Annotated in this window: 51 protein-coding genes and 1 pseudogene (2 of these 52 running past the window's edge); 29 read left to right on the forward strand and 23 right to left on the reverse strand. The window is 71.2% G+C overall.

All coding sequences use genetic code 11. The features are described from left to right. Positions 1-642, reverse strand: the 5' portion of a protein-coding gene (gene hemE, locus J2X55_RS01210; protein ID WP_115917510.1) for a uroporphyrinogen decarboxylase. It extends 396 nt beyond the left edge of the window; only the first 642 of its 1,038 coding nucleotides appear in the window; the start codon lies at positions 640-642; the stop codon falls past the left edge of the window. Between the two features lie 100 nt (positions 643-742). Here hemE and J2X55_RS01215 point away from each other — a divergent pair, with 100 nt between their 5' ends. From J2X55_RS01215 to J2X55_RS01245, 7 genes are all read left to right on the forward strand, one after another. Then, positions 743-2,074 carry a glutamyl-tRNA reductase gene (locus J2X55_RS01215; protein ID WP_115917512.1) on the forward strand — a complete coding sequence of 444 codons (1,332 nt, stop codon included), beginning with the start codon at positions 743-745 and terminating at the stop codon, positions 2,072-2,074. Between the two features lie 294 nt (positions 2,075-2,368). Continuing rightward, positions 2,369-2,683, forward strand: coding sequence for a hypothetical protein (locus tag J2X55_RS01220; protein ID WP_309821560.1), 315 nt, complete (start codon positions 2,369-2,371; stop codon positions 2,681-2,683). A 92-nt stretch (positions 2,684-2,775) separates the two neighbouring features. Then, positions 2,776-3,351: an HhH-GPD-type base excision DNA repair protein gene (locus tag J2X55_RS01225; RefSeq protein ID WP_115916829.1), complete on the forward strand. Its 576-nt coding sequence runs from the start codon at positions 2,776-2,778 to the stop codon at positions 3,349-3,351. 122 nt (positions 3,352-3,473) lie between these two features. Next, positions 3,474-4,199 carry a hypothetical protein gene (locus J2X55_RS01230; RefSeq protein ID WP_309821561.1) on the forward strand — a complete coding sequence of 242 codons (726 nt, stop codon included), beginning with the start codon at positions 3,474-3,476 and terminating at the stop codon, positions 4,197-4,199. 2 nt (positions 4,200-4,201) lie between these two features. Beyond that, positions 4,202-4,525 carry a hypothetical protein gene (locus tag J2X55_RS01235; protein WP_210075881.1) on the forward strand — a complete coding sequence of 108 codons (324 nt, stop codon included), beginning with the start codon at positions 4,202-4,204 and terminating at the stop codon, positions 4,523-4,525. A 43-nt stretch (positions 4,526-4,568) separates the two neighbouring features. Beyond that, on the forward strand, positions 4,569-5,282 hold the full coding sequence (locus J2X55_RS01240; protein WP_210075879.1) for a hypothetical protein: 714 nt from the start codon (positions 4,569-4,571) through the stop codon (positions 5,280-5,282). An 8-nt stretch (positions 5,283-5,290) separates the two neighbouring features. After that, complete coding sequence (locus J2X55_RS01245) at positions 5,291-5,728, forward strand: hypothetical protein (protein ID WP_147302377.1); 438 nt, start codon at positions 5,291-5,293, stop codon at positions 5,726-5,728. 61 nt (positions 5,729-5,789) lie between these two features. Here the strand turns inward: J2X55_RS01245 and J2X55_RS01250 are convergent, their stop codons facing one another. Beyond that, complete coding sequence (locus tag J2X55_RS01250; protein WP_309821562.1) at positions 5,790-10,274, reverse strand: SCO7613 C-terminal domain-containing membrane protein; 4,485 nt, start codon at positions 10,272-10,274, stop codon at positions 5,790-5,792. A gap of 163 nt (positions 10,275-10,437) precedes the next feature. On the opposite strand from J2X55_RS01250, the gene J2X55_RS01255 reads away from it, so the two are divergent. Continuing rightward, positions 10,438-13,290, forward strand: a complete 2,853-nt coding sequence (locus J2X55_RS01255) for an NB-ARC domain-containing protein (protein WP_309821563.1) — start codon at positions 10,438-10,440, stop codon at positions 13,288-13,290. Here the strand turns inward: J2X55_RS01255 and J2X55_RS01260 are convergent. From J2X55_RS01260 to menC, 5 genes are all read right to left on the reverse strand, one after another. Beyond that, a complete protein-coding gene (locus J2X55_RS01260; protein ID WP_116239503.1) occupies positions 13,287-14,090 on the reverse strand; it encodes an ABC transporter permease in 804 nt (267 codons plus the stop codon). The two genes, J2X55_RS01255 and J2X55_RS01260, sit on opposite strands and share 4 nt — an antisense overlap. Continuing rightward, complete coding sequence (locus tag J2X55_RS01265; RefSeq protein WP_309821564.1) at positions 14,087-15,097, reverse strand: ATP-binding cassette domain-containing protein; 1,011 nt, start codon at positions 15,095-15,097, stop codon at positions 14,087-14,089. The genes J2X55_RS01260 and J2X55_RS01265 overlap by 4 nt, the downstream gene beginning before the upstream one ends. A 145-nt stretch (positions 15,098-15,242) precedes the next feature. Next, positions 15,243-16,631 (reverse strand): glycine--tRNA ligase, encoded by a 1,389-nt coding sequence (locus J2X55_RS01270; RefSeq protein WP_103208019.1) that lies wholly within the window; start codon positions 16,629-16,631, stop codon positions 15,243-15,245. Positions 16,632-16,685: 54 nt separating this feature from the next. Further along, positions 16,686-17,399 (reverse strand): hypothetical protein, encoded by a 714-nt coding sequence (locus J2X55_RS01275; RefSeq protein ID WP_309821565.1) that lies wholly within the window; start codon positions 17,397-17,399, stop codon positions 16,686-16,688. Continuing rightward, positions 17,396-18,529, reverse strand: a complete 1,134-nt coding sequence (gene menC, locus J2X55_RS01280; RefSeq protein WP_309821566.1) for an o-succinylbenzoate synthase — start codon at positions 18,527-18,529, stop codon at positions 17,396-17,398. The genes J2X55_RS01275 and menC overlap by 4 nt, the downstream gene beginning before the upstream one ends. 211 nt (positions 18,530-18,740) lie before the next feature. Between menC and J2X55_RS01285 the strand changes: the two genes are divergently transcribed. Further along, positions 18,741-19,553, forward strand: a complete 813-nt coding sequence (locus J2X55_RS01285) for an SDR family oxidoreductase (RefSeq protein WP_309821567.1) — start codon at positions 18,741-18,743, stop codon at positions 19,551-19,553. 5 nt (positions 19,554-19,558) lie between these two features. After that, entirely contained in the window at positions 19,559-19,768 is a 210-nt protein-coding gene (locus tag J2X55_RS01290) for a multidrug transporter (protein ID WP_103208010.1), read from the forward strand. Between the two features lie 3 nt (positions 19,769-19,771). Here the strand turns inward: J2X55_RS01290 and J2X55_RS01295 are convergent, their stop codons facing one another. From J2X55_RS01295 to J2X55_RS01305, 3 genes are all read right to left on the reverse strand, one after another. Then, positions 19,772-20,458 carry a GNAT family N-acetyltransferase gene (locus tag J2X55_RS01295; RefSeq protein WP_309821568.1) on the reverse strand — a complete coding sequence of 229 codons (687 nt, stop codon included), beginning with the start codon at positions 20,456-20,458 and terminating at the stop codon, positions 19,772-19,774. 32 nt (positions 20,459-20,490) lie between these two features. Next, positions 20,491-21,813 (reverse strand): nitrate/nitrite transporter, encoded by a 1,323-nt coding sequence (locus J2X55_RS01300; protein WP_210111460.1) that lies wholly within the window; start codon positions 21,811-21,813, stop codon positions 20,491-20,493. An 89-nt stretch (positions 21,814-21,902) separates the two neighbouring features. Continuing rightward, entirely contained in the window at positions 21,903-22,463 is a 561-nt protein-coding gene (locus tag J2X55_RS01305; protein WP_115916801.1) for a TetR family transcriptional regulator, read from the reverse strand. Between the two features lie 80 nt (positions 22,464-22,543). Between J2X55_RS01305 and J2X55_RS01310 the strand changes: the two genes are divergently transcribed. Both J2X55_RS01310 and purU read left to right on the forward strand, forming a co-directional pair. After that, positions 22,544-23,662, forward strand: a complete 1,119-nt coding sequence (locus tag J2X55_RS01310) for a zinc-binding alcohol dehydrogenase family protein (protein WP_115916799.1) — start codon at positions 22,544-22,546, stop codon at positions 23,660-23,662. A gap of 205 nt (positions 23,663-23,867) precedes the next feature. Continuing rightward, positions 23,868-24,749, forward strand: coding sequence for a formyltetrahydrofolate deformylase (gene purU, locus J2X55_RS01315; RefSeq protein ID WP_309821569.1), 882 nt, complete (start codon positions 23,868-23,870; stop codon positions 24,747-24,749). 203 nt (positions 24,750-24,952) lie between these two features. Here purU and J2X55_RS01320 read toward each other — a convergent pair whose 3' ends face one another. After that, positions 24,953-25,846, reverse strand: a complete 894-nt coding sequence (locus J2X55_RS01320) for an FHA domain-containing protein (protein ID WP_309821570.1) — start codon at positions 25,844-25,846, stop codon at positions 24,953-24,955. 14 nt (positions 25,847-25,860) lie between these two features. Further along, positions 25,861-26,136, reverse strand: a complete 276-nt coding sequence (locus J2X55_RS01325) for a hypothetical protein (RefSeq protein WP_309821571.1) — start codon at positions 26,134-26,136, stop codon at positions 25,861-25,863. A 154-nt stretch (positions 26,137-26,290) separates the two neighbouring features. Here J2X55_RS01325 and J2X55_RS01330 point away from each other — a divergent pair, with 154 nt between their 5' ends. Next, entirely contained in the window at positions 26,291-26,815 is a 525-nt protein-coding gene (locus J2X55_RS01330; RefSeq protein WP_309822996.1) for a helix-turn-helix domain-containing protein, read from the forward strand. 11 nt (positions 26,816-26,826) lie between these two features. Continuing rightward, positions 26,827-28,017: pseudogene (locus tag J2X55_RS01335) on the forward strand (MFS transporter); the annotation flags it as partial. A 6-nt stretch (positions 28,018-28,023) separates the two neighbouring features. Here the strand turns inward: J2X55_RS01335 and J2X55_RS01340 are convergent. Next, positions 28,024-28,989 carry a serine hydrolase gene (locus J2X55_RS01340; RefSeq protein WP_309821572.1) on the reverse strand — a complete coding sequence of 322 codons (966 nt, stop codon included), beginning with the start codon at positions 28,987-28,989 and terminating at the stop codon, positions 28,024-28,026. A gap of 48 nt (positions 28,990-29,037) precedes the next feature. Beyond that, entirely contained in the window at positions 29,038-31,017 is a 1,980-nt protein-coding gene (locus tag J2X55_RS01345) for a M13-type metalloendopeptidase (RefSeq protein WP_309821573.1), read from the reverse strand. 104 nt (positions 31,018-31,121) lie between these two features. On the opposite strand from J2X55_RS01345, the gene J2X55_RS01350 reads away from it, so the two are divergent. Beyond that, complete coding sequence (locus J2X55_RS01350) at positions 31,122-32,450, forward strand: MATE family efflux transporter (protein ID WP_309821574.1); 1,329 nt, start codon at positions 31,122-31,124, stop codon at positions 32,448-32,450. 70 nt (positions 32,451-32,520) lie between these two features. Here J2X55_RS01350 and J2X55_RS01355 read toward each other — a convergent pair whose 3' ends face one another. Beyond that, a complete protein-coding gene (locus J2X55_RS01355) occupies positions 32,521-33,765 on the reverse strand; it encodes an acyl-CoA dehydrogenase family protein (RefSeq protein WP_309821575.1) in 1,245 nt (414 codons plus the stop codon). A gap of 207 nt (positions 33,766-33,972) precedes the next feature. Then, positions 33,973-34,680 (reverse strand): RNA methyltransferase, encoded by a 708-nt coding sequence (locus tag J2X55_RS01360; RefSeq protein ID WP_309821576.1) that lies wholly within the window; start codon positions 34,678-34,680, stop codon positions 33,973-33,975. A gap of 160 nt (positions 34,681-34,840) precedes the next feature. On the opposite strand from J2X55_RS01360, the gene J2X55_RS01365 reads away from it, so the two are divergent. Further along, a complete protein-coding gene (locus J2X55_RS01365) occupies positions 34,841-36,211 on the forward strand; it encodes an Nramp family divalent metal transporter (protein WP_309821577.1) in 1,371 nt (456 codons plus the stop codon). Between the two features lie 9 nt (positions 36,212-36,220). After that, positions 36,221-36,856, forward strand: coding sequence for a metal-dependent transcriptional regulator (locus J2X55_RS01370; RefSeq protein ID WP_210111471.1), 636 nt, complete (start codon positions 36,221-36,223; stop codon positions 36,854-36,856). A gap of 131 nt (positions 36,857-36,987) precedes the next feature. Here the strand turns inward: J2X55_RS01370 and J2X55_RS01375 are convergent, their stop codons facing one another. Continuing rightward, positions 36,988-37,935, reverse strand: a complete 948-nt coding sequence (locus J2X55_RS01375) for an SDR family NAD(P)-dependent oxidoreductase (RefSeq protein ID WP_115916780.1) — start codon at positions 37,933-37,935, stop codon at positions 36,988-36,990. A 192-nt stretch (positions 37,936-38,127) separates the two neighbouring features. Between J2X55_RS01375 and J2X55_RS01380 the strand changes: the two genes are divergently transcribed. The 3 genes from J2X55_RS01380 (at position 38,128) to J2X55_RS01390 (ending at position 39,404) form a co-directional block, all read left to right on the forward strand. Then, complete coding sequence (locus J2X55_RS01380; protein ID WP_115916778.1) at positions 38,128-38,298, forward strand: CsbD family protein; 171 nt, start codon at positions 38,128-38,130, stop codon at positions 38,296-38,298. A gap of 110 nt (positions 38,299-38,408) precedes the next feature. Continuing rightward, positions 38,409-39,239, forward strand: a complete 831-nt coding sequence (locus J2X55_RS01385; protein ID WP_115916776.1) for an HAD-IIA family hydrolase — start codon at positions 38,409-38,411, stop codon at positions 39,237-39,239. An 18-nt stretch (positions 39,240-39,257) separates the two neighbouring features. Further along, positions 39,258-39,404, forward strand: coding sequence for a hypothetical protein (locus J2X55_RS01390; protein ID WP_309821578.1), 147 nt, complete (start codon positions 39,258-39,260; stop codon positions 39,402-39,404). 330 nt (positions 39,405-39,734) lie between these two features. On the opposite strand, the gene pyrE is transcribed toward J2X55_RS01390, so the two are convergent. Beyond that, positions 39,735-40,313, reverse strand: a complete 579-nt coding sequence (pyrE, locus tag J2X55_RS01395) for an orotate phosphoribosyltransferase (RefSeq protein ID WP_115916774.1) — start codon at positions 40,311-40,313, stop codon at positions 39,735-39,737. A gap of 197 nt (positions 40,314-40,510) precedes the next feature. Between pyrE and J2X55_RS01400 the strand changes: the two genes are divergently transcribed. Next, entirely contained in the window at positions 40,511-41,356 is an 846-nt protein-coding gene (locus J2X55_RS01400) for an exodeoxyribonuclease III (protein WP_115916772.1), read from the forward strand. 227 nt (positions 41,357-41,583) lie between these two features. Here J2X55_RS01400 and J2X55_RS01405 read toward each other — a convergent pair whose 3' ends face one another. Then, on the reverse strand, positions 41,584-42,156 hold the full coding sequence (locus J2X55_RS01405; RefSeq protein ID WP_309821579.1) for an NADPH-dependent FMN reductase: 573 nt from the start codon (positions 42,154-42,156) through the stop codon (positions 41,584-41,586). A gap of 144 nt (positions 42,157-42,300) precedes the next feature. On the opposite strand from J2X55_RS01405, the gene J2X55_RS01410 reads away from it, so the two are divergent. From J2X55_RS01410 to J2X55_RS01430, 5 genes are all read left to right on the forward strand, one after another. After that, positions 42,301-43,560: a histidine kinase gene (locus J2X55_RS01410; protein ID WP_115916768.1), complete on the forward strand. Its 1,260-nt coding sequence runs from the start codon at positions 42,301-42,303 to the stop codon at positions 43,558-43,560. After that, the gene (locus J2X55_RS01415) at positions 43,553-44,230 is read left to right on the forward strand and encodes a response regulator transcription factor (RefSeq protein ID WP_115916766.1); all 678 of its coding nucleotides are present in this window, start codon (positions 43,553-43,555) and stop codon (positions 44,228-44,230) included. Before J2X55_RS01410 ends, J2X55_RS01415 begins: the two co-directional genes overlap by 8 nt. A gap of 258 nt (positions 44,231-44,488) precedes the next feature. Continuing rightward, entirely contained in the window at positions 44,489-45,373 is an 885-nt protein-coding gene (locus J2X55_RS01420; protein WP_309822998.1) for an ATP-binding cassette domain-containing protein, read from the forward strand. Further along, a complete protein-coding gene (locus J2X55_RS01425) occupies positions 45,370-46,512 on the forward strand; it encodes an ABC transporter permease (protein WP_396653233.1) in 1,143 nt (380 codons plus the stop codon). Before J2X55_RS01420 ends, J2X55_RS01425 begins: the two co-directional genes overlap by 4 nt. 98 nt (positions 46,513-46,610) lie before the next feature. After that, positions 46,611-47,768 carry a hypothetical protein gene (locus J2X55_RS01430; RefSeq protein ID WP_309821580.1) on the forward strand — a complete coding sequence of 386 codons (1,158 nt, stop codon included), beginning with the start codon at positions 46,611-46,613 and terminating at the stop codon, positions 47,766-47,768. 14 nt (positions 47,769-47,782) lie between these two features. On the opposite strand, the gene J2X55_RS01435 is transcribed toward J2X55_RS01430, so the two are convergent. Both J2X55_RS01435 and J2X55_RS01440 read right to left on the reverse strand, forming a co-directional pair. Continuing rightward, entirely contained in the window at positions 47,783-48,517 is a 735-nt protein-coding gene (locus J2X55_RS01435) for a hypothetical protein (protein WP_309821581.1), read from the reverse strand. A 40-nt stretch (positions 48,518-48,557) separates the two neighbouring features. Next, positions 48,558-50,339, reverse strand: a complete 1,782-nt coding sequence (locus J2X55_RS01440; protein WP_309821582.1) for a glycoside hydrolase family 15 protein — start codon at positions 50,337-50,339, stop codon at positions 48,558-48,560. A gap of 113 nt (positions 50,340-50,452) precedes the next feature. On the opposite strand from J2X55_RS01440, the gene J2X55_RS01445 reads away from it, so the two are divergent. Both J2X55_RS01445 and J2X55_RS01450 read left to right on the forward strand, forming a co-directional pair. Further along, entirely contained in the window at positions 50,453-51,814 is a 1,362-nt protein-coding gene (locus tag J2X55_RS01445) for a glucose-6-phosphate dehydrogenase (protein ID WP_309821583.1), read from the forward strand. Between the two features lie 149 nt (positions 51,815-51,963). Then, positions 51,964-52,548 carry a nitroreductase family protein gene (locus tag J2X55_RS01450; protein ID WP_309821584.1) on the forward strand — a complete coding sequence of 195 codons (585 nt, stop codon included), beginning with the start codon at positions 51,964-51,966 and terminating at the stop codon, positions 52,546-52,548. Between the two features lie 593 nt (positions 52,549-53,141). Here the strand turns inward: J2X55_RS01450 and J2X55_RS01455 are convergent. Continuing rightward, entirely contained in the window at positions 53,142-55,340 is a 2,199-nt protein-coding gene (locus J2X55_RS01455) for an ATP-dependent Clp protease ATP-binding subunit (protein ID WP_210111481.1), read from the reverse strand. A gap of 256 nt (positions 55,341-55,596) precedes the next feature. Beyond that, complete coding sequence (locus tag J2X55_RS01460) at positions 55,597-56,604, reverse strand: GlxA family transcriptional regulator (RefSeq protein WP_115916750.1); 1,008 nt, start codon at positions 56,602-56,604, stop codon at positions 55,597-55,599. Positions 56,605-56,691: 87 nt separating this feature from the next. Between J2X55_RS01460 and J2X55_RS01465 the strand changes: the two genes are divergently transcribed. Then, a protein-coding gene (locus tag J2X55_RS01465; protein WP_115916748.1) for a hypothetical protein crosses the window boundary here: on the forward strand, positions 56,692-56,797 show its 5' end (the start). It continues 119 nt past the right edge of the window; the window shows 106 of its 225 coding nt (coding positions 1-106); the start codon lies at positions 56,692-56,694; its stop codon lies off the right edge, out of view.

Genomic DNA, 56,797 nt, shown 5'->3' on the forward strand with positions numbered 1-56,797 from the left:
CGAACCCGCCCACGAGTCGAAGAGCTGCACGGCCTGCGCGCCGCCGGCGATCTGCGCGTCGAGGAAGGTACGCGAGACCTTCGACAGCCACCCGGCCAGGCGATGCCACGACTCGGGGTCGGCGTGCATCATGCCGCGGGCGCGCAGGTGCTCCTTGCTCGGCCCGCCCTCGACGAGGTAAGCGGCGAGGGTGAACGGAGCGCCCGCGAACCCGATGAGGGGAACAGCGTCGTCGAGCTCGGCGGTCACGCGCCGGGCGGCTTCGCGCACCGGCTCGGCCGCCGCAGCGACGGCGTCGGGGTCGATCGCGGTGATGCGCGCGACGTCGTCGGCGGTACGCACCGGGTCGGCGAAGACCGGGCCCCGGCCGGGTTCGATCACGACATCGACACCGGCCAGGCGCAGCGGCACGACGATGTCGCTGAAGAAGATGGCCGCATCCACCTTGTGGCGGCGGATGGGCTGGAGGGTGATCTCCGCGGCGAGATCGGGGGTCAGGCACGCGTCGAGCATGCGGGTGCCGACGCGGAGCTCCCGGTACTCGGGGAGCGAGCGCCCCGCCTGACGCATGAACCACACCGGCTGCCGCTCGGGACGGTCGCCACGGAGGGCACGGAGCAGGGGCGCGTCGAGGGAGGCCATGGCATCCATCCTTCCATCCGCCCCTGGGGAACGTGCGGGATGCCTTGACGTCGAAGGGCTCCCCGGAATACCCCGGGGAACGCGGGCGTAGAATATGTACGTGCTGCTGTGCGTCAGCGCGAGTCACAAGACCGCGTCCTTCGATCTCCTCGAGCGGCTCAGCGTACCCGCGACACCCGTCGCCCCTCTGATCGCCGAGCACGACGAGTGCGTCCAGGGTGCCGTCGTCGTCGCGACCTGCAACCGCTTCGAGGCGTACGTCGACATGGACGAGCCCGTCACCGCCGCGGTCGCCCTGGGTATCGAGGCCACCCTCGCCGCGATCGAGTCCGCGACCGGTGTGCCCGCCAGCGAGCTCGAAGGCTCGTACACCGTCCTCGGCGGCAGCGACGTGGCCGAGCACCTGTTCTCGGTGGCATCCGGTCTCGAATCCGTCGTCGTCGGCGAGGGCGAGATCGCCGGCCAGGTGCGCCGCGCCCTCAACGAGTCGCGCCAGCTCGGCACCACGTCCGCCGAGCTCGAGCGTCTGTTCCAGCGCGCGTCCGAAGCCCAGCGCGGCGTGAAGAACTCCACCGCGATCGGTCGCGCCGGACGCTCCCTCGTGCGTCTCGGCCTCGAACTTGCCGACAGCCGTATCGCCGACTGGTCGACCCAGCGCGTGCTGCTCGTCGGCACCGGCGCCTACGCCGCCGCGACCGTCGCCGCCCTGCGCGACCAGGGAGCAGAAGACATCTCGGTGTACTCGCCCTCGGGCCGCGCCGCGAAGTTCTCGATCAAGCACGGCTTGCGCGCGGTCTCGGCGGAGACCTTCCCGAGCGCCGTCGCCCACGCCGACCTCGTGATCACCTGCACCACGAGCGAGAACCACGTGCTCAGCGCCGCGACCTTCGCCGCGGGGCGCGGAGCGTACGAGACCGCCGTCGACGACGCCGCGGGCGTCTGCCCCGTCGATCACACCGCGCGCCGACTCGTGATCGACCTCGGCCTCCCCCGCAACGTCGACCCCGACGTCGCCACCGTGCCGGGCGTCGACCTGCTCGACCTCGAGACCATCCGCCTGCACGCCCCGCTCGAAGAGCTGCAGGCCACCGACGCCGCGCGCGACCTCGTGCGCGACGCCGCGCGCCGCTTCGCCTCGGTCGGCGAGCGCAAGAACATCACCCCCGCCGTCGTGGCCCTGCGGGCGCACGTCTTCGGCGTGCTCGATGCCGAGGTGGCCCGCGTGCGCGCCCGCGGCGACGAGGGCGGTCAGACCGAGCAGGCCCTGCGCCACCTCGTCGGGGTGCTGCTGCACACGCCGACCACCCGGGCGCACGAGCTCGCCGAGACCGGCCGCGCCGACGAGTACATCGACGCCCTGTCGGCACTGTTCGGCATCGAGGTCGCCGACCCCGCGGCCGCCGAGCGTCGCGACATCGCCGACGCGGGCTGAGGCTTCAGCCTTCGCGCGCTCACGCGCGCGGGTGTGACCTCGCGCGGGTGGGCGTGTCCGCCTGAGCTGAGGAGGAGGATCCGCGAGCGGAGGACCGTCAGCGGGGCATCGACCCTCCCCTCCCAGAATCTCCTCCCTCGAGCAGGCTTCCGCGCCGCGGCATGCGCCCCGCGGGCAGCAAGGAAAATCCGCGAACGGAGGACCGTAGGCGCGGCATCCGTCCTCCCGTCCCGCAGTCTCCTCCCGCGAGCGGGCCACCCCGCCGCCGCACGCCCCTCGGGCAGGATGGATGCCGTGAGCACACCGGCATCCGAGGTCTATGTCGTCGCGGGGGAACGTCGGCGCGGCAACGCTCCGCGGTGGGCGGCGACACTCGTCCTGGGACTGCTGCAGGTCGAAGAAGACGCACCGTCAGTGTCGGAGACGGTGATCCGCCGGGTCGACGGATCGCTGGTGAAGCGGCTGAAACCGGGCAGCATCTCGCACTTCGAGAGGCAGATCTCCGAGGTCACCGCCGACGTCGGATCCATGGATGCCGTGCCCTTCGCGCGGAAGTGGATAGCCGAGCCCGACGCGGCCGCGGCGGGCGGCGAGACGGCATCCGGCTGACGTGTCGGTAGTCCCCTGACGCCGGCTCGTCAGCGAGATCCGGTCTCGCGATGACGCCGTCCGCCCGCGGGCGGACGCGCGAGAATGAACGCATGAGCCTGCGCATCACCGACGACCCCGCCGCCGACGAACTGCTGTCGAGCAACCCGCTCGCTCTGCTGATCGGCATGCTGCTCGACCAGCAGGTGGCGATGGAGACCGCGTTCGCGGGACCGCTCAAGATCCAGGAGCGGACCGGATCGATGGATGCCGGCGCGATCGCGCACCAGGACCCCGACGACTTCGCCGCCGCGTTCTCCCAGTCGCCCGCCGTGCACCGCTACCCCGGGTCGATGGCGGGGCGCGTGCAAGCGTTGTGCGCCGCGATCGAGCAGGACTGGGGCGGCGACGCCCAGAATCTCTGGACTCGCGACGACCCCGACGGCACAACCGTGCTGAAGCGCCTGAAGGCGCTGCCCGGCTTCGGAGAGCAGAAGGCGAAGATCTTCCTCGCCCTGCTCGGCAAACAGCGCGGCTTCGACGGCGCCGGATGGCGCGAGGCCTCGGCCCCCTACGGCGAGGAGGGCTCGTTCCGGTCGGTCGCCGACATCGTGAGCCCGGAGTCGCTCGCCAAGGTGCGCGAGCACAAGCGGGCCGCGAAGGCGGCGGCGAAAGAGGCCGCCGGCTGAACCGGCCCTTCGATGAGGGTTCTCTCATACGGCTGGCCTTGGCCTCCGTCTCTGACTAGGTTGGAACGCTGTGAAGGTCCGGCCAGGGGCGGTCGACCTGTGCGGCCAGAGGTGGGGGGACCATGTCGACAGATGACGAGCGGCTTTTCGCGCTCCATGACGAGGTGACGCGCAAAGCGGACCAGATGAGGGTCGCGCTGGGCGCCGACACCACAACCGTGACCGAGGACCCGCATCGTCAGATCGCCGTACGGTGGGCCGACGATGTTCCCGAAATCGAGATCGGAACGTTCTGGCGCACGGCCATCGCCCCCGACGAACTCGCCACCGCGGTGCTCACGACGGTCGGCACCGCCGCCCTCGAACGGCTCGGCGCGTGGAAGCAGGCCTTCGGCTCCGAAGCGCCGACGGTACCCACCCGCTCCACGCTGACCGCGACGCGCACCGGCGGCGAAATCGACCGCCTCATCGAAGACGCCGACGGCGACGCCCTGCACCGCAATGTCAACCGTTTCCTCGAGGACTACTCCGAGCGTCTGCGACAGAGCCTCGACATCGTGCGGGAGCGCGCCTCGCGGGCGACGACCGCGAGCGATCGCGGGGGCCACGTGCACGTGGTGCTCGGGCCGGCCAACGACCTGCGCGAACTCGAGTTCGACCGCGATTGGCTCCGCTCCGCCGCCGGCGAGGAGGTGACCTCCGCTTTGCGCGCCGCCTTGGCGAACGCGCGCGCAGCTGCCCAGGATGACACCCCGCAGGGGCTGTTCGCGGGAACCCCGCTCGACGTCTACGCCACCGAGCTGGCCGACCCGGTCGAGCTCGTCCGTATGCTCACCCGAGGGGAGTAAACATGGCCGATCCGAATCAGATCGCCGTCGCGGCCGACGCGTTGCAGGGCGACGCCGCCGTCTGGGACGAGGTGGGCGAGAAGCTGTCCACTGCGGCGAACGCGGTCGCGAATCTCCGCTCCACCGACGCCGTGTTCTGTTGGAAGGGCGACGCGCTCTTCGCGAGCTACGGAGCGGTCGTCGACGCGGTGAGCGCGTACCTACGCGACGGCTCCGCCACAGCGACGGCCGGAGCCACCGAATTGCGGAACGTCCGGGAGCTATACCTCCGAAACGAGGAGGACATCGTCAGCACGACCACCGGTCTCTGGGAAGCGCAGTACTGACAGACAGCTCCCGACACGGTCGGGGCAGCAGCAGGAGGAGCACATGACAACGGTCACCGGCGGCTCGACCACCCCCGAGTGGGGCGGACTCGTTCGCGACATCGAGCGTCACCTCGAAGAGGCCCGTTCCACAGTCAACAGCATTCTGGCGAGCGTCCCCGCTGCCTTCCGCTGGGCCGCGGACGCGGTGCACGACGCCTGGAACTGGCTCATGGACCGGGCGGATGAGCTCTGGCAGGTCATCAGCGATCCCTATCGCCGCCCCGGCGATCGCGCCGAGCTGCGATCGATGATCGGCCGGTGGCGCACGGACGCCGCGTCGGAGTTGGCCAACCTCACCCGTCGGATCGATCCCAACTCCCTCGCCACCGACGACGAGTGGGCGGGTAAGGGCGCGCAGAAGTATCAGCAGGCCGTCGCCGCGCAGCGCACCACGCTCACGGGGTTCGAGTCCGCCATCTCGACCCCGGTGACCGCCTCGCTCGAGAAGCTCGCGGGCGGCCTCGACGTGTTCACGACGCTCATGTACACGACCCTCGGCACACTCATCGGCGGACTCATCGCCGGGATCGGGTGCCTGGCGGGCATCGTCACCGCTCCCGCGGCGATCATCGCGATGGTCACCGCGATCGCCGCGGCCCTCGTGCAGATCATCAGCGCCAACGTCCAGCTCGACAACGCGATCAGCGCCGCACAGAGCCAGATCGACGGCGTCGCCGAGCGCGCGACCGCCTGGCCCGGGTTCGCGAGCCAGTGAGCGCCGACGTGAAGACTGCGATTGCCCGCTCCGCCCTGTGGCGGGGCATCATCGCCGCCGTCCTCGTAGCCATCACCCTCGTGATGCTGCTCGTCGCCCTCGACGTGTGGGTCGGCTCGATCGGCGCGGCCTTCCTCGCCCTGCCGGGCAATCTGCTCGTCACGGTGCTCTTCGCCGTCGTGGCGGCCCGTTCGTTCGTCCTCGCCCGCCGGGGTGCGCAGACCGAACGCGGCGCGTCCATCGATCGAGCGCTAGTCCTGGTCTCCCTGATCGTCGGCGGCTTCATGCTGGTGCTTCCGGCGTGCACGGTGTTGGGCGACCCCGGCGGGATCGCCGTCGCGATCTACGCGGTGGTGATCACCGCCATCCTCGTCGTCCTCTGCCGCTCAAACTGGCGGACGCCGTCGTCGAGCGCCCCCCTCGCCTCGCACGGTCCGCTCATCTGACACCTCGGCTCCATCGGAGGGCGCGGGCAGGCTCCTGGCGTGAGCGCCAGAGGCACGGGGCTCAGCGGAGCGCGCGGATCGCCAGCGCCACCGCCTTCACCTCGCGGATGCGACGCTCGTACGTCGCCGCGATCACGATGAGGAGCACACCGGCGATACCCAGCCACAGCCACCAGAGGCCGGAAGCACTCTCGTAGAGCGAGGTGATCCACGGCCAGAGCTGGGCGACAGCGTGGAGGATCAGCACGATCCCGCCCAACAGCACGGGAGCCTGCCCGCGGAACCGCGCGCCGACCAGCAACACCGCCAGGGCGACGACGCCGAGGGCGAGGATGCGCCACAGCGCGTTGCCGCCGGAGAAGTCGAACAGCAGTGAGGGGATGAGCAGCAGCGCCAGACCGACGCCCAGCGCGGGCCAGGTGCGCAGCTCGGGACGCAGACGCAGCGCCCGGATGCCCTGGACGAGCAGCGCCGCGGCCAGGGGTACCGTGGCCGCCTCGACGGGGTCGGCACTGCCGAGCACGATGCCCAGGAGGGCGAGGAGGGCCGACAGGCCGATCGCGGTCCATCGCACGATCGGACGGCTCCACCAGAGCCCGAGGGCCAGGATCGCCAAGAGAGTGATGACCAGACGCAGGGGGCCCTCACCCGTGGCCGAGAGGCGGGCGGCCGTCAGGGCGACGGCGACAGCGGGGGCGGCGATCGCCAAGGCGGTGGGCACGGAGGCCGGAACGTCCGGACACCGCAGACGCACGAGAACCGCGACTCCGACGAGCGGGAGCGTCGCCGCGAGCATCCACACGTCGAAGAGCGCGGCGGAGAGCTCGTGCAGGGCACGGAGGGCCGCCGCGACCACCAGGCTCAGCGACGCGACCGCGATCGCCGGGGGCGCCAGCGGAGCGAGCGCGTCGCGGAGCACGAGGATGGCGACGACCAACACGGCGATCGCCACAACCGTGACGCCGATCGTGCGCACCAGAGACGCATCGGCGAGCACCGCCGAGGGCAGCAGGCCGACCGCCAGACCTCCTGCGGCGAACAGCACCGGGGCAGCAGCAACCGGGCGACGGCGGTCGACGACGGCGGCGGCGATCCATACGAGGGCGAGAGGGACGGTCGCCCACTCGATGGGCCGGACATCCGCGCCCACACCGACGAGGGCGACGAGGGCCGCCCCGGAGTGCGCGGTGATCGCGAGCGGCACCCCGACCAACGGGTGGCGCACACGCAGCGCCGTGACGCCGACCGCACCGAGCAGGACCACCGCGGCCACCATGCGCACGATCGGACCGGCGTCGACGGCGACGAGCACGGTCGACCCGAGCGCGAGAAGCGCCGCGGCCGCCACGACCGTGTGCCGAGCCGACGGCGGTGCCCACTGCGCGGGACGTCGCGCGACCCCGACCGCCGCCGCACCGATCGCGACAGCGGCCACCAGCAGGAGGAGGTCGCCGACACCCACGCCGCCCCGGGCCGCGGCGTGGAGGAGCTTCAGCGCCGTGAGGAGCACGAGGGAAAGAGCCCCGGCGGCGCCCACGGCGGCGGGGAGCTCGTCGGGAGTGCGGGGAGGGCGGATCCAGGCCCCGGCCAGGAGAACGGCGACCGAGACGACGGCCACCACGAGGACGCGCGCGAGGTCGTCAGGGGCGGAGAGGGCGCTGGGGGCGAGCGCGACGGTGGTGCCCGCGGCAGCGATCACCGCGGGTCCCGCCACGGAACGGCCCGCGACCAGACGTCGAGCCCGTTCCTGACCGGCGGCGATGGCGAGGACCGCGACGCCGACGGGCACGGTGAAGAGCTCGACGGTGTCGGTCTGCTGCCAGACCAATCGCGTCCAGAGCGCGAGGGTGCCCAGGATGAGGGCGAGCCAGATGAGGTGTCGGCGCGGGCCGCGAGAGCGGAACAGACCGTCGCTGTCGGTCGCCCACAGCACGACGGTGACCGCCGCGAACAGCAGCGGGACCCACCGGACGCCCTGCGACGGGACGACGACGATCGACAGAGCGGCCACGAACGCCGTTCCGACGTCGACACAGGACCGGGTGGACGGGTCGTCACCGAGGAAGCGCAGCGCCCCCGCGGCGATGACCAGGGCGATCGAGGCGTAGACGATCGCCGGCACAAGAGGCAGAGCGTCGATGAGTCGGAACCCGGAACCCGCCGCCCCCGCGACGAGCAGCGGCGTCATCAGCGCCGCGACAGGCCGCGCGACGCGCCACGACCGATACGGCGGAGTGAGGACCGCCGCCGACGCGCCCGCGGCGACCAGCGCCGACACGAGCATCCAGACCTCGGACGTGGTACCCATGCGGAACAGCAGCGCGGGGCCCGCGACCACCACGATCACCGCGAGGGCGGCGACCGCTCCGGCGCCTCGCTGAGCGTCGCCGAGACCGAATCGTCGAGCGAACGAAACCACGACAGCGACGAGAGACAGGGATGCCACCGCGAGCGCAACCGTCAGCGGGGTGGCGCCGTCGATGGCGACATCGGCGCTGGCGCGCAACGCCCCCGGAACGAGAAGGGCGCTTCCGGACAGGAACAACACGACCGCGACCGTGGACGGCACCCGGAGACTCGCATGCGCGCCGGCGACGGCCGCGAGCACGGCGGCGACCACGACGGTCGCCAGTCCCCACGCGAGCGGCGACGAGAACGACAGCAGCCATCCCGCCCCGAGGGCGAGGGAACCCCCGATCGAAGCGAGGGCGATGTCGCCGCGACGGCGACGCAGCACGATGACGGCGACCACGGCGAGCACCAGGTACCAGGCGACGACGAGGACCAGGACGCGCAGCTGTGGCCCCGCGAGCAGAGCGACACCCGCCGCAGCGATCAACGCGGGCGTCCGGCGATCCGCCCACGCCCCCGACAGGCGCCAGACCGCGGCGGCGAGACCGACGATCGCGGCGAGCGCGATTACCGCGGCGGTGCTGGTGGCATCCGGGATGCCGATGTCGAGCGCCGCGCGATCGAACACGAGGGCTGCTCGTGAGAGGAGGGCACCGACGGCCGTCGACGCCGTGATGAGCGGGAGGATCGCGGCGACGCCCGCGGCGATCGCCGCCGCCAGGGATGCGACGACGACGGTCGTGCGACCCAGGCCGGCGCCGACGCGACGGGCAGCGGTGTCGAGAGCCAGCGCGATGGCCGAGGCGACGAGCACCGGCACCGTGACCGCCAGGGTGGCGTCCGCCGCGCGGACCACCGTGGCCGCGATACCCACGCCGACGACGATCACCGCCGCCACAGCGGCCGTCGGCGCCAGGGTCGCATCACCTCGACGGGCGAACGACCACGCGTGGAGGGCGAGGACGAGGGCGCCCACGCCGCCCAGGACGGCCGGGGTGGCCGTGATGCGCGGGTCGACGATGAGCGCGGCGGTCAGCGCGACGACCGTGCCGAGGCCCGCAAGGCCCCGGACGACGGCGATCTCGACGGCCAGCTTCGGGCGGGGTGCCCGCCCGAGGAGCGGCGCGAGGGGTGCCGCGAGGGCGACGAGCAGCAGGGTGAGCCCCCAGGCGTACCAGCCGAGGGCGGCGTCGCGCGTGAAGATCCCGGCGACGAGCATCGCGGGGCCGACGGCGAGGGCGACGACGGCGACGGAGAGCGGGGCGCGCAGGCGTGACAGGCGCGCCCACCCGACGAAGGCGGCACCCGCGATCACTGTCGTCGCGCCCCAGTACACGCTGGGTTCGAGGCTGGCCGCCCCGCCCAGGTCGTTGGCGCGAACGGCCCAGACGTCGAGCGCCACGAAGGCGATCCCGAGCAGGGCGATGCCTTCGGCGGTGGCGCCGAGACCGCGCCGGCGAAGCAGCGACGCCGTGGCGATGATCGCCGCGGTGACGAGTCCGATGACGATCGAGCGCAGCACGAGGCCGCCGCTGATCCACGCGACGGTGAGGAAGAAGGCCGCCGCGACCGCGAGCAGGACCACGCCCACCGACAGGAGGAAGACCTGGACACTGGAGCGACGGGGCTTCGACGACTCCGTTGGGACGGGTGCGATCGGCGCCACCGGAGGGCCGCCGGCGAACGGGGGCGTGGCGGGGGGTGCGACGAGCGGTCCCGGAGCGATGGCGGGCACGGACGGCGGCGTGAACGTCTCGTCCGCGACCGTCACGGGGACGGAGGCGGGTAACGCGGGGATCGAGGCCGGTGCCGTGGGGGCGGAGGCGGGTGCCGCGGAGGCCGTCATGACGGGGTCGCTCGCCGGCGTCACCACGGGGGGCGGCAGCACCGGGTGGAGCTCGGACGCCGGGGCAGCCGGCATCCGCTCCTGTTCTGCGCGGACGGCCGCGGCCTCGGCTTCGCGATGCACCCGCAGGAGGACGTCGGCGCGCTCGTCGACGAGGGCGACGATCCGCTGCGAGAGCTCGAGCACCTGGGCGGTGCGCGCATCGGTGAGATCCAGACCGCACGACGCGCACGGCGAGACGGTGATCGTCGCGAAGCACGAGGGGCAGCGCGACGTGTCGACGAGCGCACCCGGCCCCGGCGGCCACGCGAACCCGGAAAGGCGTGCCCCATCATCGACTTCCGTCATCGTGCCCCCTCGGCGCCGGTCGTCACCCCAGGCTAGCGAAGTGCCGTCGCCTCACCAGGTTGTCCACCGCTGCCCCTCCTCCCCAGGCGCCCGGCTCCCGTCGGAGGGGCCTGACCAGCAGTACGCCGCGTCGAGGACCGTCACGCGACCTAGGGTGGACATCGTGCGGGTGCGGTTCTTCGGCGGATTGAGCGTCGACACGGGCGAAGGGCACGTCACGGTGCCCGGCCGCGGGCAGCAGTCGCTCCTGCTGCGCCTCGCCGTCGACGCCGGCACCACGGTGGGCTACCGGGCCCTGGCTGAGGACATCTGGGGCCTCGACACCCCCGACGATCCCCGCGCCGCCCTGCAATCCCTCGTCTCACGCCTGCGTCGGGCCCTCCCCGCCGGCACGGTCTCATCGGCCCCCGGCGGCTATCGACTCGACCTGCCGCGGACGGCGATCGACATCACCTGCTTCCAGGATCTCGTCGCCCAGGCTCGCTCCACGGGCGATGCTGCACCGGCGCGGGACGCACTGGCCCTGTGGAGCGGTGAGGTGTGGACCCCGCACGACGGGTTCGACTGGCTCGTCCGCGACCTGCTCGAGGACCGATCGCACGCCGAGCGCTTGGTCGCCGCCGCTCCCCCGCCCGTGGCAGGCTCGTTCTCTGCTGCCGATGCCACGCCCGCCGCCCTCACCGCCCTCGTGGGTCGCGGGGTCGAGCTCGAGGCCATCCGCGAACGTCTGACGACGGATCGCCTCGTCACTCTCATCGGACCCGGCGGTGCGGGCAAGACCACCCTCGCCGTCGAGACGGTGCGCGCGGTCGCCGACTCGATCGTCGTCGAGCTCGCCCCGGCCGCCGCGGGAGACGTGTGGACGGCAATCGCGGGTGCCGTCGGTCGTCGCATCCGCCTGCCCGAGGCGGCAGGTGCGTCCCTGACCGCAGCCGAGCGTGTGGCCGAGGCCGTCACCGGTCGACGCGTCGTGATCCTGCTCGACAACTGCGAGCACGTCATCCATGAGGCCGCCGAGGCCGCCCTCGATCTGCTGCGCATGAGCCCGGGAGTGCGCGTTCTGACCACGAGCCGCGAACCCCTCGGCATCCCGGGAGAAGCCTTCATCGATCTCGGTCCGCTGCCGCCGGAGGACGCGGCCACGCTCTTCGCCCAGCGCGTGCGTTCGGCGCGGGGACGTGTTCCCGACGACGACGAGCAAGAGACTGCACAGCGCATCGTCCGACGCCTCGACGGATTGCCCCTCGCGATCGAGCTCGCCGCCGCCCGGTCCCGTACCCTGTCGCTCGCCGAGATCGACGCGGGGCTCGATGATCGATTCGCGCTGCTGTCGAACGGGCCGCGGCTCAGCTCGCAGCGCCACCGCACCCTGCGTGCCCTCATCGACTGGAGTTGGGACACCCTCAGCGAGGGCGAACGCACCGCCCTGCAGGTCGCCGCGGTGTTCGCCGACGGGATCGGAGCGCCCGACGCTTCAGCCGTGGCTCGCGCCTTCGACAGGGATGCCGCCGAGTTCGACGCCCTCGTCGACCGCTCGCTGCTCGTCCGACGCGAGGGACGGTTCCGCATGCTCGAAACCGTGCGTGAGTACGGTCTCGAACGCCTGCGCGAGGACGGGAACGAGGTGCCGTTCCGCGCGCGGGCGGCCGCAGTCCTGACCCGTCTCGCCGCACAGCGCGAGCAGACCGTGCGCGGACCGGGGCTGCGAGCGACCCTCGCCTGGTTCGACGCGAACGACGAGAACCTGGCCGCAGCACTACGCACCTACGTCGACTCGGGCGATCGGAGAGAGGGCATCCCGCTGCTGCGCAGCCTGCTGTGGCCCTGGGCGGTGCGCGAGCGCGGCGACGACCTGCGCCGCGCGGTCGGAGAGTTCGCCGACGCCGATGCCCCGCTCGACAGCGAGGCCCGGGTGGTGGTCGAGTCTCTCGCCCTCTTCTCCGCGTCGTTCCCCGAAGCCGGACGAACCGCGACAGTGACCCCCGAAGCATATGCGGTCCGCCGCGCCGAGCTCGAGGCGGCGGCGGCGGCGTACCCCTCCGAGGTGACGGCGCTGGTGGCCCCGCTGCTGCGGCTCGCTGCGACCGTGATTCTCTCCGGAGGCGGCGAGGGCGCCCGCACCTGGCACGTCGACGTGACCGAGGACGAGCTCGCCGAGGCTCCCCCGTGGTCGCGCGCGATTCTGCACGCCCTGCGCGCGGGAGCCGCGCAGAACTCCGGCGACATGGACGTGCTCGGGGTCGAGAGCGCGCGGTCGTTGGAGATGTTCGAGATGCTCGGCGACCCGTGGGGCACCGGTTTCGCCAGCCAGCTCCGCTCGGAATGGCTCGTGCTCGCCGACCGTCTCGACGAGGCACTCGCCGTCATCGACCGCTCCGGCGACGCGATCCGCGGCCTCACCTCCGCGCCGGATCTGCTTCAGCAGGAGGCTCAGGCGGTCGGGGTCCTCCTCCGCCTCGGCCGCCTCGATCGCGCCCGGCAGCGGGCGGCCGACATCGATCGCGCGGCGGCGGAGGACGGATCCGTTCGCGCGCTGGCGCAGGCGCGCATGACCGCGGCCCAGATCGAGATCGCCGCCGGTGACGGCGACGCCGCCCTGCGCCAGATCGAGCGCATCGATCTGACCGGGCAACCCGGCATCCCGGATCAGTTCCTCGCGTGGATCGACGCGCAACGAGCCCAGGCCCTGCTGCTCCTGGAGCGTTACGACGAAGCCCGCGACGTCCTGCGCACGGGGCTCACGCGTGCCGCCGGCTCGCGGGACCATCCCATCATCGCCATCGTCCTGCTCACGGTGGCGGGATGGAACGCGGCCGTCGACCGCCTCGACCGCGCCGAGGATGCACTCGCCCGGGCGGACGCCGTCCGCGGAGGCTCCGACGAACGCGCCCCCTTCGCCGTGTGGGTACGTGAGCGCATGACAGCGGGCGCCGAGGTGACCCCGGCGCCCGCTGTCGGCATCCGTTCCGCTCTTTCGAAGGTGGATGCCGAGACCCTTCTCGCGCTGCTCGACTAGGCCTTGCGCATGTAGGCGCGCACCGTGAGCGGGGCGAAGACCGCCACGATCACCGCCGCACCGACGAGGGAGATGATCACGTCGGAGCCCGCCGTGCCGGTGTTGACGAGGTCTCGCACCGCGGTGACGAGGTGCGAGACGGGGTTTACGTCGACGAACCACTGCAGCCACGACGGCATGGTGTTCGAGGGCACGAACGCGTTCGACAGGAACGTCAGCGGGAACAGGATGAGCATCGAGATGCCCTGCACGCTCGACGCGCTGCGCGCGATGACGCCGAAGAACGCGAAGATCCAGCTGATGGCCCACGAGCACGCGATGACGAGCAGGCCCGCGGCGACCACGGCCCAGATGCCGCCGGCCGGTCGCAGGCCCATGATGAAGCCCATCGTGAAGGTCAGCACGGTCGCGATCGCGTACCGCACCGTGTCGGCCAGCAGCGCCCCCGAAAGCGGGGCGATACGAGCGATGGGAAGCGAGCGGAACCGGTCGAACACTCCCTTGTCCATGTCTTCGCGCAGCTGCGTGCCGGTGACGACCGAGGTCGTGATGACGGTCTGCACCAGGATGCCGGGGATGATGATCGGCAGGTAGCTCTGCACATCTCCCGCGATCGCGCCGCCGAAGATGTACGTGAACATCAGGGTGAACAGGATCGGCTGCACCGTGACGTCGATGAGCTGCTCGGGCGTGCGACGGATCTTCAGAAGGCCACGGCCGGCCATGGTGACGGTGTTCTGCAGGGTCTGCGCGAGGCTCGCGGTGCGGGGCAGGTCGCGGGTGGCGGTGAGGGCGCTCATGGGCGGGCTCCTTCCAGGTCGGCGGCGCTCTCGCGCGCGGCGATGTCGTCGGTCGGCACACCGGTGCCGGTCAGGGTGAGGAAGACCTCGTCGAGGGTGGGCTGCTGCACGCTGAACTCGCTCAGGTGCAGTCCTTCCTCGCGGAACGCCACGAGCAGGTCGGTGACCCGGTCGGGGTCGGACATCGGCACCGTGAGGCGCGCGGCCTCGGGCGAGACGATGGCCGTGGCATCGAGCACCCGTCCCACGGTCGCGCGCGCGGCGTCGAGGTCGGACCCCGGACGCAGCCGCAGCACGAGCGAGGCCTGGCCGACGGAGGCCTTGAGTTCGAGCGCCGTGCCCTCGGCGACGACGCGTCCGCGGTCGATGACGGCGATGCGGTCGGCGAGCTGGTCGGCCTCGTCGAGGTACTGCGTGGTGAGCACGACGGTGGATCCGGATGCCACGAGCCGGCGGATCGTGTCCCACATCTGTCCACGGGTGCGGGGATCCAGGCCCGTGGTCGGCTCGTCGAGGAAGATGAGCGGCGGCTGCGCGATGAGAGAAGCCGCGAGGTCGAGCCGGCGACGCATACCGCCGGAGAACTTCGCCAACGGACGGGATGCGGCCTCGGTGAGACCGAACTCCTCGAGCAGCTCGCTCGCCTTGCGGCGGGCGGCGGGGCGGGAGAGCCCGAGCAGACGGCCGAAGATCATCAGGTTCTCGGTCGCGGAGAGCTTCTCGTCGACCGAGGCGAACTGCCCGGTCAGGCCGATGAGCTGACGCACGACGTGCGGCTCACGGGCGACGTCGTGGCCGAAGATCTCGGCCCGCCCGCCGTCGGGACGCAGGAGCGTCGTGAGCATGCTGATGGTGGTGGTCTTGCCGGCACCATTGGGGCCGAGCACGCCGTAGACCGTGCCGGCCTCGACGACGAGATCGACGCCGTCGACGGCCCGGTTGGCGCCGAACGTCTTGACGAGCCCTTCGGCTCGGACCGCGGGAGTGCGGGTGGATGAAGTGGTCATGACGACAGGATGCGCCGGACGCTCTGCCGCACCTCTGTCGCGGCGGCGGCAGCGCTGTCACGGCGCTGTCACGACTCCCCCGAGACGACGAGAGACCGGATGCCACGGCCTCGGGCCACGGCATCCGGTCTCTCGTTCTCGCGGGTCAGGCTCCGCGCAGGCGCTCCGCCAGGTAGCCCTGCAGCGCGTCAAGACCGATGCGCTCCTGGCCCATGGTGTCGCGGTCGCGCACGGTCACGGCGTTGTCGTCGAGCGAGTCGAAGTCGACCGTGACGCAGAACGGGGTGCCGATCTCGTCCTGGCGGCGGTAGCGGCGGCCGATGGCGCCAGCGTCGTCGAAGTCGATGTTCCACCCGGCCGAGCGCAGGGTGTCGGCGACCTCGCGGGCCAACGGCGACAGACGCTCGTTGCGCGAGAGCGGCAGCACGGCGACCTTGACGGGCGCGAGGCGCGGGTCGAGCTTGAGCACCGTGCGGGTGTCGGTGCCTCCCTTGGCGTTGGGCACCTCTTCTTCGCGGTACGCGTCGACGAGGAAGGCCATCATCGCGCGCGTCAGACCGAAGGAGGGCTCGATCACGTAGGGCGTGTACTTCTCGCCCGAGGCCTGGTCGAAGAAGGTGAGTGACTGACCCGAGGCCTCGGAGTGGCTCTTGAGGTCGTAGTCGGTGCGGTTGGCGACTCCCATGAGCTCGCCCCACTCCTTGCCCGGGAAGCCGAAGCGGTACTCGACGTCGATGGTGCCGGCGGAGTAGTGCGCGCGGTCGTCCTCGGGGACGTCGAAGCGCTTCATGTTCTCGGGGTCGATGCCCAGCTCGATGAACCAGTTCCAGCAGGCCTCGACCCAGTGCTCGAACCACTCGTTCGCCTCGGCCGGCGGGGTGAAGTACTCGATCTCCATCTGCTCGAACTCGCGCGTGCGGAAGATGAAGTTTCCGGGGGTGATCTCGTTGCGGAACGCCTTGCCGACCTGGCCGACGCCGAACGGGGGCTTGCGACGGGATGCCGTGAGCACGTTCGAGAAGTTCACGAAAATGCCCTGCGCGGTCTCGGGGCGCAGGAAGTACAGGCCCGACTCGTCGTCGACGACGCCGAGGTAGGTCTTGACCAGGCCCGAGAACGACTTGGGCTCGGTGTACTGGCCCTTCGTGCCGCAGTTCGGGCAGGGCACGTCGGCGAGGCCGTTCTCGGCCTTGCGGTTCTTGCGGGCCTCGAAGTCCTCGATGAGGGTGTCGGCACGGAAGCGCTTGTGGCAGCTCAGGCACTCGACCAACGGGTCGGTGAAGGTGGCGACGTGACCCGAGGCCTCCCACACGCGCTTGGGCAGGATGATGCTGGAGTCGAGACCCACCATGTCGCCGCGGCCGCGGACGAAGGTCTGCCACCATTGGCGACGGATGTTCTCTTTCAGCTCCGTGCCGAGGGGGCCGTAGTCCCACGCGGACCGCGAACCGCCGTAGATCTCACCGGCCTGGAAGACGAACCCCCGATGGCGGGCGAGGGCGATGACCTTGTCGAGGCGGGATTGTTCGGCCACGGTGGCTCCAATGGTCGGGAAAGTTGTGGGGTGCGCGAGCGCGCGGCATCCAGTTTATCGAAGCGGCTCGGGCTCTTCCGGCCCGCCGGTCAGCACCCGATCGCGCTCCGCCCGCCAGCTCTGCAGGTACGGCATCGCGGTGTTCGCCGCATGGGCGCCGCGGGTGGCGCGCGCTGCGGCGGCCAGGGCCGCGGGGCTCTCGGCCAGCGTCGACGGCATGTGTGCGATCGGGTAGGGGAAGCGGTTGCGGAACATGTCCATCCACAGCAGCACCAGATCGCCGTCGTGCGCCAGAGTCGCTCGGGTGCGGGAGCCGCGTTCGTGCCGCTCGATCGACCATCCGCCGCGGTGGACCGTCGCCCGATAGTCGGGATCGCCGCCCCATCCCCAACTCCCCCACCCGTACCGCGGAGTGAACGCGCCGAGCGGGGCGAGAGCAGCGGCGAGGGTCTTCGGGGTCCAGGGCGCGGGGAAGAACGTCGACAGGCTCACGCCGAGAGCGAGCGGCGACAACAGCGCAGACACCTCGGCATCGTCCCGCGGCATCTCGGCGGCGAGGGCGGCGAGCAGCGCGACGGTCGTGGGTGCCGGCTCTGCCTCGTCGAGCAGGGCGATGAACGTCTGCAACGACAGCACGTACGACCGGTGCGCCGCGGCATCCCGGAACGGGGGAAGGGGGATGCCGTCGACCGCCGGACGACCCCACGGGACGTCCTCGCCAGAGGTCTCGCTGAGCCCCTCACGGTCCGGCCGGGCGCCCCGGCTCATCGCGTGATCCGCTCGCGCCGCACCGTGAACCGCTCCAGCGCCGCGGTGTCGATCTCGACGCCCACGCCCGGCCCGGTCGGCACGCGCACGTATCCGTCGTCGAGCACGGCCGGTTCGGTGACGATGTCGCGGTCGTAGAAGCGGGCGGATGCCGAGATGTCGCCCGGGAGCGTGAAGCCCGGCAGCGCGGCCAGGGCGGCGTTGGCGGCGCGGCCGATCCCCGTCTCGAGCATGCCCCCGCACCAGACGGGAACACCCGCAGCGAGCGCGCGGTCGTGGATCGCGACGGCCTCGAGATAGCCGCCGACCCGCCCGGCCTTGATGTTGAGGATCGCCGCCGACCCCAGGGCGAGCGCGTCAGCCGCCGCCTTGTCGGAGACGATCGACTCGTCGAGGCAGACCGGCGTCGTCAGTCTCTTCGCGAGGGTGGCGTGATCGACCAGGTCGTCTTCCTGCAGGGGCTGCTCGATCAACAGGAGCTCGAAGCGGTCGAGTTCGGCGAGGGTGTCGGCATCCTGAAGCGTGTAGGCCGAGTTCGCGTCGACCTGCAGCGGGATCGATCCGAAGGCGGCGCGGACGGCGGCCGTGTCGTCGATGTCACGACCGGGTTTGATCTTGATCTTGATGCGCACGTAGCCCTCGTCGAGGTACCCGCCGACGGTCTCGACGAGCGCCGCCGGATCGCTCTGGATGCCGACCGAGACCCCCGAGGCAACCCGGCTCTTCTCGGCACCGAGGTAGCTGCCGAAGCTGCGGCCCTCCCCACGCAGGGCGGCGTCGAGGATCGCAAGCTCGAGACCTGCCTTGGCCATGCGGTGCCCTACGAAGGGGCGCAGGATGCCGGCGACCTCCTCGGGCGCGAACGTGCGGCGCTCGAGCAGGGCCGGGGCGAGGTAGCGGGTGAGCACGTCCCACGCACCCTGGGTGTACTCGCTGGAGTACAGCGGCGCCTCCTGCGTGACGACCTCGCCCCACCCGCGGCCGTCGGCCGTCTCGGCCGTGACGACGATGACCTCGCGCACGGTCTCGGTACCGAACGAGGTCGTAAACGGCGACACGAGCGGCAGGTGCAGCACGCGCAGTTCGACGGCATCCAGGGTCACGGGCGCGGCGGGGCGGAGCAGGGGCATGAGGGCAGGGTAGCGGGAGCGCGCCGCGCGGGGTTCGTCCCGGGCTCCGGAGCGGCAGACGCCGATGCGCACCCCGGGCCGCCTTGGGCGGGGACGGGCCCGGATTCTCCGGAGCGCGGCACGCCGGCGCGGTGAACCGCGACCGTAACGCCCGCCGCCCGCGGTGGCAAGGGACCGGGCGCCACGGGTGCGCGCGCGTAGCGTCGCCCGCATGAGCGACGACTTCACTCCCCGCCACGCGATCGTCACCGGCTCCGACTCGGGCATCGGCGCGGCCACCGCCCTCGCCCTCGCCGACGCCGGCATGGACGTCGCGGTGACCTATCACTCCGACAAGGACGGTGCCGAAGAGACCGCCGCGGCCGTGCGCGAGCGCGGCGTGCGCGCGATCGTCGCGCAGTTCGACGCGACCGAGTTCGACAAGGTCCCGGATGCCGTGGACGCCATGGCCGACGAGCTCGGGGGCCTCGATGTGTTCGTGAACAACGCCGGCGGCGGCATCGGCGGAAGCTTCCTCGACCTCGACTTCGACACCTGGCGCACCGACATCTCGCTCAATCTCGACGGGGCGTTCCTCGCCCTGCACACCGCGGCCCGGCGCATGGTGAAAGCCGGCAACGGGGGTCGGCTGATCGTGGTGTCCAGCGTGCACGAGCACCAGCCGCGCGTCGGCTCCGCCCCGTACGTCGCCGCCAAGCACGGCGTCGGCGGCCTCATCAAGACGATGGCGCTGGAGCTCGGCCAGTACGGCATCACCGCGAACGCCGTCGCCCCCGGCGAGATCGCCACCCCCATCAACGACATGTCGGCCGAAGATGCCGAGCGCACCCACCGCCCCGGCATCCCGCTCGGCCGCCCCGGCAAGCCCGACGAGATCGCCGACGTCATCCGCTTCCTCGCGTCGCCCGCGAGCTCCTACGTCACCGGCGCGAGCTGGGTCGTCGACGGCGGGATGCTGCACATGGGCCCGCAGGCGGGTTCGCACATGGAGTCGGACGCCTGGCGTTCGGCCGGAGAGGAGTGAGACCGATGAGCGACGAGAAGAGCTTCGAAGAGAACCGTCACGACCAGCTGACGAGCGCACCGAAGGCGACGGAAGAAGACGCGGCCCCGCGTTTCGACGTCTCGGAGCACGACGGCGTGACCCGCATCGACGTGCGCGACGACGCAGCCGTGCGTCCGGGCCCCGGCCCGGGCGACCCGGCCGCCGAGAAGGACACCCCCATCACCGAGCAGTGACGACTACCCGACGATGAGGTAGCCGCGGCGGTCGAAGCCGCCGATCCGGCGACCGGATGCCAGGTACCCCTGTACCTCATCGCGCACGCGCCGACGCCACTCGGCGGCTGCCGCCGGGTCGCTCGATCGCAGAGCCTCGATGTCGTCGGGCACGGGCACGACGGCCAAGATCTCGGCATCCGTCGGGGTGGGCGAGGGAGGTTCGGCGAGCGCCCACACGGCGAGCAGGCGGTCGGATTCGTCGCCGCGGTTGACGGCGTCGGCCATCTCGCCGTACTGGTTCACGAGGTACTCCGTGGCTCGCGCCCCGAGCACCGCGAGGTTGAAGTGGGCGTTGCGACCCACGAGCGGGTCGAAGGTCCACGTGATGCGTCCGACGCCGCGCTCGAGGGCCCAGTCGCGCTGGTGGTTCTTGAGCTGTCGCCCGAGGCCGCGGCCCTGGTAGCCGGGGACGATGCCCGTGATGTGCGAGTGCATCGAGCGGTCGGCCGGTGGGCCGAAGAACGCCGCCGATGCGCCGAGCATCCGATCTGCGTCGAAGAGCCCCACGACGTAGTTTCCGGCGTGCTCGAGGGCTCGCAGGATGTTGGCCGGCATGGTGCCCCGCTCGCCCCACACGGTGTCGAGCACGCGCGCCGCTTCGTGGATGTCCTCGACGGTGGCGAGGGTGCGGATGTCGATGGAGCTCATGCTCTCGATCCTTCCACCGCGACCCGAGGTCGTCAGCGTGGCAGGGTCCCGCCGACGTGACGGATCGTGCGCCCCCGCTCGATGACGATGGCGATCCCGCCCACGAGCCAGAGCGGCACCTGGGTGAGGAACGCGAGGCGGAAGGCGTCGAGCGAGTAGGTCTCGGGGCTGCCGGCCCCCTGCACGTCCATCGCGATACCGATGAAGAGGATCGCGAGCAGCGCCGCGAGGAACCCGCCGCCGTTCACGATGCCCGTCGCCGTGCTCAACCGGTGGCTCGGCGTGAAGGTGCGCGCGTGGTCGAAGGCGATCATCGACGCGGGCCCCCCGGTCGACAGCGCGAACATCAGCACGATCAGCAGCCACACCGGCGCGGGGCCCGGCCAGACGATCACGACGATCCACATCACGGCCTGGAACACGACCGTCGGCAGCACGAGCCAGCGGGAGCGGCGGGTGGGATGCCGACTCGACAGCGCCCCGATCACGGGACCGCTCAGAATGCTGAACAGCACGAGCGAGGTCATCACGAGCGACGCCGTGGCGGGCTCGAGCCCCTCGCCCGCGGTGAGGAAGGGGAAGCCCCACAGCAACATGAACGCCGTACCCGCGAACGGCGTCGCGAAGTGCGACCAGAAACCGAGGCGCGTGCCGGGGTGCGCCCACGACTCGCGGAAACCCCGCCGGAGGTCGGGCGACGACCGCACCACGCGGATCGCGCCCGTCTGCGTGTCGACCGAGGTGTCGACCGGGTCGGCGCGGCGCTCGGGCGGGCGGTTGCGGATGATCAGGAACGTCAGGATCGCGAACAGCAGACCGAGACCCGCGACACTGCCGAAGGCCACGCTCCAACTCGTCGCGTGCAGGAGGGCGGCCAGCGGAACGACGGCGACGATCTGACCGAGCTGGCCGATGATCCCGGTCAGCTGCACGAGCACCGGTGCCCGCTGCGCGGGGAACCACGTCGCGATCACGCGCAGGACGCTCGGGAAGATCGCCGCGTCTCCCGCGCCGATCAGCACACGGGCCAGGATGCCGATCCCCACGGCATCCGCCGACGCCATCACGAGCTGGCCCGCGGCCATCAGCACCATGCCGATCGCGATCATCGGACGCGCACCGAAGCGGTCGAGCAGGAGACCCACGGGGATCTGCATCGCCCCGTAGACGAAGAGCTGGATGACGGCGAACATCGACAGCGCCGAGGCATCCGCACCGAAGCGCACCGCCGCATCGACTCCCACGGCGGACAGGGAGGTGCGGTTGATGATCGACACGACGTAGGCGAGCACGCCCACGCCCCACAGCGTCCAGGTGCGCCACCCCGGCCGATCGAGGCGGAGGGTGCTGGTCACAGGTTCCAGGCTAGTCGCGGCCACCGACATCGGCGGTGGGGGTGGCGCGCGCCGGGGCATTCCGGGGGGCACGGGAGGGTCGCGGCGCGTCAGGCCAGAACGTCCGCCATCTCGCGGCGGACCCGCTCGAGATGCTCCACGAGCGGGGTGCCCGCCGTGTCGGCCGCCCACTGCTCGAGGGCCGTCTGCAGCAGGTCCACCGCGACCCCCGCGACGACGCGCGCCCGCAGCGCGTCCACACCACGCGCGCGATACCCCTCGGTCAGAACTGCACGCAGATCGGCCTGCTTCTGCAGGTCCCGCTCACGCAGGGCGGGCTCGGACTCGATCACGCGGCGCGCGGCCGCCATCTCGAGGCGGCGGGGCTCGAAGCGCTCGGCGGCGAGGATTTGGAAGCCGCTCCACGCGATCGCGAAGGGCGGCACGTCGGCGGGGGCGGCCGCGAGCATCTGGTCGGCGAGCCGAGGGATCTCATCGTCGCCGAAGAAGACCTCGCGCTTGTCGCCGAAGTGCCGGAAGAACGTGCGGCGCGTCACGCCGGCGCGCTCGACGATGTCGGGCACCGTCGTCGCCTCGAAGCCGCGCTCGGCGAACAGCTCCATCGCCGCCGCGCGGAGGCGTTCTCGCGTATCGGGTGCCCATCTGGCCATGTCGGAATCCTATGTGACGACACGTGGTGTCATCACGTCTATAGTGAAGACACTCCGTGTCATCACGCGAAAGGCTCCCCATGCCCGCACACGCCGCCGCAATCCTCCCCGCACCGCGGGCCGCGCTCACCGTCACCACCGTCCAGACCCCCGCTCCCGCCGCCGACGAGGTGCTCGTGCGCGTGCGCGCCGTGGCCATCAATCCCGTCGACTGGGTCATCCAGGGCACCAGCCGCGTCACCTACCGATGGCTGAACACGCCGGCCGTCCTCGGCTCCGACGTGGCGGGCGAGGTCGTCGCGATCGGTTCCGCCGTGACCCGCTTCCAAGTGGGCCAACGCGTGTTCGGCCTGGCCACCGGCACCGACCGCGGGCGGGACCCGCTCCGAGAGGGCGCCTTCCAGGAGTACACGACCCTGGTCGAGCGCCTCACGGCCCCCATCCCCGACGACCTCTCCGACGAAGAGGCCGCGGTCTTCCCCCTGGGTATCTCCACGGCCGCGTGCGCGCTGTTCCAACCCCAGCTCCTCGGGCTCCGGATGCCGGGCGACCCGGCGCCGGCCGCCAGCCGAGGCGTCGTGGTGATCTGGGGTGGCTCGACGAGTGTGGGGATGAACGCCGTCCAACTGGCGCACGCCGCCGGATACGACGTGGTGACCACGGCATCCGCGAAGAACGCCGAGACCCTGCGCGGGCTCGGCGCGGACGCCGTCGTCGATCACCGGTCACCCACGGCGGTGGCCGACCTCGTCGCGGCCATCGGGGGACGACCCGTCGTCGGGGCGGTGGCTCTCGGCGCGGGTTCGACCGACGCGTGCATCGACGTGCTCGCCCGCACCGGCGGGGAACGCCTGGCCATGGCCAGCACGCCGGTCTCGCTGGACTCGCTGGTCGGTCGGCGCCGCCTGTTCCCCGCGATGCTGCCGGTCTTCACCCGCATCGGCCTCGGAACGCTCCGCTCGACGTTGCGCGCCCGACGCCGTGGCATCCGGGCCGCCTTCGTCTGGGGCAGCAGCCTGCGCGACGACGACATGGGTCCCCGGCTCTGGGGCGAGGTCGTTCCGCGGATGCTGGCCGAGGGGGCGCTGCGACCGATGCCCGCTCCGCTCGTCGTCGGCGACGGCCTCGCCGCCGTGCAGGATGCCCTCGACCGGCAGCGCGTGGGCGTCTCGGCACAGAAGGTCGTCGTGCGTCTGTAGCCGGCGTAGGGGCCGGGCGGAGACGCGGTCTGTCGGGCGTTGCGGCCCGTGGCCCCGGGGCGGTAGATGCACCCCCGGGGCCACCAGCGCGCCAACGCCCCCGACGCACGCGCCGTCCCACGCGCCCGCACCCCCACAACGCACCCGCCCCGAAACGCGACGGAACGTGGTCGGCGACGCCACCGGCGCACGGCAGAATGGTCCGATGGTCTCCGCGAGCCCCCACCTGCAGCCCGATCACGCGTGCCTCATCGTCCACGGCAGCGACACCCCCGGCATCATCGCCGCGGTCTCGGCGCTCATCGCCCGCCAGGGCGGCAACATCGTCGCCTTCGACCAGTACTCCGACGACCCCCGCGGCGGTGCGTACTTCCAGCGGGTCGTGTTCCACCGCCCCAACCTGTCGGTGGCCCTTCCCGACATCGAGGCCGATCTCGCCACGACCCTCGGCGAGGGCTTCGAGCTCGAGTGGACCCTGACCGACCTGTCGACGCCGAAGCGCATGGCGATCCTCGCCTCGAAGCAGGACCACTGCCTGCTCGATCTGCTGTGGCGTCACCGCCGCGGCGACCTGCCCGTCAGCATCCCGATGGTCGTGTCGAACCACACCACGGCCGCCGAAGACGTGCGCTCGTTCGGCGTGCCCTTCTTCCACGTGCCCTCGACGCCCGGTCCCGACAAGTCCGAGTCCGAGGCCCGCATTCTCGAACTGCTCGTCGGCAACGTCGACTTCGTCGTGCTTGCGCGCTACATGCAGATCCTCTCGCCCGACTTCCTCGACAAGATCGGGGTGCCGGTGATCAACATCCACCACTCGTTCCTGCCGGCCTTCATCGGCGCCGAGCCGTACAAGAAGGCGAAGCAGCGCGGCGTGAAGCTCATCGGCGCGACCTCGCACTACGTCACGAGCGACCTCGACGAGGGCCCGATCATCGAGCAGGACACCGTGCGCGTGACCCACGCCGACTCGGCCGCCGAACTCGCCCGCCGCGGTGCCGACGTCGAGCGTCAGGTGCTCTCCCGAGCCGTGCTGTGGCACGCCGAAGACCGCATCATCCGCGACGGCAACCACACGATCGTCTTCTAGGGACCGGATGCCGCACCCCTGCGGCCACGCGCGGTGTGGCACGCGCGGTCACGGGCGGTGCGCGTGACGCTGCGCCGACGCGAGGAGCCCCCGCACACCGCGAGACCGCATCTCGCTGACGTCTCGGTTGCAGGCTGCAACGGTTTCGTCGGCGAAATGCGGTCCCGGCGCGGAGGACCCGCGGGACGACCGGCGCGTGAGAGCTACTCCGGGTCGGTCGCCCGACTGAGCGGACCGGAGCCGCCGCGCGGCGGCTGCCTGCGCTGATTCGAGAGCTCACCGCCCTGGCGCCCCCCGTACGGACGACCGTGGTCGGCGAACTCGGCACGGAAGTACGCCAGTCGCCAATCGCCCAGCTCGATACGCGCGCCCGTGCGCAGGATGCGACCGCCGCCGGAACGCCCCGGACCCTGTTCTCGCGCCCCGCCGCCCCCGACCGCGTCGAAGCCGTACAGCACGTACTCGTCGTCGCCCTCGTGTCGGATCTCGGCGTGCACCGGCGCGAGCCCCGGCAGCCGCAGGTCGGCCCCCTCGCCGGAGCCGATGACCGTCGTGGTCGGCAGCAGGTCGAACTCACGCGGGCGCGAGCCGTCCCACGTCGCGTCGCCCACCGCGAAGATCAGCCGCGGGCGGCCGGATCCGGGCGTGTAGTGCGTCGTCGTGATGCGCCGGCGCACCGTGCGATTGACCGTGGGAACCAGCGGCAGCGGCGTCTCGGGCGGGACCGGGAACGTCAACGCCCTGCCCTTGTTGCGGCGGGTGAGCAGCGGCGCGACCGCCCCCACGGACCCCAGCCGGATGTGGCGCGATCCGGTGATCGCCCGCTGGAGAGCACTCTTCTTCACGTCGCCGAGGTGCAGGATCGGCCCGTCCGGTCCTTCGAGCTTCACGGAGATGCCCCGGGATGCCAGGGCGTCGGCCACCGTGGACAGGTCGGCGAGCGTGCGTCGGCCGTTGCCGGGCAGCCGCGAGGGGTCGCTCACGACGATGCGCACCTCGGTGCCCGCGGCCGTGATCGTGCCCTCGAACGGCGGGGTGTCGGCATCCTGCCCCTGCTCGTGTTCCGAGAAGGCGAGGTCGATGTCGAGGCGCACCATGACGGCGCCGCCCCTCAGTTGCCGCGGTACGGGTCGGACCCGGCCGCGGTGTCGTCGCTCGTGGTGACGCGGAGGGTGCCGTTGAGCTTCCACGTCGCCCGGGGCGCGTCGGGGCCGATGTCGCGCGGCACCTCGACGGTCATGTCGACGAAGGAGTAGTTGACGGCGGCGCCACGACCGGTCAGATACGACCACATCTCGCGGCCGAGGTCGGTCCAGTCGGTGATGGAATGACCCTCTGGACCGCGAGAATCGCCGAACGGATCGGTGGTGGGGGTGGAGTCGGACATGGCTTCGTTCCCTTCTTTCGTTTCGAGGCCACCAGCGTCCCAGCGGGTCGATGGCCGCCAGGAGGGATTGCGCGCGGGCGCGCGGTGCGGGACCATCTGCCCGACCCCCAAAGACACGTTTGACGGTTGCCGCCCGACGCGCCACGATGGCGAGATGTCCCGTATCGACGAGCTGCGTGCCACCGCGCACCCCCTCCGCTTGCGCCTGCTGTCGCTGCTCACCGGGGCCGCGATGAGCGCAGCGGAGGCCGGGCGCGAACTCGGTGTCTCGCAGGCGTCGGCGAGCTACCACCTGCGCGTCCTCGAGCGGGCGGGCGTGATCCGCGTCGTCGAGGTCGTGCGCGTACGTGGCGGGGAGGCGAAACGATACCGCCACGAGAGCTCGTCGCAGCGATACGACCCCGACGCGCACCTCGGCGAGCGCTCCCCCGAGGGGGAAGAGGAGTACATCGAGGCGCTCGTCGACGAACTCCGTCGCCGGGCACGCGCCCGCATCGACGGACCGGCCCTGACCACGGATGCCGAGCTCTGGGTCGACCCGCACGTCTGGAGCCGCATCGTGCGGCACGTCGGCGAGGCGTCGGCCCTTCTGCACGCCGCCGCTCAACCGCCCCGCAGCCCCGGGACGAGACCGGTGTCGATGACCGCCGCCCTCTTCCCCGTCCGGCGTCCACGGTAACCGGCCCCCTCGCCCACGCGCCGTTCCGCTGGCTGCTCGCCGCCCGCACCACGGCGATCGTCGGCAACGCCGTCGCGCCCATCGCCCTCGCCTTCGCCGTGCTCGATCTGACCGGGTCGGCCGCCGACCTGGGTCTCGTCGTGGCCGCCCGATCGATCGCGAACGTCGCCATGCTGTTGTTCGGCGGCGTCCTCGCCGACCGTCTCCCCCGCGGGACGGTGCTGGTGGGCTCGTCTCTGGCGGCCGCCGCCACCCAGGGCACGATCGCCGCGCTCGTGCTCACCGGGACCGCCGGCATCCCGATCCTCGTCCTGCTCAGCGTCGTGAACGGCGCCGTCGCGGCGGTGAGCCTGCCGGCGGCCGCCGCCCTCGTCCCCGACACCGTGCCGGTCGCCCTGCTGCGCCCGGCCAACGCGTTGCTGCGCCTCGGCCTCAACGGCGGCAGCATCGTCGGCGCCTCCGTGGGAGCCGTGGTGGTCGCCTCCGTCGGCCCCGGGTGGGGCCTGGCGATCGACGCCGCGGCTTTCGCCGTCGCGGCGGTGTTCTTCACCCGTCTGCGGCTCCCCGAACGAGCGGATGCCGTGGACCCCGGCGCGACCGTGTCGATGTGGGCCGACCTGCGCGAGGGGTGGCGGGAGTTCGCGAGCCGACGGTGGATCTGGATCGTCGTGCTGCAGTTCGCCGTGCTGAACGCCGCGTTCGTCGGGGCCACTACCGTGCTCGGCCCTCTCGTGGCGGACCAGACCTTCGGCCGCGGCGGGTGGGGACTCGTCGTCGCCGCGCAGACCGCGGGTCTCGCGGTGGGTGCCGTGATCGCCCTGCGCTGGCATCCGCGACGCGCTCTCGGTCTCGGCGTCGCGGGCATGGCATCCGTCGCCCTCCCGGTCGCGGTGCTCGCCGTGCAGCCGACGCTGGCGCTCCTCGTCGTCGCGTTCGCCGTCGGAGGGTTGGCGATCGAGCTGTTCGCGATCGCGTGGGATCAGTCGTTGCAGACCGAGGTTCCACGCGAGGCGTTGTCGCGGGTGTACTCGTACGACATGGTCGGCTCGTTCGTGGCGGTCCCGCTCGGAGAGATCCTGGTCGGGCCGCTGGCGCACGAGTTCGGAGCACCCCCGGTGCTGCTCGGATGCGCGGCCGTCATCGTCCTGGCGACGGTGGTCGCGGCCTGCTCGCGCAGCGTCTGGCGCGTGCGGACCACGTGACCCGCCTCAGTACACGTACTCCATCAGCTCGACGCCCAGCACGCGGAACGCGTCGTGCGCACGGAGGCGGTGGGCGATCGAGAGGTCGTCGAAGTTCACGATGAGCGCGTACGAGATCCCGGCGCGGGGCCCGCCCAGCACACCCGCTTCGGCGCGGACGCCCGGAGCGCGACCGGTCTTGTTGATGAACAGCAGCCCGTGCTGGTCGTTCTCGTGCGCGAAAGGATCGAGGCCGGTGGCGGATGCCACGAGCGACAGGTCGTGGTTCAGGCTCAGCCATTCCGCGACCTGCGCACTGACCCCGGGCGAGACGATCGTGGAGTTCACGAGCCCCGCGAACACCTGCGCCATCTCGCGCGCCGTCGACAGTGCCACGTGGGGCGCGTCGTCGGGGCCGCGGTCGTCGCGGAACCGGTCGAGCAGGGCCGTGCGGCGAAGCCCCAGCTGCTCGACCCGCGCGCGAACCGACTGCAGACCCACACGGTGCAGCAGGGCGTTGACGGCGAGGGCGTCACCGGACGAGGCCGCGAGCATCGCCACGTCGGTCAGGGGCAGCGCCGGAGCCTTGAGGTGTTGCCAGACCCCACCGTGGGCGGCGCCGTGAACGGAGGCGCGATCGATGATCTCGAGCGGGTCGAGCCGGCCGGACTCGAAAGCGGCCGCCGCCTCGACGAGCAGCGGAACGACGCCGAGACCGCCCACCGGCAGCGTGACGAAATCGTCGCCCGCGAGGACCTCCGTCGACCCCCCGTCGAGGTCGTCAATGCGTACCGACACCTTGGCGCCCGACGCGGCCAGTTCGTCGAGGGAGCGGAGGGTGGCCGTGAACGAGCGGCGCCCCGCGGCGGCACGACGGGGCAGGCGTTTCGGTCCCTTGCGTCCGGCTCCGCGGAGGGCCGGGGCGTCGCGTCGAGACGACTCCACCGGCCCGCCGACGGGGTCGGGCGTGCTGGGCTCGGGAACCGGGGGCATGCCCACGAGCGTGGCTCCTTCCGCGTCAGAAGAGCAACAAACAGGACCTCACCAAATGGTGACGCGCTGGTCGGCGTCGAGCCATAGGGCATCGCCCTCGGTCACGTCGAACGCGTCGTAGAACGCGTCGATGTTACGCACGATCTGGTTGCAACGGAACTCGTTCGGCGAGTGCGGATCGATCGTGAGCAGGCGGATGGTCTCGGCGTCACGCCCCTTCTGCTGCCAGATCTGCGCCCAACTGAGCAGCAGACGCTGGATACCGGTATACCCGTCGACGATCGGTCCGTTCAGATCGGTCTCGCCCTGGCTCTCGAGGAAGAGGCGGTACGCGGCAATCGCGATGCCGAGTCCCCCGAGGTCGCCGATGTTCTCGCCGATGGTGAGGGCCCCGTTGACGTGGTGCTCGGCGCCGAGTCCCTGGGGGACGAGGGCGTCGTACTGGGCGATCAGGGCCTTGGTGCGCTCTTCGAACGCCGAGCGGTCGGCATCCGTCCACCAGTCGCGCAGCGACCCGTCGGCGTCGAAGCGGCTGCCCTGGTCGTCGAAGCCGTGACCGATCTCGTGCCCGATGACCGCGCCGATCCCGCCGTAATTGGCGGCGGCGTCGCGATCGGCGTCGAAGAAGGGGTACTGCAGGATCGCGGCGGGGAAGACGATCTCGTTCATGAGCGGGTTGTAGTACGCGTTCACCGTCTGCGGGGTCATGTACCACTCGTCGCGGTCGATCGGCTGCCCGACCTTGGCGAGCTGACGGTCGTGCTCCCACACGTGGGCACGACGGACATTGCCGACGAGGTCGTCGGCCGTGATCTCGAGCTCGGAATAATCCTTCCAGCGGACCGGGTAGCCGATCTTCGGCACGAAGGTGTCGAGCTTCGCGAGAGCGCGCTCGCGGGTCTCGTCGGTCATCCACGACAGGCCCTGCATCGAGCGACGGTAGGCCTCGATGAGGTTCGCGACGAGGCCGTCCATCGCGTCCTTGGCCGCGGGCTGGAAGTGGCGCTCGACGTAGACCTTGCCGATCGCCTCGCCCAGAGCGGCCTCGACGAGGCTCACGCCGCGCTTCCAACGCTCGCGGTTGACGGGGACGCCGGTGAGCTGCGTGCCGTAGAACGCGAAGTTCTCGGCGACAAAGTCCTCGGAGAGGAAGGCGGCGGAGGCGTGCACGATCTTGAATCGCAGCCAGGCCTTCCAGTCGTCGAGGCGGTCCTCGACGAGCAGGGCACCGAGCGATTCGATGAAGCTCGGCTGGTAGACGACGACCTCGGCGAGCGCGTCCTCATGCCCCGGGGCGACCCCCGCGCGCCACGGCTCGAGGTCGATCCCGGCGAGGGCGACGGTGTCGTCCCACGACTTCAGGTTGTAGGTCTTGACCGAGTCGCGACTGTCTTCGCGCGACCAGTGGTGCGTGGCGATGTCGGTCTCGAGGGCGAAGGTGCGGTCGGCGGATGCCGCGGCCTCGGCGACACCGGCGAGCTCGAGGATGCGCTCGATGTGCGCACGGTAGGCGGTCCGCGTCTCGTCGAAGTTGTCGAGGCGGTAGTAGCTCTCGTCGGGCAAAGAGATGCCGCCCTGGTAGACGACGGGCACGTAACGGGTCGGGTCGCCCGGGTCGGGCTCGACGAAGAGCGTCAGCAGTCCGCTGATCCCGTCGCGCTCGAGCTCGCCGATGAGCCGGAGCAGGGAGGCGATGTCGCCGACACCGTCGACACGGTCGAGCTGCGGGGCGAGCGGCTCGCGGCCGGTGGCCTCGATGCGGTCGGTGTCCATGAAGCTCGCGAAGAGATCGCCGATCTTGCGGGCTTCGCTGCCCGGCTCGGCGTCCTGGGACTCCTCGACGATGGTGCGCACGTCCGCCTCGGCCTGCTCGGCGATGAGGTGGAACGAGCCCCAGCGGGCCTTGTCGTCGGGGATCTCGGTGCGCTGCAACCAGCTGCCGTTGACGTGGCGGAACAGATCGTCCTGCGGGCGGATCTCGTCGCTGAGCTCGTCGAGCGCGAGACCGGAGCGGGGGGTGTCGGTCATGGAGACAGGATATGTGCCCCACATCCGAACGGGCTCGAAACGGGTCGAGCCCGCCACGGGTGCGCCGCCGCGGCGGTGTCGGACGCCCGCTCTAGGCTCGGACCGTGACCGCCCCGCCGCCCGCGACGCTGAACCGCTCGATCCTGCGGCTCGCTCTCCCGGCGCTGGGCGCGCTCATCGCAGAGCCGTTGTTCCTCATCGTCGACGCCGCGATGGTGGGGCACCTCGGCGTCGCTCCCCTCGCGGGGCTCGGAATCGCCGGGGCCGTGCTGCAGACGGTCGTCGGGCTCATGGTGTTCCTCGCCTACTCCACGACGCCGGCGGTCGCGCGACGCTATGGCGCGGGCGAGTACGGCCGGGCCGTGCGGGTCGGCATCGACGGCATGTGGCTCGCGCTCTGCCTCGGCGCTCTGTTGGCGGCGGCGGGCTCGCTCGCGACCCCCGGCATCGTCGACCTCTTCGGCGCGGCGCCCGACGTCGCCGAGAACGCGCGCACCTATCTCGCGATCTCGATGTGGGGTCTGCCCGCCATGCTCGTGGTCTTCGCCGCCACCGGCCTGTTGCGCGGCATGCAGAACACGGTTACCCCGCTCTGGATCGCCGGCCTCGGCTTCGGCGCCAACGCCCTGCTGAACGCCCTGTTCATCTACGGCTTCGGCTGGGGCATCGCGGGTTCGGCGATCGGCACGGTCGCGGCGCAGTGGGGAATGGTCGGCGCGTACGTCCTCGTCGCGCGACGCTTGGCGCAGGTGCACACGGCATCCCTTCGCTTCCAGCGCGAAAGCCTCGGCGGCACCGTCCGTTCGGGCGGGTGGCTGTTCCTGCGCACGGTCAGCCTGCGGGCGGCGTTCCTCGCGACCGTCGCCGTGGCGACGGGTCTCGGCTCAGCCGAGCTCGCGGGATGGCAGATCGCGTTCACCATCTTCTCGACCGCGGCTTTCGCCCTCGACGCCCTCGCCATCGCGGCGCAGGCGTTGATCGGCCGTGCGCTGGGTGCCGCCGACACCGGCACGGTCGGCCGGGTCCTCACGCGCACGAGCGCCTGGGGTGTGTGGTTCGGTGTCGCGGTGGGTGCGGTCATCGCCGCCGGGTCGGGCGTGATCGGCCTGATCTTCACGGGGGATGCCGAACTCGCGGCCCTCATCCAGCCGGCGCTGCTGGTGCTCGCGGTCGCGCAGCCCCTGGCCGGGTTCGTCTTCGTGCTCGACGGGGTGCTGATCGGGGCCGGCGATGCGCGCTACCTCGCCCTCGCGGGGCTGCTCAATCTCGTGCCATACGCGCCGGCGCTCATCCTGGTGGCGCTCTTCGCCGGCGGCGGTGCCACCGGCCTCGCGTGGCTGGCGGCGGCGTTCTTCGGCGTCTACATGGTGGCGCGCGCGCTCACGCTCGGCCTGCGCGTGCGCGGACAGCGGTGGATGACGGCCGGCGCCTGACGTCTCGCCGATCGGCCGGTCTCGACGGTGTGCGGGGGACGGGACGCCGGCGGGCGCCCCGCCCCGAGGCTCACGTGTACCAGGTGGGAGCCGGCACCTGGTTCAGCAGCACATATTCGCCGACCTCGCGCTTCTTGTACGCGATGGGTTCGTGCAGGCTGTGCGTGCGGAGGTTGCGCCAGAAGATGTCGAGTCCGACGGCGTTCGATGTGGCCCGGGCGCCGGTCAGCTCGTAGATCTTGGATGCGACCTCGAGGCCGTCGTCCACGATCCGGAGCTTGCCGGCCGCGATGCGCACCGCGATCTCCCCGCGCCGACGCTCGGTCAGCTCCTCGCGCGGGGCGTGCAGCACGGCACTGATCTCCGCCCCCACGGCATCCAGGAGCGCCTCGTCGGCCCAGAGCTTCGACTGCAGGGTGCCGTATCCCTCGAGCACGTACCATTCGTCGGTGGCGCGCTGCTTGTCGTCACCCCCGTAGGGCCAGGGGCGGGTGCGCTCACGGGTGTACGCCGAGGCGGTCTCCAGCGCCCCCTCGGCGATGCCGAGGTAGAAGTTGGCGAACACGAGCTGGATCGCGGGCACGTTGAGGGTGTTGTAGACCAGCGGCTGGAACTGCTTGTCGACGAAGCCCGCGGCATCCGACCAGGGAACGCGCACATCGCGGATCTCGACCGAACCCGATTCGGTCAGACGCTGGCCGAGGTTGTCCCAGTCGCCGGCGAACACGATCCCCTCCTGCGCCGTGGGGACGATCGCGAAGATGTGCGTCTCGGTGCCTTCGAGCACGCCCTCGAGCACCGTCAGGTCGGACACCCGGCCGCCGGTTGAGAACGACTTGCGCCCCGAGAAGATCAGGTCGTCGCCGTCCTCGCGGATCACGAGATCGGAGTCGCGCGGGTTGACTGCGCCACCGAAGAGGAAAGCGTTCGAGGTGTACAACTCCTCGACCGCCGCGATCTGCGCGTCGGTGGCCACGAGGCGCGCCGCCCATGCCCAGAGGTAGTGGTAGCCGAGCACCTGCCCGATCGATCCGTCCCCGCGCGCGACGGCACGGATGACCTTGTACGCGGTGTCCCACGTCTCGCCCGCGCCACCATGCTCGCGAGGACCGAGCAGCGTCACCAGGCCCGATGCCTTCAACAACTCCACCTCGGCGAACGGGGCATCGTTGGCGCGGTCGCGCTCGACGGCGTCCGTCGCGAGGATGTACGCCACCTCGCGGGCGCGCGCGATCCAGCCGACGCTATCGTGTGGAGCGGGGGCGTCCCGCCAGCGGTCCGCCAAGCCCGTCGTCGCTGAATCCGTGATCGTCATGGTCATTCCTTCCCAGGTGTGTGATTCGGTGTCGCGTCCTCCACCGGCTGCCACCGGCGAAGGACAGGCTGCGCGACTCGCGGCGGGGCGCTTCTTCGCCCCCGGGCCTTGCAACCGGTGCCGTCAGTAAACATCCGCCCGCCCGCTCACCGGCAGCGTGTTACCGACAAAGACCCCGCGTTTCACCGGGTGGCGTCGAGGCGCGGGTCACGCCCAGCGCCGGCACCACTCGTACATGATCACGGCGGCGGCCGACGCGGCGTTGATCGATCGCGTGGAGCCGTACTGGGTGATCTCGACGACGCCGGTGGCCGCCTCGATCGCCTCGGGGGACAGCCCCGGCCCCTCCTGACCGAACAGCAGCACGCACGCTTCGGGAAGCTCGGCGCGATCGACCGGAACCGATCCTTCGACGTTGTCGACGGCGATCACCGGGAGGCCCGCCTCGCGCGCCCAGGCGGTGAAGGCGGCGACGTCTTCGTGGTGCCGCACGTGCTGGTAGCGGTCGGTGACCATCGCCCCGCGACGGTTCCAGCGGCGCTTGCCCACGATGTGGACCTCGGCGGCGAGGAAGGCGTTGGCGCTGCGCACGATCGAGCCGATGTTCAGGTCGTGCTGCCAGTTCTCGATCGCGACGTGGAACGGGTGCCGCTTCTCGTCGAGGTCGGCCACGATGGCGTCCATGCTCCAGTAGCGGTACCCGTCGACGACGTTCCGCGTGTCGCCGTTCTCGAGCAGCTCGCGGTCGTAGCGCGCGTCGTTCGGCCAGGAGTCGGGGCCGCCCGGCCAGGGGCCGACGCCGTGCGTGGGGGTCGCGGCGGCCTCGTCCTGCGCGGGTGCGGAACCACCGGCATCCGTCTCCCGAGAAGGGGTTGTCTCGGTCTGCGACGGCGTGGGGTTCTCGGCATCCGTCACCGTCCCAGGCTACCCGCGCCCGCCGCGGGGCGAGAGCACACGATCGGCGCGAGGTCAGCGGTCCCGGGGCGCGCGGACGATGTCGCCTCGTGCCGATCGTGTGCCCTCGACGCCCGGGTGACCACTTTTCGGTCGACCGAAAAGTTGCTACGGTTTCGGGATGCCGAAAACAGCTGATCTCGTGCGTCGCCGCCGCACTTCGGGGCGGGCGCTCTGGCTGCTCGGGCCCGCCATGGTGGCCGGCGTCGCCTACCTCGACCCCGGCAACGTCGCGAGCAACATGACCGCGGGCGCGACCTTCGGCTACCTGCTCGTGTGGGTCGTGGTCCTCGGCAACGTGATGGCGTGGCTGATCCAGTACCTCTCGGCGAAGCTCGGGATTGTCACGGGCGAGAGCCTCCCCCAGGTGCTCGGCCGCCGCATCCGCCGCCCCTGGGCTCGCCGGGCCTATTGGCTGCAGGCCGAGCTCGTCGCGATGGCCACCGACGTCGCCGAGGTCATCGGCGGCGCCGTCGCGCTGCACCTGCTCTTCGGCATCCCTCTCGTGTGGGGCGGGGTGATCACGGGCGTCGTCTCGATGGGCCTCCTGCTCGTGCAGACGCGGCGCGGGGCGCGGGCGTTCGAGACGGTACTGATCGGATTGCTGCTCATCATCGCCGTCGGCTTCACCTTCGGCCTGTTCTTCGCCCCACCCGAGCCCGCCGGGGTCGTCGCCGGCCTCGTGCCGCGCTTCGAGGGGAGCACCTCGGTGCTGCTCGCAGCCTCGATCCTGGGCGCGACGATCATGCCGCACGCGATCTACGCGCACTCCGCCCTCGCGCGGGATCGCTTCGCCCCGACCGGGACGCGCTCGGAGACCGGGGCGACCGACCACGCGCATGCGACGACCTCTTCCGACCCCGCGTCCGGCGACACCGCGGGCTCGAACGCCCCCGCTCAGGTCCGCGCCGACGCCCTCGCCGACGCCCGCGGCATCTCGACCCCGCGCCTGCTTCGGGCGACGCGGTGGGACGTCACGATCGCCCTCGCCGTCGCCGGCACGGTGAATCTCGCGATCCTGCTGCTCGCCGCCGCCAACCTCGCCGGGGTCGAGGGCACCGACAGCCTCGAGGGCGCGTACGCGGCCCTGCGCGCGGGACTGGGCCCCCTCGTCGCCACCCTCTTCGCGGTGGGACTGCTCGCCAGCGGTCTCGCCTCGACCTCCGTCGGCGCCTACGCCGGTGCCGAGATCATGCACGGACTCCTGCACGCGCGCATCCCCCTGCTCGCGCGCCGCCTCGTGACCCTCGTGCCCGCGCTCGTGATCCTCGGCCTCGGCGTCGACCCCACGCTCGCTCTCGTGCTCAGCCAGGTCGTGCTGTCGTTCGGCATCCCGTTCGCGCTCGTCCCCCTCGTGGCCCTGACCCGCCGACGCGACGTGCTCGGCGAGCACCGCAACCGCGGGGTGACCACGGCGGCCGGGGTGCTGGCATCCGTGTTCCTCATCGCCCTGAACGCGATGCTCCTGTGGCTGGTCTTCACCGGAGGTTAGGCTGACGCTGTGGAATCGCCCGTGGCCGACGACTATCTCAAGGCGATCTACCACCACACCGAGTGGCAGGACAACCCGATCACGCCGTCGCAGCTCGCGGCCGTGCTGGGGCTCGCCCCCTCGAGCGTGACCGAGATGGTCAAGAAGCTCGCCGCGCAGGGCCTCGTCACGCATCGGCCCTACGGACCCGTGTCGCTGACCACGGCGGGTGCGCGCCGCGCCGCCGGTGTGATCCGCCGGCACCGCCTCATCGAGACCTGGCTCGTCCGCGAGTTCGACTACTCGTGGGACGAAGTGCACGACGAGGCCGAGGTGCTCGAGCACTCGCTGAGCGACAGACTGCTCGAGGGCATCGACGAGCGGCTCGGCCGGCCGCGTTTCGACCCCCACGGAGACGCGATCCCGGATGCCGACGGCTCGGTGCACCGCGAACCCTTCGTGCTGCTCGCCGCGGCATCGGTCGGGCACGCGGGGCGGGTTCTGCGCGTGAGCGATCGCGATCCCGAGCTGTTGCGGGCACTGGTCGAGAGCAGCATCGACGTGGGACACGAGCTCGAAGTGCTCAGCGACGAGGTCGTGCGCGCGGACGGCGTCGAGGTGACGCTGCCGGCGGGCGCGAGCAGTTCGGTCTGGCTCACGCGCTGACACCCGGGTTCTCAGCCGGGATCGCCCACGCGAAGGGCTGCCGGTCGCGAAAGCAGACTCGGCGGAAGGACGGCCCGACCGACGCTCTCCCCCGCCGCGGATCTGCCCCTTCTACGGCCCGCAGGCCCGATTCAGGATGCCGCGCGCCGAGCCCGATCGAAGGGCCACCGCACGTGCGTGGCCGTCTCGCACGCGCGCCAGAGGTCGGCGCCGAGGTCGCTGCCCCGCGTGCGGCGAGCGGGCGTCGCCACACGCGGAGCGCCACGCGCGACGAGGGCCGGGCCGTACATCGACCCACCCTCGGCGGACGGGTCGACGAGCGCGCGGACGAGGGCCCAGGCCCCCTGCTCCTTGGACTGGGTGATCGGCGCCTGCAGGTTGTCGAGGAAGCGCGTGAGCCGACTCGGCTCGTTCACCCCGCGCACCCCGCGCGTGCGGCCGCTCGTCGAGTAGCCGGGGTGCGCCACGAGGCTCTGGATCGGAACGCCGTGAGCGAGCAGTCGCTTCTGCGCCTCGAGCGCCAGCGCGGTCGTCGCCGCCTTGGACTGCACGTAGGCGCGCCACGGCGAGTAGCCCTCGCGCAGCTCGGGGTCGGTGGGCACGTGACGCCAGAGCGACGTCGACATGCTCCCCACCCAGACCATGCGCCCGCGAGCAGCCGCGAGAGGCCGGAGCAGCTCACCGGCCAGGGCGAAGTGGCCCAGCACGTTCGTGGCGAACACGAGTTCATGACCGCCGGCGGTCTCGCGCTCCTTGGGCGGGTGGACGATGCCGGCGTTCAGCAGCAGCCCGTCGAGTCGCCCGCGCGCACGAGCGGTGGCCGCCGCGGCACGCACCGAGCCCATGTTGCTCGTGTCGAGCAGGAGCGTCTCGACGGCGGCATCCGGAATCGAGCGCAGGATGGCTGCTCTGGCCGCGGACATCTTGTTGGGGTTACGGCCCGTGAGCAGGACGTGGGCGCCGGCGGCGGCCAGCTGCTCGCAGGCGAAGAAGCCGAGTCCGCGGGTGGCGCCGGTGACGAGGTAGGACCGCCCGGAGAGGTTCGGGAGGTTCTCGGGGTCCCACTCGGTTCGCGTCACCCTTCGACCCTAACGAGATCGGCCGCGTCCGTCACGGGTGCATTCCGCGAACGGAATACCGTCACGTAAAAAGTTTTTTACGACGAGGGGTGACGAATTGTCCCCGGCGTGCGTCCTCGTGGTGAGCTGCCCGCTCCGTCGCGACGAGACACTCCCGCCGCCGACGCCGACACGACAGGAAAGAGTCAGATCATGGGTCTCGACGACAAGATCAAGAACGCCGCTCAGGACATCGTGGGCAAGGCGAAGGAAGCCATCGGCAACGCCACCGACAACGACAAGCTCGCCGCCGAGGGCAAGGCCGACCAGGTCAAGGCCGACGCGAAGAAGACCGGCGAGGACGTGAAGGACACCTTCAAGTAATCCGGCATCCGCGGACGGGCGGGCCTCGACTCCGGTCGGGCCCGCCCGCGCTCGTTCAACCCCCCTCCTTTTTCGGGGGCGGTGCGAAGGGCCGGGTTTAGGCTGGGCCCATGCGGACCCGAGGCGACATCGAGTGCTGGCTCACCGACATGGACGGTGTGCTCGTCCACGAGAACACCCCCATCTCCGGCGCGTCGGAACTGCTCGCGCAGTGGCGCTCCGAGGGCACCCCGTTCCTCGTGTTGACGAACAACTCGATTTACACCCCCCGCGACCTCAGCGCGCGCCTACGGGCGTCGGGCCTGGTGGTTCCCGAGTCGGCGATCTGGACCTCGGCGCTCGCCACGGCCGACTTCCTCGAGTCCCAGATGCCCGGCGGTTCCGCCTTCGTCATCGGCGAGGCCGGGCTCACCACCGCCCTGCACGAGGCGGGCTTCATCATGACCGAGACCGATCCCGACTACGTCGTCGTGGGCGAGACCCGCAACTACTCCTTCGAGGCGATCACCAAGGCCATCCGCTTCATCCGCGGCGGCGCGCGCTTCATCGCCACGAACCCGGATGCCACCGGCCCCTCGACCGAGGGCGTGCTGCCCGCGACAGGAGCCATCGCCGCCCTCATCACCAAGGCGACCGGCAAAGAGCCGTACATCGTCGGCAAGCCCAACCCGATGATGTTCCGCTCCGCCCTCAACCGCATCGGGGCGCACAGCGAGAACACCGGCATGATCGGCGACCGCATGGACACCGACATCGTCGCCGGCATCGAGGCGGGCCTGCACACGGTGCTCGTCATGACCGGCATCAGCGATGAGCGCGAGATCGAGCGCTACCCCTTCCGTCCCGACGAGATCCTGGGCTCGGTCGCCGAACTCGTGCGCCAGGAGCCCCTCGAGTCCGACCTCGCCGACGGCGAAGAAGGCCTCGAAGCGGGACTCTGACCCCCACCAGGAGACACCATGGACGACCGTACGCTCTGGCTGATCGTCGCCTTCTTCATCACCGCCGGAACGCTCGTGGCCTTCGTCGTGCAGTGGCGGCGCTCGCGGCGCGGCGGTGGGGAGCGCCGCGACCCGTTCGACGGACCGGGAGACGGCTCGGCCTGAGACTCGCGCCGCGTCGGGCCGCATCGACGCGCACGGCTGCTTCTTGCGTGCGGGTCGCCGGGTGCCGGCATCCGATGCTGCCGTCGCCAGAACAGGGGATGCGACCAGAACAGGACGGATAGTCGCGAAACGCCCTGATCTCGGCGCACCGCCCTGTTCTCATGACAGCACAGGGATCCCGACGCACGCACCGCACGCGCGAGTACCGGGGCGCCGGGTGCCGGCATCCCGTGCCGCCGTCGCCAGAACAGGAGACGCCACCAGAACAGGACGAATAGCCGCGGAACGCCCTGTTCTCAGCGCAGAGCCCTGTTCTCGTGTCGGGCGCGATTACTGCGGAGCGAGTCCCAGATCGTCGAGGTCGATGGATGCCAGCCACTGCAGGCCCTCGGCCTCGATCGCGGCCTGCGCTCCGGTCTTGCGGTCGACGATGACGGCCACCGCGACGACCTCGGCGCCCGCGCGGCGCAGCGCCTCGACGGCCTTGAGCGCGGACTGGCCGGTGGTCGAGGTGTCTTCGACGACAACGACGCGCTTGCCCTCGACGTCGGCGCCCTCGATCTGGCGACCGCGGCCATGGTCCTTGGGCTCCTTGCGCACGACGAACGCGTCGAGCGGGGTTCCGGCGTGCACCGACTCGTGCATGACCGCGTTCGCGATCGGGTCGGCCCCCAGCGTGAGGCCGCCGACGGCGACGACCCCGTCGAGGTCCTTCACGAGATCGAGCACGAGCCGACCGATCGCGGGGGCGGCGCGGTGGTCGAGGGTGAGCTTGCGCATGTCGACGTAGTACGTCGCCTTCTTGCCGCTCGAGAGGGTGAAGTCGCCGTGGAACACCGCCTCGTCCGTAATGAGGCCGATGAGGGCCTGACGATCGGCTTCGAGCTCGGGAGTGGAGGCGGTGGTCACGGCGTCGATTCTATTGCCCTGCCTCGTCGACGGTCAGCGGGCGCAGGGGCATCGGTCTCCGCCCGCCGTCTTGCGGAGTTCGTCCGCGACACGCCGCTGTCGTCACGGCACCACCGGCATGTCGTCCCCGGACTCCGCGCGACGGCCCGGGCGCGCATCGGACGGCGATGTCAGCGGTCGAAAGTAGGCTGGATGCCATGCGCCTGGCCACCTGGAACGTCAACTCCATCCGCGCCCGCGTCACCCGCACCGTCGAGTTCTGCGTGCGCGAGCACATCGACGTGCTGGCGATGCAGGAGATCAAGTGCAAGACGGAGCAGTTCCCGTACGCCGCCTTCGAGGAGGCGGGCTATCACGTCGCCGCGCACGGTCTCAATCAGTGGAACGGCGTCGCGATCGCGAGCCGCGAGCCGCTCGAGAACGTCGAGATCGGCTTTCCCGGCATGCCCGGATTCGAGAAGGGCAAAGAGGGGCCCGACCTCCCCCAGGAGGCCCGCGCGATCGGCGCCACCGTCAACGGCGTGCGCGTGTGGAGCCTCTACGTTCCCAACGGGCGCGGGCTCGACGACCCGCACTTCACCTACAAGCTCGACTGGCTCGACAAGCTGCGGCAGTACACGGCCGACGCCCTCGCCGCCGACCCCGATCTGCCGCTCGCGCTGACGGGCGACTTCAACATCGCCCCGACCGATGCCGACAATGGCGACCCCACGATCGTGCAGGGCGCGAGCACGCACGTCTCGCCCGTCGAGCGGGAGGCATTCGCCGCCTTCGAGACGGCCGGGCTCACCGACGTCGTGCGCCCGCTCATCCCCACCGGCTACACGTACTGGGACTACAAGCAGCTGCGCTTCCCCCGCAACGAGGGCCTGCGCATCGACTTCATCCTCGGCTCGCGCGCCTTCGCCGACGCCGTGCACGGCGCCGAGATCCACCGCAACGAGCGCAAGGGCGAGGTCCCCAGCGACCACGTCCCCGTCGTCGCCGACCTCGACCTGTCGGGGACCGACGACGATGACGACATGCCGATGATCTTCGGCTGATCGCCGAGGACGCCGGGCGGAGCGTCGCACGGTCGGACGACCTCGTCGAAATCGGACGACCTCACCAGAATCAGATGCCGAGAGCGATGCCGTCCGATTCCGGTGCGGTTCTCCGATTTCGGCGCCGCCGCGCTCGCTCGCGGCCCTGGCACCTGCCGTCGCGTTCGACCGCGCCGAACGCACGACGGCGGGGCCGAGGCGAACCCCGACCCCGCCGTGCGGGAGCGTCAGACCGAGGGGACCTCGGCGGGCGCGGTGCGCGCGATGAGCGTCACGAGCGCCTCGATGACCGAGCGGAGGAACGCCGCGGTGCCCTCGTCGGTCACGGTGCCGTCCTCTTCGAACAGGCCGGGGGTCGACTGGATGTACCCCTCGGGCTGGCCGAGGACCAGGGCGTTGTAGTGCAGGAGCACCGAACGCAGGTGCTGCTGACCCGCGGCCGTGGCGATCCCGCCCTGCGAGGTGCCGATGACGGCGGTGGGCTTGTCGTTGAACGACGCCTCGCCGTACGGGCGCGCCGACCAGTCGAGCGCGTTCTTGAGCACGCCCGGAATCGAGCGGCTGTACTCGGGGGTGACGACGAAGACGCCGTCGGCGTCCTCGATGGCCTTCTTGAACTCCGTCGCGACCTCGGGGAAGTTCCCGTCGTAGTCGGGCGAGTAGAAGGGCAGGTCCTTGATCGGGATCTCCTTCAGGGTCACGCCCTCGGGCGCGACCTTCTCGAGTGCCTTCGCCAGACGGCGGTTGATCGAGGTGCTGGAGATGCTGCCGACGATGTAGCCGATCGTGTAGTCGGTCACGATGATCCTCTTTCCGGACGACGGGGGCGCGAGGCGCCCTGGTTCATTCACGTGCAAGCATCGCCGCCCCACCTGTATTCCTTCTCCGCTTGACTCCGTCTCGCGGGGGATGCAGGTGTCGCAGGTCGCCTTTAGCGTGGAGGGATGCCACGGATCACGCGCGCGCAGCAGCGCAACGACATCGTGCTCGCGGTCGTGCTGCTGCTCGGGGGGCTGCTCAGCGCCGTGCTGTCGTCGATCTCGGGTCTCTACGGCGACCAGCAGGCCTCGCTCGCTCTCGCCGTGGGGTACGTGTTCGTGCTCGCCGTGCCCCTCGCGTTCCGGCGGCGGTGGCCCTCGGTCGTCGCCGTGGTCGTGTCGCTGGCGTACTTCCTGGCCGTGACGCTCCGCGTTCCCGAGATCTACGCCGGCAACATCGCGATGTTCATCGCGCTGTACACGGTCGGCGCCTGGGCGACGAGTCGCCGCCGCGCGACGATCGTCCGCGTCGCCATCATCGTCGGCATGTTCGCGTGGCTGTTCGTGGTCATGTTCCAAGACGCCACGCAGCCGGTCGAGGGCATGGCCGAGGGGGCGTTCTCGCGCGCCGGGGCCTTCTCGCCCTTCGTCGCCTACCAACTGCTCATGATCGGGCTGAACGCCCTCTTCTTCGGCGGCGCCTACTACTTCGGCGACCGCTCTCACCAGCAGATGCGCGAACGCGCGGCCCTCGAGGAGCGCACCGCCGAGCTCGAGTCCGAGCGCGAGGTGACCGCGGCGCAGGCCGTCGCCCTCGACCGCGTCCGCATTGCCCGGGAGCTGCACGACGTCGTCGCCCACCACGTCTCCCTGATGGGGGTCCAGGCGGGCGTCGCACGCTCGCTCCTCACCCGCGACCCCGACGCCGCCCGCGAGACCCTGGCGGGTGTCGAGAGCTCCGCGCGCACCTCTCTGCACGAGCTGCGGCAGCTGCTCGAGACCCTGCGCTCGCCCGACGGCGACGCGGCTCCCGACACCGCCCCCACCACGCACGGACTCGCCTCAATCCCGGCCCTCGTCGACGACGCCAACGCAGCGGGACTCCCCGTGACCTTCACCGTCGTCGGCGCCCCCGCCTGCGATCCCCCGCCGCTCGTGCAGGTCAACCTGTACCGCATCGCCCAGGAGGCGCTGACGAACGCGCGCCGCCACGCGGGATCCGACGCCACCGCCGACGTGCGACTCCGGTTCGAGACGGATGCCGTCGAACTCGAGATCTCGAACACCGGACGCCGCGGTTCGTCGACGCCGGGGCTCGGCCAGCTCGGCATGCGCGAGCGCGCGGCCGTGTCGGGCGGGACGATCGAGATCGGACCGCGCTCGCGCGGCGGCTACCTCGTGCGCGTCCGCGTGCCCCTCACCCGGGCTGAGGTGGCGCATGTCTGAGCTGCGCGTGCTGCTGGTCGACGACCACGCCATGATGCGGGCGGGATTCCGCACGATCCTGTCGCTCGAGCCCGACATCGAGGTCGTGGGCGAGGCGGCATCCGGGGTCGAGGCCCTCGCCGCGGCGGTGCGCCTGCGGCCCGACGTCATCTGCATGGACGTGCAGATGCCCGACATGGACGGGCTCGAAGCCACCCGCCGGCTGACCGCCGACCCCGCATCCGACGCGGCGGTGCTCATCGTCACGACCTTCGATCGCGACGACTACCTGTTCTCGGCGTTGGCCGCCGGGGCCAGCGGGTTCCTGCTGAAGAACGCGGGACCCGAAGAACTCGTCTCGGCCGTCCGCGTCGTCGGGGCCGGTGACGCGCTGCTCGCACCCGAGGTCACGCGCCGGGTCATCGAACGCTTCGCCTCGCAGGGTGCCGGGGTTCCGGCATCCGCTCCCTCCGCGACGATCGAGCCGCTGCGCCTGGCCGAGCCGCTCACCGAGCGCGAGAGCGAAGTGCTGCGGCTGGTGGCCGAGGCGCTCAGCAACGCCGAGATCGCCGCGCGCCTGTTCATCGGCGAGGCGACGGTGAAGACGCACGTGTCGAACCTGCTGCAGAAGCTCGGCGCGCGCGACCGCGTGCAGGCCGTGGTGCTCGCGCACCGGCACGGGCTGGCCTGACGCCGACGCGGGCCGCCCGCCGGGTGCCCCCGCCCGGCGCGGGCGCCCAGCCGAGATGACCGGACGTTCGCGAGATGACCCGCGCTTCGTCGGCATCGCGGGTCGTCTCGGCGATCGAGGGTGATCCGGGCGCCTCACCGCAGCCCCGCGGCGGAGGGGCCCTCCCCCGTGCGGCGGACACACAGAACCGTCCCGGGGCGGAGGTGACGCGGAGTCCGGATGCCTAGCGTGGAAGACATCGAGAAGAAGGGATGCATCGTGCTCCATCTGGACGGGATCATCAAGAGCTACGGCGGACGCCGCGTGCTCGACGGTGTGGGCTTCGACGTCGTGCCCGGGCGCCTCACGGGCTTCGTCGGAGGCAACGGCGCGGGCAAGACCACCACGATGCGCATCGCGCTGGGCGTGCTCGGCAAAGACGCGGGCACGGTCGAGCTGAACGGCGCCGCGGTCACCACCGCCGACCGCCGCCGCTTCGGCTACATGCCCGAAGAACGCGGGCTCTACCCGAAGATGAAGGTGGCCGAGCACATCGCCTACCTCGCGCGGCTCCACGGCTTCGGCAAGGCCGACGCGAACGCCAAGGCCACGGCCCTGCTCGAGCGGCTCGGACTCGGCGAGCGCCTCGGCGACCTCATCGAGACCCTCTCGCTCGGCAATCAGCAGCGCGCGCAGATCGCGGCATCCCTCGTCCATGAGCCCGAGGTGCTCCTCCTCGACGAGCCCTTCTCGGGCCTCGACCCGCTCGCGGTCGACGTGGTCGCGGGCGTCCTGCAGGAGAAGGCGGCCGAGGGCGCGGCCGTGCTGTTCTCGTCACACCAGCTCGACGTGGTCGAGCGGCTCTGCGACGACCTCGTCATCATCGCCGACGGAACGATCCGCGCGGCCGGCAGCCGCGAGGCCCTCCGCTCGGAGCACGCGACCCACCGCTACGAGCTGGTCTCGCGCGGCGACACCGGGTGGCTCCGCGACGAGCCCGGCGTGCGCGTGATCGATTTCGACGGCGGGTACGCCCTCTTCGACACCGACGACGACGTCACCGCCCAGCGCGTGCTGCGCGAGGCCGTCGGGCGCGGCGACGTCGCCAGCTTCTCCCCCCAGCGGCCCACCCTGGCCGAGATCTTCACGGAGGTCATCCAGTGAGCACCACGACCACCGCTCCCGCACCGGAGCAGAAGACCGCGCCGCACCGCGCACCCGGCGAGCTGCAGAGCATCTGGCTGGTCGCCGAGCGCGAGATCGGCTCGAAGCTGCGCAGCAAGGCCTTCGTCATCTCGACCGCGATCCTCATCGTGGCGGCCCTCGCGTCGGTGCTGTGGGGCGGGTTCACGGCCTCGAACGCCACCGCCGGCGGCATCCCGGTCGCCGTCACCTCGCAGACGCAGGCCGATGTGTCGGGGCTCGACGGTCTCGAGGTGACCGTCGCCGACAGCGACGACGCCGCGCGTGCCCTCGTGGCGGACGGGACGGTGGATGCCGCCCTGGTCTCGGGCTCGTCGGAGTCGTCGTTCGACTTCACCGTCGTGGTGAAGGACAGCGTGCCCTCGACACTGCTGCAGATGCTCAGCGACACCCCGCCGGTCGACCGACTCGAACCGGGCTCGAACGCCGCCGACGTGCTGCGCTACTTCATCGCGCTGGCCTTCGGGATCGTATTCCTGATCGCCGCCACGACCTTCGGCGGCACCATCGCGCAGAGCGTCGTCGAAGAGAAGCAGACGCGCGTGGTCGAGATCCTCATCTCGGCGATTCCGGTGCGGGCGCTGCTGGCGGGCAAGGTGCTCGGCAACACGATCCTCGCGATGGCCCAGATCGTGCTGCTCGCCGCCGTCGCGGTCGTGGGCCTCGCCGTCACCGGTCAGGCCGGCGTGCTCGACGCGCTCGGCGCCCCGATCGCGTGGTTCGCGATCTTCTTCCTCTTCGGCTTCGTGCTGCTGGCGGCCCTGTTCGCCGCGGCCGCCGCGATGGTCTCGCGCCAAGAGGACATCGGGGCGACGACCACCCCGATCACGATGCTGATCATGGCGCCGTACTTCTTGGTCATCTTCTTCAACGACAACCCCGTCGTGCTGACGATCATGTCGTACGTGCCCTTCTCGGCCCCGGTGGGGATGCCGCTGCGCATGTACCTCGGCGACGCCCAGTGGTGGGAGCCCGTGCTCTCGTTGCTCGTGCTGCTCGGCTCGTGCGTCCTCGCGATCGGCGTCGCCTCCCGCATCTACCGCAACTCGCTGCTGCGCATGGGGGCGCGCGTCAAGCTCGGCGAGGCTCTGCGGGGCTGACCGGTTCGGGTCCGGTCAGCGGGCGGGTGGATGCCGGGGCTGTGGCATCCACCCGCCCCTTCTTCGCGGGTGTGGGGGGTCGTCGCTAGGCTCGGAACATGCTGCGCCTGCTTGCTTTCGTCGCGCTCGGAGCCGTCGTCGGCGGCCTTCTGGTGGCCGCCCTCGGCGACCAGGAAGCCGGTTTCGCGATCTTCGGAATCGCGCTCGCGGTCTGCATCATCTCGACGGTCCTCGTCCGTGTGACGGCGTCGCTCTCGCCCGCGCTGCCCTCGCCGGCGGCCGTCACCGCGGCGCGCGACGCCCGTCGACTCGGGCGCGCACGCATCGATGCGGTGCGGCAGACCGGCACGCTCGTCAACGACCAGCCGCTGTGCGAGATCGACGTCACCGTCGTCGCGCTCGACGGCACGACCTGGGCGACCACCCTGCACCTGATCGTCCCGCTGATCGAGCTCGCCGCGTATCAGCCGGGCGCAGAACGCGACGTCGTGGTCCTTCTCGACGGTGGCCCCGAGGTCGTCTTCGCCGACGGCGAGCTCTCTCCCGCAGAGCGGGGGCGCCTGATCGTGCCGGCCCGGTCCGCGGTCGAGGTGCGCCCCATCGACGCGGGCACCCGCATCCGCGACGGACGCCGGAGCGGACCCCTGCTCGGAATCGGTCGCCGCGGGCGCCCGTGGCGACTCGCCCTGTTCGCGATGGCGGCGGTCGCGGCCGCTGTCGTCGTGCTGCTGCCGTACCGCGACGGCGTCGCCATCACGGCCGCGGCGTGGCAGGACGGACGCCTCACCGCCGACATGCGCACCCCCGACTCCCTGCAGACGGCCGAGCGCGCCCTGCGGGCCGAGATCGGACACGATCAGGTGGTCTCGATCGTCGCGACCCCGGATGCCGTCATCGTCGACGCCCCGATCCGGGCCGGCGAACAGGCGACCGATGAGTGGGAGTTCCGGGCGGGACGCGTCACCCACAGGGGCGCCGCGCTCATCCAGCCGCGGGTGGCGCAGGAGCAGTTCCCCTGGAGCGACGTCGCGCTGGACCGGGTGTGGCCCGCCCTGCAGGAGGCGTCGAGCCGGAGCGGCCTTCCGATCGGAACGACTCCGGTGTCGATCCGGCGTGCGAGCGACGACGACGTGCAGAGTCCGACGTTCATCGAGAACGTCGGCACGCCGTACATCTCGTTCGGCCTCGACGATGACTACCGCAGTGCCTCGTTCACCCTCTCGGCGGACGGCAGCGAGCTCACGCCGATCGGGTGAGCCCCGACCCCTCGCTACTGCGCCACGTACGCCGTGACGCTCGGGGAGAGCCGGATCGGGATGCCGCTGACATCCGACTCGTCGACATCGCCGATCGCGACGGTCAGAGTCTCGTCGACGCCGAAGATCGCGGCCCCGTCCTGCGCTCCACTCGCGCAGCCCGCCGACCAGGGCCGGTTGTCGGTGGATGTGAAGGTCACGATGCAGCGCCCGTCGCCGTCGTCGGGCTGGGCGAGGTAGATGCGGAAGTCGCTCACCGTCGCGATGTACCGCGTGCTGCCCGCGTCGATGCCGCTGTCGCGCAGGATGTCGGCCGAGATGACGTCTTCGACCGTCTGCGGGAACGTCAGCTCGGGGTAGGCCGCCGCCGCGGGGTCGGGGGTCGCGGCCATGGTCGGCACCGTGCTCGCGCCGATCGCGATGCCGATCCCCAGCAGAGCCAGGGCGCCGACGGCCGTTGCCACGATGCGCACCGCGCGGCGGGGCGTGAGGCGGGCGGCATCCGGGGGGCGGGCGCTCCCGGGCGGGCTGGATTCTGCGCGGGATGCGCTCCCGGGCTGCCCGGCGGCGAGGGTCGGGGAGGCCCCTTCGGGCGCAGGGTCTTCGGGCGCGGCGTCTGCGGAAGATTCGGACCGCCGGGCCCGATCCTCGAGCTCGGTGAGACGCTCAATCATCGCGGGCGTCGCCGAAGTCCCCTCGGCCCCGTACACGCGTTCGCGCAGCCCGCGCAGCTCGACGTCATCGTCCATGGGTCGACTCTAGAGCCGCGCCGGTGCGGTCGGGTCGGGCTCAGCCCCCGGTCGTGGGCGCCGTGGCGTCGAGGGCATCGGCCGCACCCACCAGAGCCAGGTGGGACAGCGCCTGCGGGGTGTTGCCGGCCTGACGACCGGTGGTGGGGTCGTACTCCTCGGAGAGCAGACCGAGGTCGTTGGCGACCCCCGTCAGACGCTGCATGAGCGCGATCGCCTCGTCGCGGCGACCGCTGTGCGCGTACTGCCCGACGAGCCAGAACGAGCAGGCGAGGAAGGGGTGCTCGTCACCGGACAGACCGTCGACACCCGTGGTGCGGTAGCGCAACAGCCACCCGTCGGGCATGAGCGTCTCTTCCATGCGCGCGACCGTGGCCAGCATGCGCGGGTCGTCGTAGGCGCAGAAACCCACCTGCGGCAGCACGAGGAGCGAGGCGTCGACCTCGTCGGTGTCGAAGTGCTGGGTGAACCACCCGCCGGCGTGCACCCCGTGCGCGTCGATGTCGGCGCGCACGCGATCACGCAGGGTGCGCCACGTGGCGACGTCGCCCTCGCGCCCGCCCTCTTCGACGGCCCGGATGCCGCGATCGAACGCCGCCCACACCATCGCTCGAGAGTGCGTGAAGAAGTGCGGTTCGCCGCGCATCTCCCAGATACCGAGGTCGGGGCGGTCGACCTCGCTCGCGAGCTGATCGAGCAGGGCGCGCTGCAGCGACCACGAGAACGTCGTCTCGGTGACGCCCGCGTCGCGAGCGGCTTCGAGGGCGACCATGACCTCGCCGATCACATCGGCCTGATACTGCTCGACCGCGCCGTTGCCGATGCGCACGGGCGCCGCGCCGCCGTAGCCGGGAAGGCTCGGGATCTCGCGCTCGGGCAGGTCGCGCTCGCCCGCGATGCCGTACATGATCTGCACGTCGGCCGGGTCGCCCGCGATCGCGCGCAGCAGCCAGTCGCGCCAGCGGTGCGCGGCGTCGAGGTAGCCGTGGTCGATGTACGCGCTGAGGGTGAGGGCGGCGTCGCGCAGCCACACGTAGCGGTAGTCCCAGTTGCGGGAGCCGCCGAAGGCCTCGGGCAGAGAGGTCGTCGCCGCTGCGACGATGCCGCCCGTCTCGGAGTGCGTGAGGGCGCGCAACACCATGAGCGAGCGCGTGACGAGCGCCGCGTGCGTTCCCGCGGCCTGCACGCGGTCGGCCCAGGCGGCCCACCACTCGCGCGTGCGTTCGAGCGCCGCCTCGACGTCGAACGCGGCGGGCGGGTCTTGCCACGACGGGCCCCAGGCCAGGACCGAGTCGACGCTCGCACCGGCCTTGGTCGTCCAGCGACCGCGGTGCGCGGTGTCGACGGCGATGAGGCGAGGTCCGCGGATCGTCACGGCATCGGGGCCGGCCGCGGCGAGGATCACGGGCTCGTCGCCGTGGCCGATCTGCTGCACCCACGGCACCGCCCGGGCGTAGTCGAAACGCAGGCGCACTTCGCTGACGAAGTCGACGGCGCCCGAGACGCCCACCACGCGCCGGATGAGAGCCTCGACGCCCTCGTCGACGGGCATGGCGTCGTAGACGTCGGCGATGCCGGTCGAGGTCTCCCACCGCGTGACGAGCACGAAAGTGTCGCCGTCGTACCGCCGAGTCGCCCGCGCTTCGGGGTCGGCGGGACGCAGCGACCACGCACCGTGCGACTCGTCACCGAGCAGGGCGCCGAACATCGAACCGCTGTCGTACCGCGGCAGGCACAACCAGTCGACGCTCCCCGCGGAGGAGACGAGGGCGGCGGATCGGCAGTTGCTGAGGACCGCGTAGTCCTCGATCGGAGTCGTCACCCTCGGATTGTGGCAGGTACCGCCGACATCGTGCCCATCGATCTCGCTAGTGGTTTCCCTGCGCCCGCTGCAAGCGGCACGGCGATGTCGGGGGCGAGCGCTACGGTTTCCCCATGGCGGCGGACACCACCCTGATCATCCTGGGCGCTTCGGGCGACCTCACCTCGCGACTGCTCCTCCCGGCCCTCGGCCAGTTACTCTCGCGCGAGCCGAACCGGTCCGTGCGTCTGCACGGCGCGGGCATGGAGGACTGGACCGACGAGCACTGGCGCGAGGTGGTCGAGAAGGCGTTCCAGACGATGGATGCCGATGACGCCTTCGCCTCCGTCTCGGAGACGACGTACACGCAGGCCGACATCACGAAGGCCGCAGACCTGCAGAAGCTGCTCGACGACGCCGAGGGCCGACCGGCCCTGTACTTCGCGGTGCCCCCGGCGGTCACCGAGAAGGCCTGCCTGGCGCTGAGCGACGTGACCATCCCCGAGGGCACGATCCTCGCCCTCGAGAAGCCCTTCGGCACCGACGAGGCCAGCGCCCACACGCTCAACAAGCAGTTGGCGACCCTGGTCGCCGAAGACCAGGTCTTCCGCATCGACCACTTCCTCGGCCGTTCGACCGTGCTGAACCTGCTCGGCACGCGTTTCGCCAACCGCATCGTCGAGAGTGTCTGGTCGGCCGACGACATCGCCTCGATCCGCATCGACTTCCCCGAGGCCCTGGGGCTCGAGGGACGCGCCGGGTATTACGACGCCGCCGGCGCCCTGGTCGACATGATCCAGAGCCACCTGCTGCAGGTCATGGCCTTCGTCACGATGGAGCCCCCGGCATCCCTCGATCAACTCGACCTGCGCGACGCGACCTCGGCGGTGCTGCGCGCGACCCACGTGAAAGACGACGACCCGGTCGCGAACTCTCGCCGCGCGCGGTACACCGCGGGAGACGTGGGCGAGCGCCACTTCTCGTCGTACGTCGACGAGCCCGGCGTGGACGCCTCGCGCGGCACCGAGACGCTCGCCGAGATGACCGTCGAGGTGCGCACGGCCCGCTGGCAGGGCGTCCCGATCCTGCTGCGCTCGGGCAAGGCGCTCGGTGCGGGAGACCCGGCCGTCACCGTGACGTTCAAGCCGGTGCGTCACCTCCCCGACGGGTTCATCGGCGAGAGCGAGCCCTCCGAGATGGTGTTCTCGCTCGGCCCCGACACCATCAGCCTGGGTCTGAACATCAACGGCGCCGACGACCCGCTCGACCTCGAGCGCGTCACCCTCTCCGCCAACCTCGGCGAGGGCGCACTCAAGGCCTACGGCGAAGTGCTCTCCGGCATCCTCGACGGAGACGCCATGCTCGCCGTCCGCGGAGACGCGGCCGAGCAGTGCTGGCGCATCGTGCAGCCCGTCATCGACGCGTGGCGCAAAGACGAGGTTCCGCTCGACGAGTACCCGGCGGGGACCGCGGGCCCCGCGTCGTGGAAGGCGTGATCGAAGCCGCCCCGGCTCAGCCTCAAGGGACGAGAAAGCGCGTCTCATCACAGACGCATAAGTTCATACGGGAACACTCCGCCGACAGACGGCGTTGACTGGTGCGGGTCAACGGCGTCCCGCATCAGTCCCCGTTCTCAGGAGTACCCATGTCTCTCGCGCTCGACCGCATCGCCCCCACCGACGCCCCCATCCTCGACGTGCTCGCCGAGCGATGGAGCACCCGCGTCTTCGACCCCGAGACGCCGATCGACGAGTCGGCCCTCCGCTCCGCCCTCGAGGCCGCCCGCTGGGCTCCCTCGGGCATGAACTTCCAGCCGTGGCGCTTCATCGTCGCGCGCCGCGGCACCGCCGCGCACGAGCGCGTCGTCGCCTCGCTCATGGGCTTCAACCAGGCCTGGGCCCCCGACGCCGGCGCCCTGCTCGTCGTGCTCGCCGAGACCGAGACTGAGGACGGCGAGGCGCGCACCTGGGCCCTGTACGACAGCGGACAGGCCGCCGCCCACTTCACCGTGCAGGCCCACGCCGGCGGCCTCGCGACCCACCAGATGGGCGGCTTCGTCGCCGACGACCTGCGCGCGGCGTTCGACATCGACGCACGCTTCACCCCCGTCACGGTCATTGCGGTGGGCGCCCTCGGCGACATCGACGCGGCCGAAGAGGGCCTGCGTCAGCGCGAGCTCGCCCCGCGCCAGCGCCGCACGGTCGAGGAGTCGCTGCTCGTCGACGACTGAGCCACGGCATCCGGCCCCCTCGCCGTCCGTTCCCGACCACGCCGCCGCGCGGGACCGGGGCGGGCGGCGTTCTTCGTTTCCGCCGTGCTGTCCGATGCTGCGCGACTCCGGGGCAGGCGGCGGACGTCGTTGCCGCTGCCCTGTGCTGCGCCGCGCTGCCGGGGCGGCGAGCCCCTCCCCCCGCATAAACGCGATCGGCGCGCACAAACGCGCTCTCCCCGCGTTTACGCGCGCGGACAGCGTTTATGCCTACGAAAGTGGTCGTCCACGCCAGCGTCACCAGCTGCCGCGCCCCCTCGACGCGACCGATGGCGCCGGCGGGACCCCGGCAGTGTCCACCCCTCGCATAAACGCGATCGGCGCGCATAAACGCGCTCTCCCCGCGTTTATGCGCGCGTACAGCGTTTATGCGTGAGGTGCACGCGCGCACAGCGTGTTCACATGACGCCGCGCACGCAGCGTCTATGCGCGAGGCGCACGCGCGCACAGCGTTTATGCGTGAGGCACATGCGCACACGCACCGCCCGCACGCCGGCCGGAGACGCAGAAGGGGGATGCCACGCACGCACGCGGCATCCCCCTCACGGCGGCGACTACTCGACGATCTCCGCCTCGATCACGTCGTCGTCGCCCGGCTCCGGCTGCGCGGGTCCAGCGCTCACGAGCGCGAGCGAGTCGCCGTCGCTCGCCACGTCGACCCGAACGACATCGCCGTCGCGCACCGTTCCGGCCAGGATCGCCATGGCGAGGCGGTTCTGGATCTCGGTCTGGATGAGGCGGCGGAGCGGCCGGGCTCCGTACACCGGGTCGTAGCCGCGCTCGGCGAGCCACGAGCGGGCGTCGGGCGTGACCGCGAGGCTCAACCGGCGCTCGCGCAGGCGCTTGTGCAGCGCATCGACCGCGAGCTCGACGATCTGCGCGAGATCGTCCTGGCTGAGGGCCTGGAAGATCACGATGTCGTCGAGGCGGTTCACGAACTCCGGCTTGAAGGCCTGGCGCACGAGCGCCTGCACCTGCTCGCGCTTGGTGTCCATCGACAGGGTCGGGTCGACGAGGATCGGCGACCCGAGGTTCGAGGTGAGCACCAGGATGACGTTGGTGAAGTCGACCGTGCGGCCCTGGCCATCGGTCAACCGGCCGTCGTCCATGACCTGCAGCAGCACGTCGAACACCTCGGGGTGCGCCTTCTCGACCTCGTCCAGCAGCACGACGCTGTAGGGGCGCCGACGCACGGCCTCGGTCAGCTGACCACCCTGCTCGTAACCGATGTACCCCGGAGGGGCGCCGACCAGCCGAGAGACGGAGTGCTTCTCGCCGTACTCCGACATGTCGATGCGCACCATGGCGTGCTCGTCGTCGAAGAGGAAGTCCGCGAGCGACTTCGCCAGTTCGGTCTTGCCGACACCGGTCGGACCGAGGAACAGGAACGAACCGACCGGTCGGTGCGGGTCGCTGATACCCGCGCGTGAGCGACGCACGGCGTCGGACACGGCCTTCACGGCATCCCTCTGTCCGATCAGGCGCTTGCCGAGCTCACGCTCGAGGTGCAGCAGCTTCTCGGTCTCACCCTGCAGCAGGCGTCCGACCGGGATGCCCGTCCACGCCGCGATCACCGCCGCGATATCCTCGTCGGTGACTTGGTCGTTGACCATGCGATCACCGGCGGGTTCTTCGCGTTCCGCGACCATCAGCTCGCGCTCGAGAGCCGGGATCTCGGCGTACAGCAGGCGCGACGCGCGTTCGAGGTTGCCCTCGCGCTGGGCGCGCTCGGCGTCGACGCGAGCGGCGTCGAGCCGGGTCTTCAGATCACCGACGCGGTTGAGCGAGGCACGCTCGCGCTCCCACCGGGCCTGCAGGTCGTCGAGCTTCGACTGCTCGGCGGCGAGGGTCTCGCGGAGGGTGGCGAGGCGCTCCTTGGAGGCGTCGTCTTTCTCTTTCTTCAGCGCGAGCTCTTCGAGCTTGAGGCGGTCCACGTGTCGGCGCAGCTCGTCGATCTCGAGGGGGGCGGAGTCGATCTCCATGCGCAAGCGGGACGCCGCTTCGTCGATGAGGTCGATCGCCTTGTCGGGAAGCTGACGCGCCGGGATGTACCGGTTCGAGAGGGATGCCGCGGCCACCAGCGCCGTGTCGGCGATCGCCACCTTGTGGTGCGCCTCGTACCGCTCCTTCAGACCGCGGAGGATCGCGACGGTGTCTTCCACCGACGGCTCGCCGACGTAGACCTGCTGGAAGCGGCGTTCGAGGGCGGCATCCTTCTCGATGAACTCGCGGTACTCGTCGAGCGTGGTCGCGCCGATCAGGCGCAGCTCACCGCGCGCGAGCATGGGCTTGAGCATGTTGGACGCTGCGACCGAGCCCTCGCCGCCACCCGCGCCCATGAGCACGTGCAGCTCGTCGATGAACGTGATGATGCGTCCGTCGGACTCGGTGATCTCTTTGAGGACGCTCTTCAGGCGTTCCTCGAACTGGCCGCGGTACATGGCACCCGCGACGAGCGCCGAGATGTCGAGCGAGACCAGCTCTTTGTTCTTCAGGCTCTCGGCGACGTCTCCCGCGACGATGCGCTGGGCGAGACCCTCGACGACGGCGGTCTTGCCGACCCCGGGCTCGCCGATGAGCACGGGGTTGTTCTTGGTGCGCCGGGTGAGCACCTGACTGACGCGGCGGATCTCGCCGTCGCGCCCGATCACGGGGTCGAGCTTGCCCTGGCGGGCCCGGTCGGTGAGGTTGATGCCGAACTGTTCGAGGGCGCTACGCGCGTCCTCCTGCCCCGGCTGTTGTGTGGCGTTCATGTGTTCTCCTGCAAGTCTGGTCGCCGTCCATAAAGTTGAGCGGCATTGACTCAAGTTTAGCAGCGGCTCCCGACGAGGGCAATGGGTGCCGGCATCCCGCGCCCGTCACCCCCGGCCGCGGTGCCGGCACCCGCTCGCGCACGGCGACCCCGGGGCGTCGAGATCACGCGTTCTTCGCGAGACGACCCGCAATGGCGGGTGATCTGGACGACGTCACGTGATCTCGACGACGAGGCCGGACGCCGACATCCGCTCGTCACGCCGGGATCGGCTCCGCATCTCGCGCGGGCAGGTCGGCCCCGGATGCCGCGGGCTCGCTGCACGAGAAGCGCGCGCGGTACGCCGTGGGGGTGAGCCCCATCGTCCGACCGAAGTTCTGTCGCAGCACCGCGGCCGAGCCAAAGCCGCACTCGGCGGCGATCCGGTCGAGGCCCAGGTCGGTCTCTTCGAGCAGCCGCTGCGCGTGGAGCAGGCGCTGGCGCGCGAGCCACGCGGCCGGGGTCGCCCCGAGGTCGGCCTTGAAACGCCGGGCGAAGGTGCGCGGCGACATGTGGGCGCGCGCCGCGAGCCGTTCGACCGAGAGCTCGGCGTCGAGGTTCTGCAGCATCCACTCGGTCACCGGGGCGAGCGAGAGCGAGGAGTCGATCGGGATGGGCGAGGCGATGAACTGCGCCTGGCCGCCATCGCGCTGCGGCGCCACCACCATGCGGCGGGCGATGCGGTTGGTCAGCTCGGAACCCAGCTCCTGGCGCAGCAGGTGCAGGCTCGCGTCGAGACCGGCGGCGGTGCCGGCGCTGGTGATGATGTTGCCGGACTGCACGTAGAGCACATCGGGATCCACCTCGATCTCGGGGTACATCCGCGCCATGACGTCGGCGTAGCGCCAGTGCGTCGTTCCGCGCTTGCCGTTGAGCACTCCGGATGCCGCGATCACGAACGACCCGCTGCACACGCTCAGCAGCCAGGCACCCCGGGCGTGCGCCGCGCGCACGACGTCGAGCACACGCGGGTCGACGGCTCCCCATTGCTCGCGCGGGATCGGCGCGAGCACGAGGATGTCGACGTCGGCGGCGGCCTCCAGACCACGTTCGACGTTGACCGAGAACCCGATGTTCGACGGCACGACGCCCGGGTCGGGCGCGACGATCCGGAAGTCGAAGTTCGGGATGCCGTCATCGCTACGGTCCAACCCGAACGCCTCGCAGGCGAGGCCGAACTCGAACGGGGCGAACCCGGGCTGGATGACGACGGCGACCGAGCGCATGCGAACCTCCGGTGTGGCAGGAATCTTACGACAGGCGTCCATCATGCCACTCGTGGGCACTATTCCTCTACCCGTAGCTTTCCTGCCATGGCTTATTTCATCGCTCTCGGCATCCTGTCCCTCGCCGGCATCGTCGGAACCGTGTGGCTCGTCCGCACCGACGGCTACGGTCGCATCCCCACCGACCCCCGGC

Origin of the sequence: Microbacterium sp. 1154 (genome assembly GCF_031455375.1) — a bacterium.
Taxonomy (GTDB): domain Bacteria; phylum Actinomycetota; class Actinomycetes; order Actinomycetales; family Microbacteriaceae; genus Microbacterium.

Coding starts and splice junctions, on each gene's coding strand:
- J2X55_RS01330 (WP_309822996.1), top strand. CDS start 26,291: ATGTCCCGTATCGACGAGCTGCGTGCCACCGCGCACCCCCTCCGCTTG.
- J2X55_RS01445 (WP_309821583.1), top strand. CDS start 50,453: ATGGCGGCGGACACCACCCTGATCATCCTGGGCGCTTCGGGCGACCTC.
- J2X55_RS01400 (WP_115916772.1), top strand. CDS start 40,511: ATGCGCCTGGCCACCTGGAACGTCAACTCCATCCGCGCCCGCGTCACC.
- J2X55_RS01435 (WP_309821581.1), bottom strand. CDS start 48,517: ATGGACGATGACGTCGAGCTGCGCGGGCTGCGCGAACGCGTGTACGGG.
- J2X55_RS01365 (WP_309821577.1), top strand. CDS start 34,841: ATGCCGAAAACAGCTGATCTCGTGCGTCGCCGCCGCACTTCGGGGCGG.
- J2X55_RS01240 (WP_210075879.1), top strand. CDS start 4,569: ATGACAACGGTCACCGGCGGCTCGACCACCCCCGAGTGGGGCGGACTC.
- J2X55_RS01415 (WP_115916766.1), top strand. CDS start 43,553: ATGTCTGAGCTGCGCGTGCTGCTGGTCGACGACCACGCCATGATGCGG.
- J2X55_RS01275 (WP_309821565.1), bottom strand. CDS start 17,399: ATGAGCCGGGGCGCCCGGCCGGACCGTGAGGGGCTCAGCGAGACCTCT.
- J2X55_RS01390 (WP_309821578.1), top strand. CDS start 39,258: ATGGACGACCGTACGCTCTGGCTGATCGTCGCCTTCTTCATCACCGCC.
- J2X55_RS01295 (WP_309821568.1), bottom strand. CDS start 20,458: ATGAGCTCCATCGACATCCGCACCCTCGCCACCGTCGAGGACATCCAC.
- J2X55_RS01460 (WP_115916750.1), bottom strand. CDS start 56,604: ATGCGCTCGGTCGCCGTCGTCATCCAGCCCGGGTTCGCCCCGTTCGAG.
- J2X55_RS01455 (WP_210111481.1), bottom strand. CDS start 55,340: ATGAACGCCACACAACAGCCGGGGCAGGAGGACGCGCGTAGCGCCCTC.
- J2X55_RS01385 (WP_115916776.1), top strand. CDS start 38,409: ATGCGGACCCGAGGCGACATCGAGTGCTGGCTCACCGACATGGACGGT.
- J2X55_RS01450 (WP_309821584.1), top strand. CDS start 51,964: ATGTCTCTCGCGCTCGACCGCATCGCCCCCACCGACGCCCCCATCCTC.
- J2X55_RS01345 (WP_309821573.1), bottom strand. CDS start 31,017: ATGACCGACACCCCCCGCTCCGGTCTCGCGCTCGACGAGCTCAGCGAC.
- J2X55_RS01325 (WP_309821571.1), bottom strand. CDS start 26,136: ATGTCCGACTCCACCCCCACCACCGATCCGTTCGGCGATTCTCGCGGT.
- J2X55_RS01320 (WP_309821570.1), bottom strand. CDS start 25,846: ATGGTGCGCCTCGACATCGACCTCGCCTTCTCGGAACACGAGCAGGGG.
- J2X55_RS01285 (WP_309821567.1), top strand. CDS start 18,741: ATGAGCGACGACTTCACTCCCCGCCACGCGATCGTCACCGGCTCCGAC.
- J2X55_RS01260 (WP_116239503.1), bottom strand. CDS start 14,090: ATGAGCGCCCTCACCGCCACCCGCGACCTGCCCCGCACCGCGAGCCTC.
- J2X55_RS01410 (WP_115916768.1), top strand. CDS start 42,301: ATGCCACGGATCACGCGCGCGCAGCAGCGCAACGACATCGTGCTCGCG.
- J2X55_RS01355 (WP_309821575.1), bottom strand. CDS start 33,765: ATGACGATCACGGATTCAGCGACGACGGGCTTGGCGGACCGCTGGCGG.
- J2X55_RS01380 (WP_115916778.1), top strand. CDS start 38,128: ATGGGTCTCGACGACAAGATCAAGAACGCCGCTCAGGACATCGTGGGC.
- J2X55_RS01290 (WP_103208010.1), top strand. CDS start 19,559: ATGAGCGACGAGAAGAGCTTCGAAGAGAACCGTCACGACCAGCTGACG.
- J2X55_RS01265 (WP_309821564.1), bottom strand. CDS start 15,097: ATGACCACTTCATCCACCCGCACTCCCGCGGTCCGAGCCGAAGGGCTC.
- J2X55_RS01235 (WP_210075881.1), top strand. CDS start 4,202: ATGGCCGATCCGAATCAGATCGCCGTCGCGGCCGACGCGTTGCAGGGC.
- J2X55_RS01430 (WP_309821580.1), top strand. CDS start 46,611: ATGCTGCGCCTGCTTGCTTTCGTCGCGCTCGGAGCCGTCGTCGGCGGC.
- J2X55_RS01305 (WP_115916801.1), bottom strand. CDS start 22,463: ATGGCCAGATGGGCACCCGATACGCGAGAACGCCTCCGCGCGGCGGCG.
- menC (WP_309821566.1), bottom strand. CDS start 18,529: ATGCCCCTGCTCCGCCCCGCCGCGCCCGTGACCCTGGATGCCGTCGAA.
- J2X55_RS01310 (WP_115916799.1), top strand. CDS start 22,544: ATGCCCGCACACGCCGCCGCAATCCTCCCCGCACCGCGGGCCGCGCTC.
- J2X55_RS01340 (WP_309821572.1), bottom strand. CDS start 28,989: ATGCCCCCGGTTCCCGAGCCCAGCACGCCCGACCCCGTCGGCGGGCCG.
- purU (WP_309821569.1), top strand. CDS start 23,868: ATGGTCTCCGCGAGCCCCCACCTGCAGCCCGATCACGCGTGCCTCATC.
- J2X55_RS01225 (WP_115916829.1), top strand. CDS start 2,776: ATGAGCCTGCGCATCACCGACGACCCCGCCGCCGACGAACTGCTGTCG.
- J2X55_RS01230 (WP_309821561.1), top strand. CDS start 3,474: ATGTCGACAGATGACGAGCGGCTTTTCGCGCTCCATGACGAGGTGACG.
- J2X55_RS01250 (WP_309821562.1), bottom strand. CDS start 10,274: ATGACGGAAGTCGATGATGGGGCACGCCTTTCCGGGTTCGCGTGGCCG.